The sequence below is a fragment of the Acinetobacter chengduensis genome (genome assembly GCF_003664645.1).
Classification (GTDB): domain Bacteria; phylum Pseudomonadota; class Gammaproteobacteria; order Pseudomonadales; family Moraxellaceae; genus Acinetobacter; species Acinetobacter chengduensis.
Genome location: NZ_RCHC01000020.1, coordinates 1 through 55,604, shown reverse-complemented (window position 1 = coordinate 55,604; position 55,604 = coordinate 1). Strand labels below are relative to the sequence as shown.

At 39.7% G+C, this 55,604-nt stretch carries 66 protein-coding genes, 2 tRNA genes and 1 pseudogene; 33 read left to right on the top strand and 36 right to left on the bottom strand.

The window, feature by feature from the left end; all coding sequences use genetic code 11:
• Nucleotides 1–79 precede the first annotated feature (79 nt).
• On the top strand, nt 80–208 hold the full coding sequence (locus D9K81_RS18795; protein WP_265091330.1) for a KGW motif small protein: 129 nt from the start codon (nt 80–82) through the stop codon (nt 206–208).
• Between the two features lie 140 nt (nt 209–348).
• Here the strand turns inward: D9K81_RS18795 and D9K81_RS15250 are convergent, their stop codons facing one another.
• The gene (locus D9K81_RS15250; protein WP_120374517.1) at nt 349–969 is read right to left on the bottom strand and encodes a hypothetical protein; all 621 of its coding nucleotides are present in this window, start codon (nt 967–969) and stop codon (nt 349–351) included.
• A gap of 57 nt (nt 970–1,026) precedes the next feature.
• On the opposite strand from D9K81_RS15250, the gene D9K81_RS15245 reads away from it, so the two are divergent.
• Nucleotides 1,027–1,344, top strand: a complete 318-nt coding sequence (locus D9K81_RS15245; RefSeq protein WP_120374518.1) for an NGG1p interacting factor NIF3 — start codon at nt 1,027–1,029, stop codon at nt 1,342–1,344.
• A 196-nt stretch (nt 1,345–1,540) separates the two neighbouring features.
• On the opposite strand, the gene D9K81_RS15240 is transcribed toward D9K81_RS15245, so the two are convergent.
• Together D9K81_RS15240 and D9K81_RS15235 are read right to left on the bottom strand one after the other, a co-directional pair.
• Complete coding sequence (locus tag D9K81_RS15240) at nt 1,541–2,302, bottom strand: nitroreductase family protein (protein WP_120374519.1); 762 nt, start codon at nt 2,300–2,302, stop codon at nt 1,541–1,543.
• 102 nt (nt 2,303–2,404) lie between these two features.
• Nucleotides 2,405–3,205, bottom strand: coding sequence for an enoyl-CoA hydratase-related protein (locus tag D9K81_RS15235; protein WP_120374520.1), 801 nt, complete (start codon nt 3,203–3,205; stop codon nt 2,405–2,407).
• 105 nt (nt 3,206–3,310) lie between these two features.
• Between D9K81_RS15235 and D9K81_RS15230 the strand changes: the two genes are divergently transcribed.
• Both D9K81_RS15230 and D9K81_RS15225 read left to right on the top strand, forming a co-directional pair.
• Nucleotides 3,311–3,880 carry a nicotinate-nicotinamide nucleotide adenylyltransferase gene (locus tag D9K81_RS15230; protein ID WP_120374521.1) on the top strand — a complete coding sequence of 190 codons (570 nt, stop codon included), beginning with the start codon at nt 3,311–3,313 and terminating at the stop codon, nt 3,878–3,880.
• A 119-nt stretch (nt 3,881–3,999) separates the two neighbouring features.
• Nucleotides 4,000–4,548, top strand: coding sequence for a YceI family protein (locus tag D9K81_RS15225; protein WP_120374522.1), 549 nt, complete (start codon nt 4,000–4,002; stop codon nt 4,546–4,548).
• Nucleotides 4,549–4,573: 25 nt separating this feature from the next.
• On the opposite strand, the gene D9K81_RS15220 is transcribed toward D9K81_RS15225, so the two are convergent.
• Entirely contained in the window at nt 4,574–5,485 is a 912-nt protein-coding gene (locus D9K81_RS15220) for a LysR family transcriptional regulator ArgP (protein WP_120374523.1), read from the bottom strand.
• Between the two features lie 110 nt (nt 5,486–5,595).
• On the opposite strand from D9K81_RS15220, the gene D9K81_RS15215 reads away from it, so the two are divergent.
• Nucleotides 5,596–6,192, top strand: coding sequence for a LysE/ArgO family amino acid transporter (locus D9K81_RS15215; protein WP_120374524.1), 597 nt, complete (start codon nt 5,596–5,598; stop codon nt 6,190–6,192).
• A gap of 86 nt (nt 6,193–6,278) precedes the next feature.
• Here the strand turns inward: D9K81_RS15215 and D9K81_RS15210 are convergent, their stop codons facing one another.
• The 5 genes from D9K81_RS15210 to dapD form a co-directional block, all read right to left on the bottom strand.
• Nucleotides 6,279–6,737 carry a peroxiredoxin gene (locus tag D9K81_RS15210; protein ID WP_120374525.1) on the bottom strand — a complete coding sequence of 153 codons (459 nt, stop codon included), beginning with the start codon at nt 6,735–6,737 and terminating at the stop codon, nt 6,279–6,281.
• A 168-nt stretch (nt 6,738–6,905) separates the two neighbouring features.
• Complete coding sequence (locus D9K81_RS15205; protein WP_106985922.1) at nt 6,906–7,313, bottom strand: hypothetical protein; 408 nt, start codon at nt 7,311–7,313, stop codon at nt 6,906–6,908.
• A gap of 13 nt (nt 7,314–7,326) precedes the next feature.
• Complete coding sequence (queC, locus tag D9K81_RS15200) at nt 7,327–7,998, bottom strand: 7-cyano-7-deazaguanine synthase QueC (RefSeq protein ID WP_120374526.1); 672 nt, start codon at nt 7,996–7,998, stop codon at nt 7,327–7,329.
• A 30-nt stretch (nt 7,999–8,028) separates the two neighbouring features.
• Complete coding sequence (gene queE, locus D9K81_RS15195; protein WP_120374527.1) at nt 8,029–8,739, bottom strand: 7-carboxy-7-deazaguanine synthase QueE; 711 nt, start codon at nt 8,737–8,739, stop codon at nt 8,029–8,031.
• An 83-nt stretch (nt 8,740–8,822) separates the two neighbouring features.
• A complete protein-coding gene (dapD, locus tag D9K81_RS15190) occupies nt 8,823–9,644 on the bottom strand; it encodes a 2,3,4,5-tetrahydropyridine-2,6-dicarboxylate N-succinyltransferase (protein ID WP_120374528.1) in 822 nt (273 codons plus the stop codon).
• 313 nt (nt 9,645–9,957) lie between these two features.
• Between dapD and carO the strand changes: the two genes are divergently transcribed.
• Complete coding sequence (gene carO / locus D9K81_RS15185) at nt 9,958–10,704, top strand: ornithine uptake porin CarO (RefSeq protein WP_120374529.1); 747 nt, start codon at nt 9,958–9,960, stop codon at nt 10,702–10,704.
• Nucleotides 10,705–10,775: 71 nt separating this feature from the next.
• Here the strand turns inward: carO and D9K81_RS15180 are convergent, their stop codons facing one another.
• The 8 genes from D9K81_RS15180 to D9K81_RS15145 all read right to left on the bottom strand — a co-directional run bounded on the left by D9K81_RS15180 (nt 10,776) and on the right by D9K81_RS15145 (nt 18,812).
• A complete protein-coding gene (locus tag D9K81_RS15180; protein WP_120374530.1) occupies nt 10,776–12,008 on the bottom strand; it encodes an OmpP1/FadL family transporter in 1,233 nt (410 codons plus the stop codon).
• 112 nt (nt 12,009–12,120) lie between these two features.
• Nucleotides 12,121–13,044, bottom strand: a complete 924-nt coding sequence (locus D9K81_RS15175) for a CysB family HTH-type transcriptional regulator (protein WP_120374531.1) — start codon at nt 13,042–13,044, stop codon at nt 12,121–12,123.
• 52 nt (nt 13,045–13,096) lie between these two features.
• A complete protein-coding gene (locus D9K81_RS15170) occupies nt 13,097–14,158 on the bottom strand; it encodes a sulfate/molybdate ABC transporter ATP-binding protein (RefSeq protein ID WP_120374532.1) in 1,062 nt (353 codons plus the stop codon).
• Nucleotides 14,159–14,169: 11 nt separating this feature from the next.
• Entirely contained in the window at nt 14,170–15,057 is an 888-nt protein-coding gene (gene cysW / locus D9K81_RS15165) for a sulfate ABC transporter permease subunit CysW (protein ID WP_120374533.1), read from the bottom strand.
• Nucleotides 15,054–15,887, bottom strand: a complete 834-nt coding sequence (cysT, locus tag D9K81_RS15160) for a sulfate ABC transporter permease subunit CysT (protein ID WP_106985913.1) — start codon at nt 15,885–15,887, stop codon at nt 15,054–15,056. The genes cysW and cysT overlap by 4 nt, the downstream gene beginning before the upstream one ends.
• Nucleotides 15,888–15,967: 80 nt before the next feature.
• The gene (locus D9K81_RS15155) at nt 15,968–16,573 is read right to left on the bottom strand and encodes an RBBP9/YdeN family alpha/beta hydrolase (protein ID WP_120374534.1); all 606 of its coding nucleotides are present in this window, start codon (nt 16,571–16,573) and stop codon (nt 15,968–15,970) included.
• A 27-nt stretch (nt 16,574–16,600) separates the two neighbouring features.
• Entirely contained in the window at nt 16,601–17,614 is a 1,014-nt protein-coding gene (locus D9K81_RS15150) for a sulfate ABC transporter substrate-binding protein (RefSeq protein WP_120374535.1), read from the bottom strand.
• A 193-nt stretch (nt 17,615–17,807) separates the two neighbouring features.
• Nucleotides 17,808–18,812, bottom strand: a complete 1,005-nt coding sequence (locus tag D9K81_RS15145) for a sulfate ABC transporter substrate-binding protein (RefSeq protein ID WP_171406950.1) — start codon at nt 18,810–18,812, stop codon at nt 17,808–17,810.
• A gap of 205 nt (nt 18,813–19,017) precedes the next feature.
• Between D9K81_RS15145 and pabC the strand changes: the two genes are divergently transcribed.
• The 6 genes from pabC to D9K81_RS15115 all read left to right on the top strand — a co-directional run bounded on the left by pabC (nt 19,018) and on the right by D9K81_RS15115 (nt 24,088).
• Complete coding sequence (gene pabC, locus D9K81_RS15140; protein ID WP_120374537.1) at nt 19,018–19,830, top strand: aminodeoxychorismate lyase; 813 nt, start codon at nt 19,018–19,020, stop codon at nt 19,828–19,830.
• Nucleotide 19,831: 1 nt separating this feature from the next.
• On the top strand, nt 19,832–20,884 hold the full coding sequence (gene mltG / locus D9K81_RS15135) for an endolytic transglycosylase MltG (RefSeq protein WP_120374538.1): 1,053 nt from the start codon (nt 19,832–19,834) through the stop codon (nt 20,882–20,884).
• A gap of 9 nt (nt 20,885–20,893) precedes the next feature.
• Nucleotides 20,894–21,490 (top strand): dTMP kinase, encoded by a 597-nt coding sequence (gene tmk / locus D9K81_RS15130; protein ID WP_120374539.1) that lies wholly within the window; start codon nt 20,894–20,896, stop codon nt 21,488–21,490.
• A 142-nt stretch (nt 21,491–21,632) separates the two neighbouring features.
• On the top strand, nt 21,633–22,058 hold the full coding sequence (locus D9K81_RS15125) for a PaaI family thioesterase (RefSeq protein ID WP_120374540.1): 426 nt from the start codon (nt 21,633–21,635) through the stop codon (nt 22,056–22,058).
• 177 nt (nt 22,059–22,235) lie between these two features.
• Nucleotides 22,236–23,204, top strand: coding sequence for a hypothetical protein (locus tag D9K81_RS15120; RefSeq protein WP_120374541.1), 969 nt, complete (start codon nt 22,236–22,238; stop codon nt 23,202–23,204).
• A gap of 5 nt (nt 23,205–23,209) precedes the next feature.
• Entirely contained in the window at nt 23,210–24,088 is an 879-nt protein-coding gene (locus D9K81_RS15115) for an arginase family protein (RefSeq protein WP_120374542.1), read from the top strand.
• 75 nt (nt 24,089–24,163) lie between these two features.
• Here the strand turns inward: D9K81_RS15115 and nadB are convergent, their stop codons facing one another.
• Nucleotides 24,164–25,801: an L-aspartate oxidase gene (gene nadB, locus D9K81_RS15110; protein WP_120374579.1), complete on the bottom strand. Its 1,638-nt coding sequence runs from the start codon at nt 25,799–25,801 to the stop codon at nt 24,164–24,166.
• 230 nt (nt 25,802–26,031) lie between these two features.
• Between nadB and D9K81_RS15105 the strand changes: the two genes are divergently transcribed.
• The 12 genes from D9K81_RS15105 to D9K81_RS15050 all read left to right on the top strand — a co-directional run bounded on the left by D9K81_RS15105 (nt 26,032) and on the right by D9K81_RS15050 (nt 36,257).
• Entirely contained in the window at nt 26,032–27,417 is a 1,386-nt protein-coding gene (locus D9K81_RS15105) for a Do family serine endopeptidase (protein WP_120374543.1), read from the top strand.
• A gap of 133 nt (nt 27,418–27,550) precedes the next feature.
• Nucleotides 27,551–28,027, top strand: a complete 477-nt coding sequence (locus D9K81_RS15100) for an acyl-CoA thioesterase (RefSeq protein WP_120374544.1) — start codon at nt 27,551–27,553, stop codon at nt 28,025–28,027.
• 155 nt (nt 28,028–28,182) lie between these two features.
• Entirely contained in the window at nt 28,183–30,000 is a 1,818-nt protein-coding gene (gene lepA / locus D9K81_RS15095) for a translation elongation factor 4 (RefSeq protein WP_120374545.1), read from the top strand.
• Between the two features lie 23 nt (nt 30,001–30,023).
• Nucleotides 30,024–30,851 (top strand): signal peptidase I, encoded by an 828-nt coding sequence (lepB, locus tag D9K81_RS15090; protein ID WP_120374546.1) that lies wholly within the window; start codon nt 30,024–30,026, stop codon nt 30,849–30,851.
• 21 nt (nt 30,852–30,872) lie between these two features.
• A complete protein-coding gene (locus D9K81_RS15085) occupies nt 30,873–31,244 on the top strand; it encodes a DUF4845 domain-containing protein (protein ID WP_120374547.1) in 372 nt (123 codons plus the stop codon).
• Nucleotides 31,216–31,914 (top strand): ribonuclease III, encoded by a 699-nt coding sequence (gene rnc, locus D9K81_RS15080; protein WP_106985897.1) that lies wholly within the window; start codon nt 31,216–31,218, stop codon nt 31,912–31,914. Before D9K81_RS15085 ends, rnc begins: the two co-directional genes overlap by 29 nt.
• Nucleotides 31,914–32,942 carry a GTPase Era gene (gene era / locus D9K81_RS15075; protein WP_120374548.1) on the top strand — a complete coding sequence of 343 codons (1,029 nt, stop codon included), beginning with the start codon at nt 31,914–31,916 and terminating at the stop codon, nt 32,940–32,942. The genes rnc and era overlap by 1 nt, the downstream gene beginning before the upstream one ends.
• Nucleotides 32,943–32,967: 25 nt before the next feature.
• Nucleotides 32,968–33,165 (top strand): NF038104 family lipoprotein, encoded by a 198-nt coding sequence (locus D9K81_RS15070; protein WP_120374549.1) that lies wholly within the window; start codon nt 32,968–32,970, stop codon nt 33,163–33,165.
• An 8-nt stretch (nt 33,166–33,173) separates the two neighbouring features.
• Nucleotides 33,174–33,887, top strand: a complete 714-nt coding sequence (gene recO, locus D9K81_RS15065) for a DNA repair protein RecO (protein WP_228199828.1) — start codon at nt 33,174–33,176, stop codon at nt 33,885–33,887.
• 14 nt (nt 33,888–33,901) lie between these two features.
• The gene (gene pdxJ / locus D9K81_RS15060; protein ID WP_120374551.1) at nt 33,902–34,627 is read left to right on the top strand and encodes a pyridoxine 5'-phosphate synthase; all 726 of its coding nucleotides are present in this window, start codon (nt 33,902–33,904) and stop codon (nt 34,625–34,627) included.
• Nucleotides 34,628–34,643: 16 nt separating this feature from the next.
• The gene (gene miaE, locus D9K81_RS15055; RefSeq protein WP_120374552.1) at nt 34,644–35,297 is read left to right on the top strand and encodes a tRNA-(ms[2]io[6]A)-hydroxylase; all 654 of its coding nucleotides are present in this window, start codon (nt 34,644–34,646) and stop codon (nt 35,295–35,297) included.
• A gap of 126 nt (nt 35,298–35,423) precedes the next feature.
• The gene (locus D9K81_RS15050) at nt 35,424–36,257 is read left to right on the top strand and encodes a DUF4198 domain-containing protein (RefSeq protein WP_120374553.1); all 834 of its coding nucleotides are present in this window, start codon (nt 35,424–35,426) and stop codon (nt 36,255–36,257) included.
• A 198-nt stretch (nt 36,258–36,455) separates the two neighbouring features.
• On the opposite strand, the gene D9K81_RS15045 is transcribed toward D9K81_RS15050, so the two are convergent.
• Nucleotides 36,456–36,531, bottom strand: a tRNA-Asn gene (locus D9K81_RS15045).
• Between the two features lie 251 nt (nt 36,532–36,782).
• Between D9K81_RS15045 and D9K81_RS15040 the strand changes: the two genes are divergently transcribed.
• Nucleotides 36,783–37,241, top strand: coding sequence for a hypothetical protein (locus D9K81_RS15040; RefSeq protein ID WP_120374554.1), 459 nt, complete (start codon nt 36,783–36,785; stop codon nt 37,239–37,241).
• Nucleotides 37,242–37,295: 54 nt separating this feature from the next.
• Here D9K81_RS15040 and D9K81_RS15035 read toward each other — a convergent pair whose 3' ends face one another.
• Nucleotides 37,296–37,730, bottom strand: coding sequence for a PaaI family thioesterase (locus tag D9K81_RS15035; protein WP_120374555.1), 435 nt, complete (start codon nt 37,728–37,730; stop codon nt 37,296–37,298).
• A 256-nt stretch (nt 37,731–37,986) separates the two neighbouring features.
• Here D9K81_RS15035 and D9K81_RS15030 point away from each other — a divergent pair, with 256 nt between their 5' ends.
• Complete coding sequence (locus D9K81_RS15030; RefSeq protein WP_120374556.1) at nt 37,987–38,823, top strand: DMT family transporter; 837 nt, start codon at nt 37,987–37,989, stop codon at nt 38,821–38,823.
• A 246-nt stretch (nt 38,824–39,069) separates the two neighbouring features.
• Here the strand turns inward: D9K81_RS15030 and D9K81_RS15025 are convergent, their stop codons facing one another.
• Together D9K81_RS15025 and map are read right to left on the bottom strand one after the other, a co-directional pair.
• Nucleotides 39,070–40,296: a pyridoxal phosphate-dependent aminotransferase gene (locus D9K81_RS15025; protein WP_120374557.1), complete on the bottom strand. Its 1,227-nt coding sequence runs from the start codon at nt 40,294–40,296 to the stop codon at nt 39,070–39,072.
• Between the two features lie 301 nt (nt 40,297–40,597).
• Nucleotides 40,598–41,425 carry a type I methionyl aminopeptidase gene (gene map / locus D9K81_RS15020; protein WP_120374558.1) on the bottom strand — a complete coding sequence of 276 codons (828 nt, stop codon included), beginning with the start codon at nt 41,423–41,425 and terminating at the stop codon, nt 40,598–40,600.
• A 208-nt stretch (nt 41,426–41,633) separates the two neighbouring features.
• Here map and rpsB point away from each other — a divergent pair, with 208 nt between their 5' ends.
• The 6 genes from rpsB to D9K81_RS14990 all read left to right on the top strand — a co-directional run bounded on the left by rpsB (nt 41,634) and on the right by D9K81_RS14990 (nt 46,196).
• On the top strand, nt 41,634–42,380 hold the full coding sequence (gene rpsB / locus D9K81_RS15015; protein ID WP_106985888.1) for a 30S ribosomal protein S2: 747 nt from the start codon (nt 41,634–41,636) through the stop codon (nt 42,378–42,380).
• A gap of 141 nt (nt 42,381–42,521) precedes the next feature.
• A complete protein-coding gene (tsf, locus tag D9K81_RS15010; protein ID WP_106985887.1) occupies nt 42,522–43,400 on the top strand; it encodes a translation elongation factor Ts in 879 nt (292 codons plus the stop codon).
• 180 nt (nt 43,401–43,580) lie between these two features.
• A complete protein-coding gene (locus D9K81_RS15005) occupies nt 43,581–44,120 on the top strand; it encodes a DUF3465 domain-containing protein (RefSeq protein ID WP_120374559.1) in 540 nt (179 codons plus the stop codon).
• A gap of 106 nt (nt 44,121–44,226) precedes the next feature.
• The gene (locus D9K81_RS15000; RefSeq protein ID WP_227602093.1) at nt 44,227–45,045 is read left to right on the top strand and encodes an AraC family transcriptional regulator; all 819 of its coding nucleotides are present in this window, start codon (nt 44,227–44,229) and stop codon (nt 45,043–45,045) included.
• Between the two features lie 135 nt (nt 45,046–45,180).
• On the top strand, nt 45,181–45,888 hold the full coding sequence (locus D9K81_RS14995) for an AzlC family ABC transporter permease (RefSeq protein ID WP_120374561.1): 708 nt from the start codon (nt 45,181–45,183) through the stop codon (nt 45,886–45,888).
• Entirely contained in the window at nt 45,885–46,196 is a 312-nt protein-coding gene (locus D9K81_RS14990; RefSeq protein WP_120374562.1) for an AzlD domain-containing protein, read from the top strand. Before D9K81_RS14995 ends, D9K81_RS14990 begins: the two co-directional genes overlap by 4 nt.
• Nucleotides 46,197–46,295: 99 nt before the next feature.
• Here D9K81_RS14990 and D9K81_RS14985 read toward each other — a convergent pair whose 3' ends face one another.
• The 8 genes from D9K81_RS14985 to D9K81_RS14950 all read right to left on the bottom strand — a co-directional run bounded on the left by D9K81_RS14985 (nt 46,296) and on the right by D9K81_RS14950 (nt 53,341).
• Nucleotides 46,296–46,751 (bottom strand): Mpo1 family 2-hydroxy fatty acid dioxygenase, encoded by a 456-nt coding sequence (locus D9K81_RS14985; protein ID WP_120374563.1) that lies wholly within the window; start codon nt 46,749–46,751, stop codon nt 46,296–46,298.
• A 194-nt stretch (nt 46,752–46,945) separates the two neighbouring features.
• Nucleotides 46,946–47,560 (bottom strand): septal ring lytic transglycosylase RlpA family protein, encoded by a 615-nt coding sequence (locus D9K81_RS14980; RefSeq protein ID WP_120374564.1) that lies wholly within the window; start codon nt 47,558–47,560, stop codon nt 46,946–46,948.
• Nucleotides 47,561–47,846: 286 nt separating this feature from the next.
• Entirely contained in the window at nt 47,847–48,845 is a 999-nt protein-coding gene (gene mltB / locus D9K81_RS14975; RefSeq protein WP_120374565.1) for a lytic murein transglycosylase B, read from the bottom strand.
• Nucleotides 48,846–48,867: 22 nt separating this feature from the next.
• On the bottom strand, nt 48,868–50,016 hold the full coding sequence (gene rodA, locus D9K81_RS14970; RefSeq protein ID WP_121523612.1) for a rod shape-determining protein RodA: 1,149 nt from the start codon (nt 50,014–50,016) through the stop codon (nt 48,868–48,870).
• A 127-nt stretch (nt 50,017–50,143) separates the two neighbouring features.
• Nucleotides 50,144–50,797, bottom strand: a complete 654-nt coding sequence (locus D9K81_RS14965) for a hypothetical protein (protein WP_120374566.1) — start codon at nt 50,795–50,797, stop codon at nt 50,144–50,146.
• A gap of 26 nt (nt 50,798–50,823) precedes the next feature.
• On the bottom strand, nt 50,824–51,636 hold the full coding sequence (gene queF, locus D9K81_RS14960) for an NADPH-dependent 7-cyano-7-deazaguanine reductase QueF (protein WP_120374567.1): 813 nt from the start codon (nt 51,634–51,636) through the stop codon (nt 50,824–50,826).
• The gene (locus D9K81_RS14955; protein WP_117007535.1) at nt 51,636–52,409 is read right to left on the bottom strand and encodes an ABC transporter permease; all 774 of its coding nucleotides are present in this window, start codon (nt 52,407–52,409) and stop codon (nt 51,636–51,638) included. The genes queF and D9K81_RS14955 overlap by 1 nt, the downstream gene beginning before the upstream one ends.
• Nucleotides 52,406–53,341 (bottom strand): ABC transporter ATP-binding protein, encoded by a 936-nt coding sequence (locus D9K81_RS14950; protein WP_120374568.1) that lies wholly within the window; start codon nt 53,339–53,341, stop codon nt 52,406–52,408. The genes D9K81_RS14955 and D9K81_RS14950 overlap by 4 nt, the downstream gene beginning before the upstream one ends.
• Nucleotides 53,342–53,519: 178 nt before the next feature.
• Between D9K81_RS14950 and D9K81_RS14945 the strand changes: the two genes are divergently transcribed.
• A tRNA-Arg gene (locus tag D9K81_RS14945) sits at nt 53,520–53,595 on the top strand.
• Nucleotides 53,596–53,676: 81 nt separating this feature from the next.
• Here D9K81_RS14945 and D9K81_RS14940 read toward each other — a convergent pair.
• From D9K81_RS14940 to D9K81_RS18455, 6 genes and pseudogenes are all read right to left on the bottom strand, one after another.
• A complete protein-coding gene (locus D9K81_RS14940; RefSeq protein WP_120374569.1) occupies nt 53,677–53,943 on the bottom strand; it encodes a hypothetical protein in 267 nt (88 codons plus the stop codon).
• Nucleotides 53,940–54,299: a hypothetical protein gene (locus D9K81_RS14935; RefSeq protein ID WP_120374570.1), complete on the bottom strand. Its 360-nt coding sequence runs from the start codon at nt 54,297–54,299 to the stop codon at nt 53,940–53,942. Before D9K81_RS14935 ends, D9K81_RS14940 begins: the two co-directional genes overlap by 4 nt.
• On the bottom strand, nt 54,292–54,522 hold the full coding sequence (locus tag D9K81_RS14930) for a hypothetical protein (protein ID WP_120374571.1): 231 nt from the start codon (nt 54,520–54,522) through the stop codon (nt 54,292–54,294). Before D9K81_RS14930 ends, D9K81_RS14935 begins: the two co-directional genes overlap by 8 nt.
• Nucleotides 54,515–54,874: a hypothetical protein gene (locus D9K81_RS14925; protein ID WP_120374572.1), complete on the bottom strand. Its 360-nt coding sequence runs from the start codon at nt 54,872–54,874 to the stop codon at nt 54,515–54,517. Before D9K81_RS14925 ends, D9K81_RS14930 begins: the two co-directional genes overlap by 8 nt.
• Nucleotides 54,861–55,373, bottom strand: coding sequence for a hypothetical protein (locus tag D9K81_RS14920; protein ID WP_120374573.1), 513 nt, complete (start codon nt 55,371–55,373; stop codon nt 54,861–54,863). The genes D9K81_RS14925 and D9K81_RS14920 overlap by 14 nt, the downstream gene beginning before the upstream one ends.
• Nucleotides 55,373–55,604: pseudogene (locus tag D9K81_RS18455) on the bottom strand (hypothetical protein); the annotation flags it as partial. The gene D9K81_RS14920 and the pseudogene D9K81_RS18455, both read right to left, overlap by 1 nt.

Genomic DNA, 55,604 nt, shown 5'->3' with positions numbered 1-55,604 from the left:
TGCACAATAACTATGCAAGATAAAAGAAAGATGGATAACTAAACGAGTTCAGTATCAACACTCATGATGAGGTGATAACATGATTAAAATAGTAGATTATTCGGCAGTGGATAAGTCTGCACTACGTAAAAAGGGCTGGAAGCTTTTTGGTGCAGTTGTGTTTTTACAGTTAGTGTTTTTAGTTTTAGGTTATGCATTACAAATGTGATTTAGTGAACTGAGCTAATGTTTACTTTAGCCTTACTTTTGAAGCATCAAAAGTAACAAAAATGCTTTGTTGGACTGATAGGGCATCCTTGCCCTACAGTCTGACAGGCGACATCCATATCGCTAGTCATGTGATTGGATTTAGTCTTTGAAAATGTTTTCGTAAAAATAATAGAAAAATTCCGTCCTTTGATAATTAGATTGAGTAGTAAATTTACGATTGTTTTCAACTTCTACTAAAAATTCAAAACTTATTAAGTCCATATTTGGACTTGGAAAATGAAACGTAGAGTGCGTAGCATCTTTTGATGCTTGGTGTAATTCTTTAATTATTGTGATCAAATGATTATTTAGTTTAGTAATAATATATGTATATTTATCAAACTCTTGCTTTGAGATAACTAAATTTTTTAACAAGATGGTAACACGGCCTATCATTCTTGCCTGTTTTTCTAAATAAGTTTGATCAAGGATGCCTAGAATTTCCAAACCGAGTTCAGTGTTGTTTTTATCTTTAAAGAATTTATTGATAAAATCTGGTTTATTGATTTCAATTTCTTGAATAAAAGCTAAGAGTTGGCGCTTTTCTTGCGCTGTTTTGAAATTGGAATAAGCTGTAGATAGTGCTAAAGCAGAAGATGCAAATGGGATAGCTTTAGCTAATTCATCTAAAAATGAGGTAGCAGTACCCAATAGAAATTCTTTTGCTAAGTTTTCGGTAGTAGTTAATGCTATTTCATTAAACTGATCTTTATTGGACATAGTTGTAGTTGATTAATATGATTAATTAAGTCTTCCTCGAATATACATCAAATTGATATGCTCAAACTTATCTATTACGTTCCCGAATCACATCTTGAATCTACCAAACTTGCCATTTTTGAAGCTGGCGCGGGTGGCATTGGTAACTATGAGCACTGCGCTTGGCAAGTACTCGGCACAGGGCAGTTTAAACCCGTTAAAGGCGCAAATCCATTTATTGGCGAGTTGGATAGCTTGGAACAGATTCCAGAATGGCGAGTAGAAACTATTGTGCCAGAAGATCAAGCAAGTGCTGTCGCAAGGGCATTAAAAGCCAATCATCCTTATGAAGAGCCTGCTTTTGAGTTTATTCAAATAGTGGATATTCAGTTTTAATACCGCATGTCACTATCGCTATATTTGGTGGTTATATTCACTTATTAACGCGTAGATGATTTTTACTTTTCACGGCCGAAAAGTAACAAAAGCCCTTTGTTAGACTGATGGGACATCTTGTCCCACAGTCTAACGGGGCGACATCCTTGTCGCCCAACGTGTATCAAATGCTGTTGATGGGTAAATGATGTGGTCATCAAACCTTTTGAATAAATAACTCTCGATCAAAACGATACTGCGGAAAGAACACGCCATCGACCGCTCGTTCACCCGCACCAATCACCATTACAGGATATTGCTGATGGTTCAGACCCAAAATCTTCTTCACCAATGGCTCATCAAAACCTTCCATCATACAGCTGTCAAAACCGTATGCACGTAAAGCTAATACCAAGTTTTCACAAGCTAAAGCCGTGGTTTTACTTGCCCAAAGTTTAGCATCAGCTTCATTAAATGCGGTGACAGGTAGTTGCTTATCTAATGTACGTGCAACTTTGAAAGCAACTTTCTTAAAGTTACCTAGAGCGTTTAAATAACCTGTTTTGTAGTTATACGGAATGAACTTGTAATATTTCTGCACAGCAGTAGGTGCTTCTGGGAATGGAAACTCAGAAATATTACGTTTTGCCATTTCATCCACACGGTCAGTACGCGCCACACAGACAATAAGTTCCGTAGCAGTTTTTGCAGCAAGTTGCCCTAAACAGGCTTTGACCAATTGCTTTTTCTTGGTTGGATTTTGCACCACATAAAAAGTCCACGGTTGTAAATTTGAAGAATTAGGCGCTAGCAAGGCTAAGTCTAAGCAATCATCTAAAATGTCGCTTGGAATGGCTTTGTCTGTAAATTTACGTACCGAGCGACGGCTTTGCACAACTTTCTTAAAATTATCAACATCAATACCTTCTGGTGCAGGCTCGAAGTAACGTTCTTTTTGCTTATGTTGTGATTCAGACATAGGAAATCTACCGTGATTATTTTGCAATTAAGATGGGGGATATAAATAAAAAACCACCCAAAATTTTGGATGGTTTTTGTAAAAGAGATTGCAGTTCAATAATTAATTAAACTGAGAGAAGTCAGGTTTGCGTTTTTGCATAAAGGCAGCAACGGCTTCCATCATTTCAGGTGAGCCAACACGACTCATAAAGATGACAGCTTCATGGTCAATCCATGACACAATTTCGTCAACATCATGCTTCATAAGTGCTTTAGATTGAACCAATGATGCAAGTGGAAGAGCAGCAAGCTGTGTAGCTTTTTTCTGTGCAGTTGCATATACATCTTCTTCAATGCTATTGATAAGATTGGTTGCAAGTGCTTTTTCACTATTAAAGCGATCTGCTGTGAGTAGTAATTCAGCGGCTTTTACATGACCCGCTTGGCGTGCAAGTAATTTACTCGATGCACCTTCTGGTGAAAGGCCAAGGCTTACAAATGGAATTTGGAATAGTGCTGTATTATCCGCATAGACCAAATCACAATGTAAAAGAATGGTTACACCAATGCCAATGGCAACACCGCGTACTGCAGCAATCAATGGTTTAGAAAACTTAGCAGCAGATTTTAACAATACAAATGGAGGGCCATCCTCAGCACGGATTTGATCCTTCATCGCGGCAGATTTCATAAAATCTTGCATGTCATTGCCTGCACTAAAGTCTGCATCCGCACCACGTAAGATAACTGTGCGCACAGAACTATCTTGGTCTGCTTCGTCTAACGCTTTTGCGATCCAAAGGTAAAGTTCACTATATAGCGCATTTTTCGCCTGAGGACGGTTTATGGCTAAGGTCAGTACGCCATTGTCCAAATTCGCATTCAAATGTTCATGAGGTTGTTGAATACAGCTCAGTGTCATCGTACTATCCTTGCGTTAAAGTTCGTTTTGATTTTATGCCAGACATTATGTCGCATATTTCAGCCACTGGCACAACTGCTCAGTTCATAAAAAGTTTGATTTGATATGAAATATACATTCGATTATTTGGTTTTCATTGGCCGTTTTCAGCCCTTTCATTTGGCACATTTACAAACCATAAAAATCGCCTTAGAACAAAGCCAATATGTTATTTTGGCGCTAGGGTCTGCCCAAAACGAACGCAATATCAAAAATCCATTTTTAGCCACTGAGCGTGAGCAGATGATTTTGTCGAATTTTTCACAGGCAGATCAGCACAGAATTAAGTTTGTGCATGTGATTGATGTATACAATGATGAAAAATGGCAGGCCTTGGTTAAATCCTTGATTGCTGAAGTCACTCAATCAGCAGACCGTATTGGTCTAATTGGTCATTTTAAAGATGATTCTTCTTATTATTTAAAATTCTTCCCTGAATGGCCACTGGTCGAGCTAGAAAGCCTAAAAGGGGCGATGTCTGCAACACCAATCCGTGAAGCGTATTACCGTGGTGAGATTGATGAGACAGCCTTTCCAGCAGGAACGATTGCATTTTTAAAGCAATTTCAGTTTACGGATACCTATAAGCAGTTACAAAAACACTTCAAAAATCACGACAAAAGCAATTTATCCTAAAGCTTGTATTTTATATGCCTATGCTTAAAGCAAGGCATGCAGTACAGCAAATATGCAGATAAAATAAAATGCTATGTTTTAGGTAGCGTGGAGTGTTGTGAATGTGGCTGAGGGGCGTCATGCATGTTGGAGCAAGTGTCGGAATGACTGCCTTGCTTTATTCGACTGCGCATGCACAAATTTGGGGCTTAACTAAAGATAGTTTGGTGAGCTTTGATATTAAAACTGTAGGGTTGACAGTGGTACAAGGCGTTTCAGATCAAGCTCAGGCACGTTTATATTTTGATATCAATCAGCCTAAAAATGCATCAGTCACAGTGACATTGTCATCTAATAGTCTACAATTTAATCCACCTGTATTACGGCAAATGATTTTAAGCGAACAGTTTTTTGATGCTACACAATATAAAACTATGAGCTTTAAAAGCACTGAGTTTGTGCCTATTGATGCAGATTATTATAACGTCTATGGCAGTATCACCTTAAGAGGTATTACCAAGCCCACAGTATTTATGGCCTTACTTAAGCCCAATGCAACCAATCCAAAATTATTAGATGTAAATGCGGTAGGCTCAATTAACCGCAGTGATTTTGGTATGAAAAAAGCCTATGGTGGCGTAGGTGAAAAAGTCAATATTCGATTGAAAGGACACTTACAAGCAAAATAATTTGCATACCGTACTTAGGTGATGATTATTGATGTGTTAACGCTTTAGCAACACTGTTCATATTTTTAGAGGCCTGTTGTATCAGATGTTGTGTGAGCTGATCGAGCGGTAGGGCTTGTTGCTTCCAATGATGCCAATATAAGGCCACTTCAACCTTAAACTCTGGACTTAGATCAACTAATTGCCCTGTCTTTAAACGCGTCCCAATTTGATAGTCTGGTACTAAGCCAAATCCCAATCCATTAAAAATCGCTTCAGCAAATGCAGAAGATGACGGTATAAAGTGATGTGGATAGCATGCAGGTGTTAACCCAAACTGCTTTAACATCAGATTGCTATGGAGCTGGTCTTTAGGGTTATAAAGAATCGCAGGGGCATTACTCAGGGCGCCACGTGTTAAGCCTTGAGCAAACCATGTATCAATAAATTCAGCACTTGCCACTAAGCGATAGTTCATGTGACCTAAAGGCTCAGCACTACATCCCATCATGGCACGCGGTTCGGCCGAGATGCACGCATTCACTAAACCTGTTTGCATTAGAAGATGGGTCTGAGTTTGATCATCCACTTGAAAATGCGCCATGATTTTATGTTGTATTAAGCATGGTTGGATGGTAGGCAGTAGCCAAGTGGCAAGAGAGTCGGCATTCGTAGCAATATTGATCGTATAAAAATCTTCAGATTGGCCACTTAAATGTTGTAAAAAATCCTGTTCACGTAATCGGCTATGTTGCAAGTAGTTTAATAAACGACTTCCCGCATCGGTGGTGTAACAAGGTCGCTCACGTACAATCAAGATATGCCCTAAACTTTTTTCTAGTGATTGCACACGTAGTGTGACCGCAGATGCGGTGATTGATAGCCGTAAAGCTGCAGCATCAAAACTTCCTGTTTCAATAACTGCTAAAAAAGCATCACATTGTTTGTGGTTAAGCATATTGGTCTTCGACTTAAAATAACTTAGTTAAGCTTATATTTTCTTAATAATACTCAAGTTTAAACAAAACTATTGATAATAAGCCCCATCTTTTTCATGTTTTGATACTTATGTGGCATACCTATATACAAGGTCTTTTGGTTGGCCTAAGTTTAATTGTAGCGATTGGTGCGCAAAATGCGTTTGTATTAAAACAAGGTTTAAGGCAAGAGCATGTATTTTGGATTTGCTTGAGCTGCGCCATGTCCGATTCTATTTTGATTGTTTTGGGTGTTATTGGCTTTGCTACAGTACTTCATCATTATCCAGAAATTGTGCAATTGGCAAAATGGGGTGGTGCATTATTTTTGGTTTGGTACGGTTATATGCATGCCAAGCAAGCACTTCGTGGCCAGTCTGCAATTGCTTTAAATAGTGCAGGTGTGCAAGGCTTAAAACAGTTGATATTCATTAGCTTAAGCCTGACATGGTTAAATCCGCATGTGTATTTAGATACGGTAATTTTATTGGGCTCCATTTCGGCACAATTTGAGCATGTGGCTTATTTTGCAACAGGTGCAATTACAGCATCATGGCTGTTTTTCTTTGCATTAGGCTATGGTGCGCGTATGTTAACGCCCGTTTTTAAAAACCCTAAAGCATGGCAAATTTTAGATGGTCTAATTGCACTGGTGATGTGGAGCATCGCTTGGTCTTTGGTATTTTAGCGATAAAAAAGCCTATTCTAAAATAGGCTTAGTCAGGGGCTTTGCTTAAAAAGTGCGTGTGGTTTTGTCACGCGTAGCACATGTGCTTATGCAGATTGAAGCGCTTTTAGGTCTTCTAAAACGGCTTCTGTATGCCCAGCGGCTTTCACTTTGCGGTATTCTTTTACCAATTTACCTTTATGGAAAATAAAGGTAGAGCGCTCAATGCCCATCACCTTTTTGCCATACATATTTTTTTCTTTAATCACATCAAAGTGCTGACAAAGAACTTCTTCTTTATCACTGATTAAATTAATAGTGAGATTTTGCTTTTCAGTGAAGTTTTGATGTGCTTTGACTGAATCACGTGAAATACCAATAACTGTGGTATTGAGCGCATCAAATTGATCTTTTAAGCATGAAAAGCTCACTGCTTGAGTGGTACAGCCAGGTGTTGAGTCTTTTGGGTAAAAATAGACAATTAGCCATTCTGTTGGCAATTCAGCTAAATTTACTTCGCCTGTTGTCGCAGGAAAGGCGTGTTGAGGTAGGGTCAAATCAGACATGTGCTGTTCCTTCAAGAAGTATGCTGTTCAATATAGAGTAAGGATCATCAATCTATCATACAGTAGATTGTAAGAAGAGTTATAGTGAGTGCTTGAATATGCAGTAAATCACGATGCCAAAATATAAAAAAGCCTGCAAATTGCAGGCTTTTTGGCACATCAATAAACTTATTTAGATGCTTGAGCAGATTTCATTGCTTCTTCAGTTAAAGTTTTTAATTTACCTGTTAACTGAGGGCCGAAACATGCTTGTAAATCTTTATTTTGTTTTTGAACAAAAGCTAAAGATGCAGGGCTTTTCTTTTGGTTAATTGCACTTTGGATGTCCCATTTTTGTGCATTCGTCAAACGACCATCTGCTTCAACAGCACAAGTACAGTATTTGCTGACTTCAGCAGCAGATAGCTTTTTACCTTTGCCTGTTTCTTCTTTACAAACATTAATTAACGCAGATTTAACGTTAGTGCTTTTATAAGCTTGCTGTAATTTGTCATTGTCAGCATGAGCAACAGAAGCAAAAAGTGCCGTTGCAGATACTGCAATAGAAAGCATAATGTTTGATTTTAGCATATTCATAAACTCTACCTTGTTATACCGGTATATAACGTGTTGGGTCAGCAATTCCTGCATCTGCAAAGCCTTGCTTACGCAGACGGCAACTGTCGCATTTGCCACAAGCACGTCCTTGGTCATCTGCTTGATAGCAAGACACCGTTTGGCTATAGTCTACGCCATGTTCTAGCCCTAAGCGAATGATATTTGCTTTGGATAAATGTAACAGAGGTGTTTCAAATTTAAGAGGTTTTCCTTCAACGCCTACTTTTGTTGCTAAGCGTGCCATGTTGGCAAATGCTTCAATAAATTCAGGACGGCAGTCTGGATAACCCGAATAATCAACTGCATTGATACCAATCACAATCGCTTCAGCACCAAAAACCTCTGCTGCGGCCAGCGCATACGATAAGAAAATCGTGTTACGTGCTGGTACATAAGTAACAGGAATACCTTCTTGCTCATGATCTGGCACTTCAATAGTGTGATCCGTAAGTGCAGATCCACCTAAATTACCCAAGTCAATATTAATCACACGGTGTTCAACACCTGCTTGTTTGGTCAGTTGTTGTGCTGCGACTAATTCAGTCGTTGAGCGTTGACCGTACATAAAGCTGAGCGCAATACATTCATAGTTTGACTGTGCCCATGCTAAGCAAGTAGTAGAGTCTAATCCACCAGATAATAAGACAATCGCGCGAGGACGCATGTTCAAATCTCCAATCATTCTTTAATACACTTAACGACCAGTTTCGTCATTCCAAAGAAGTTTATGCAACTGGAGTTGGAAGCGGACAGGGAGATGGTCATCTAAAATCCACTGCGCAAGATCACGTGCAAGTTGAGGTAGGCGTACAGCACCTTTTTCTACAGCAAAAGCAGGAGAGAACCAAACGGTGCTGACTTTTTGATGCAATTGAAACTGTTCAACTTGTTGCTTTGACCATTCATAATCTTCACGGTTACAAATGACAAATTTAATTTGATCATGCTCAGTTAAATAATCGAGGTTACTAAGCAAATTCCGTGCAGATTCGCCGGAAGTTGGTGTTTTTAAATCTAAAACTTTAGATACACGAGGATCTACTTTGGAAACATCCAAAGCACCACTGGTTTCTAATGACACTTGGCAACCTAAATCTGCAAGTTGAGTCATTAGTGGGAGGGCATTGGGTTGAGCCAAAGGCTCACCACCCGTAACGCAAATGTACGGGGTTTTAAAATCGAGTGTGGTTTGAATAATTTCTTCTAATGATTGGCGCTGACCACCTTCAAACGAATATGTGGTATCGCAATAGGTGCAACGCAAAGGGCAACCTGTAAGACGGATAAATACAGTTGGCAAGCCTGCTGCATTGGCTTCGCCTTGCAATGAATAAAAGATCTCCGTAATACGTAAACCCGCAGAAGGATCAGAAACAGGAATGGCGGAAGAACGAAGCGTACTCATAGCAAAATTTAACCATAGTGTAGAAAACAAAAATCTCTACGATCATGACTGATCGTAGAGACACAAAAGAGATGAATAAAAAATTATTCGTCGCGTAGAAGATCGTTTAAGCTTGTTTTTGCGCGGGTTTTCGCATCAACTTTCTTCACGATAATTGCAGCATATAGGCTGTAAGTACCGCATTTAGAAGGAAGGCTACCTGCAACAACCACAGAGCCCGCTGGAACGCGACCGTAGTGAATTTCGCCAGTTGCACGGTCAAAAATCTTCGTTGATTGACCAATGAACACGCCCATAGAAATCACAGAACCTTCTTCTACGATTACGCCTTCAACGATTTCAGAACGTGCGCCGATGAAGCAGTTATCTTCAATGATTGTTGGGTTTGCTTGAAGTGGCTCAAGTACACCACCAATGCCTACACCACCTGAAAGGTGAACGTTTTTACCAATTTGCGCACATGAACCAACAGTTGCCCATGTATCTACCATTGTACCTTCGTCAACGTAAGCACCAATGTTTACATAAGAAGGCATTAATACAACGTTTTTCGCTTGGAAAGAACCTTTACGTGCTACAGCAGGCGGTACTACACGTACACCAGCAGCTTTAAATTGTTCTTCAGTCCAACCTGTAAATTTAGTATCTACTTTGTCGTAGAATTGAAGGTCACATGACTCGATTGGTTTGTTGTCATTTAATTTGAATGATAACAATACCGCTTTCTTAACCCATTGGTGTACAACCCACTCACCATTGATTTTTTCGGCTACACGTAAAGAGCCGTTGTCTAGGCCAGCAATTACTTCCTCAACTGCTGTACGTACTTCAGCAGGACAATCTGCTGCAGTAAAATTGGCACGGTTGTCAAACGCTTGTTCAATGATTGTTGAAAGCTGAGACATGATCTTCCATCCAGAAAAAAATTTTCATCGATTTTACACTAAATTGGGCTAAAAATAGATGGAAAATAACCAATAGATCGGAATTAATAATTAAAACGAGTAGAAATTACAAACAGGGCTTCCGTGTGTTTAAAAAACGACCAAAATGGATTAAAAATCAATACTCAGGCCTAACTTGTATCAAAAAATAACAAAAACTCAGCAAAATTTGAATAAAACGTGATCTGTATCTAATTTATATTGCATCACAGAATGAAAAAATCACGTTGTAAAACAATTTATTTTACTGTTGTTATTTGAGAGGAGAAACAAAATGAAAGCTCTACATACAACAATTCTAGCAGTGGCGATGTTAGCTACCGCTGGTACAGCAATGGCTGACTCTTCAGTTGTACATGATGGCTATGCATTTGATCAAAATAAACTCATTCCTACAGGCGCACGACTTGAAGTTGGTACTACAGGTTATGGTGGTGCTTTGCTTTGGACAGCCAATCCTTATGTAGGTTTAGCTTTGGGTTATAACGGTGGCGATATTTCATGGTCTGATGATGTTAAAGTGAATGGCTCTACCTATGACATGGATATGGATAACAGCCTTGCTTATTTAAATGCTGAAATCCGTCCTTGGGGTGCAAGTTCAAACCGTTGGGCTCAAGGTTTATACGTAGCGGCGGGTGTTGGTTATATTGACAATGATTACGGTTTAGAGCGTCGTGTTGATGGCGGTCGTAACTTTAGTGTAAATAATACAGACTTCCAAGCAACTGCTGACGGCGTGAATATCAAAGGTAAGCTTGATTACGATAACCAGTTTGCACCGTATTTAGGTCTTGGCTGGGCACCAAAAATCAATAAAAACTGGGGTGTATTTGGCGAAGTCGGTGCTTATTACACTGGTAACCCATCTGTGAATTTGCAACGTATTTCTGGTTCAGCAACATCGAATCTTGGTGCTAATTTAGATGATGAATTGGCAGCAGAAGCAAACAAAATTGCTAATGATGACAAATACGAATGGCTTCCAGTGGGTAAAGTGGGCGTAAGCTTCCACTGGTAAGATCTAAAGACTTTACTGATTCACAAAAAAACAGGCTACGGCCTGTTTTTTTTATTAGGTTCATTTAAAACTTAAAAGTAGTGACCTATTTTTAAACCATAAGCCCACGCAGTTCGATCATCCAGTGTTGAAATAGAACTCACAGAAATACTATTTTTGTTTTCTTGAGAGGGTTTAAATTTTAAATAATACACGCCACCAGCAATAAAACTTTTGGGTGTAAATTGATAGCGTAGTCCAGTACCTAAACCATTGTAGCCATTTGCTGGGTTAATTGTTGATGCAGGATTATCACTGCCACTGTCCCAGAGTGCTTCTAGGCTGGCGAAGGTACGATCATTGACTTGGTGTGCGACGCCAATTTTGGCTGACCATTGGTCTGATTGGTAATCAATTAAATTAAAATTAGATAGTGATTGAATAAAGTTGGAAATTTCTGGTGTAGATGGTAATGCCTTAAAATCATTAATGGTATTTTGAATGATCTGATTGAAACCATTTGGCTTCATTTTAAAACTGGACCAATTCACCCATCTTAAAGACCCATAAACCAGATTATGCGCAGAGACACCGCTCATAAAGTCAAAATTCACAGATTGAGGTGTGATAATTTCAGTACGGCTATTAACAATACCGTCATTTGGTGTGTATTCAATACTTTGATTATTATGTTTAATTTTAGAGCGATAGGTAAGGTTTGCTTTTAAAGCAATTTCAGGAATCTGATAACTAACGCCACCAAGCCATCCTAAAGCTGGATCATTTTTGAGTGAGATATTGTAGCCATTAAAAAAATAGAAGCTTTGACCAAATAAATAAAGATCACCACTAAAGGTTTGATAGGCCAGTCCGCCATAAATATTCCAGCGCGGAGTAGGTTGGTAACCGATCAGACCTGTAATATTTTGTGATTTAAGATGAATATTAATGGCTTCGAGCTGTTCATTTCCCAAAATAGATTCTGGTGAATAATCATAATCGAGCTTAATGCCAAAGGGTTGATCAAATAACAATCCTACGGATATCTGTGGATTGAGCTGTAATTTAATTGCACTTTGTATAAAGTGAAAATCCTCAAGTAAGTTGCCCGTTGAAAAGTCAGTTACATTTAAAGCCTGAGACAATTCTTGTTTATTTGAATTTTCACCGCTCAGGTTACCTGTAATCACCCCAATGTTAAATTCCGTATAATTGTTGGGTTCGAGAAATGCCAAGGTACTTTGGCCAGACCGTTCGAGGGCTGCTGCTTGCACATGGTATGCGATACATAAGGGAAGTAGCGCAAGCAGAGATACGGGTTTCATAAACTGGCCTAAATTTGGGTGATTTTTATCCATAGTGTAAAGTAAAAAAAGCAGAAAAAATCTTTTTAAGATAAAAAAGAGGCCGAAGCCTCTTTTGTACTGTTATGGATGTTTAATCTTCTGGGTAAGCGACTCGTTTCAGCGCTTTAATATCTGCATCGGGTGAGCAAAGTGAAATAAATTCATAGCCATAGCCACGTAGTAAGTGACCTTTACGCACTGCAAGCCATGTTGTGTTTATACCAAAAATATCCGTTTCAATTTGCTTGAGGCGATAGTCACGTTCATTGTCATAAGCGACATTGTTGACAATACCAACGCCCATATTGAGCTCGACATAAGTTTTAATTACATCGGCATCGAGTGCAGACATCACGATATCGACATCTAGTCCAGCATCTTCAAAGGCTTGGTCGATTTTAGAACGGCCTGTAAAGCCACCGTGATAGGTAATAATTGGATATTGGGCAAGATCTTCAATCTGAATATTGTCTTGACTGGCCAATGGGTGATTTTGTGGCGTAATAATACTGTGCTGCCAGTTATAGTAAGGCACACTTGCTAAATTATTTTCAGTAGTCAGAGATTCAGTCGCAATACCAATATCTGCTTCGCCCTGTAACAGCATTTCTGTAATTTCGACTGGGCTGGCTTGTTGTAAAATCAAATGTACTTTTGGAAATTCTTTTTTAAATTGATTCACAATGGGCGGTAACACATAACGCGCTTGTGTATGTGTGGTTGCAATGGTTAATGTACCTTCGTCTACTTTGTTGAAGTCATCGGCAAGGCGTTTAATATTGTCGGCATCTACCAGCATGCGTTCCACAATGCCAAGTAAAGCTTGGCCAGGCTCAGTTAAGCCTAAAAGACGTTTACCTTTACGAATAAAAAGCTGTACGCCTAATTCATCTTCTAAATCTTTAATATGTTTACTTACGCCAGATTGTGAAGTGTAAAGCGCAGCCGAAGCTTCGGTTAGGTTAAAGCTTTGTCGAACGGTTTCACGAATAATTCTAAGTTGTTGGAAATTCATAATTCTGACTACCTCAAAAGTGATGGGGCTTTCCTGGCCCCATCTTTAAGTCTTATGCGACTTGATTTTCAAATAAATGCAATGCTGTTGCACTTAACCAAACCGTTTGATTTGGACGGAATTGGTGCAATTTGGCATCATCTTGTGTTAGGGTAATTTCAATTAAATTACCTTGGCGGTCTTGTAGTTCGGCAAGTACTTTGCCAGCAATCCAAACTTCACGTAGGAAGGTTGCTTGAATAGCATTGTCTTGAGGCTGTGCATGAATGCGCAGTTCATCTGGACGGGCAAAGGCAATGACTGGGCCTTGTGGTGCATTTTGAGCTTGTGGCAATTGAATGCGGTCTTCGCCAATTTGAATGATGCCGTTACTGTTTTGACCTTCAAAACGATTGGCTTGACCTAAAAAGTCAAACACAAACGGAGTTGCAGGTTTTTCATAAACTTCACGTGGCGAACCAATCTGCTCAACGTTCCCTTTATTCATTACAATAATTTGGTCAGCAACTTCTAGTGCTTCTTCCTGATCATGCGTAACGAAAATAGAGGTAATATGCAATTCATCATGCAAGGTACGTAACCAACGACGGAGTTCTTTACGCACCTTGGCATCTAAGGCGCCAAAAGGCTCATCTAACAACAATACACGAGGCTCGACAGCTAAAGCGCGCGCCAAAGCGATACGCTGACGCTGACCACCAGACAACTGTGCTGGATAACGATCTGCCAAGAATCCAAGTTGAACCAAATCAAGTAAGCGCGTTACACGTTTTTTGATTTCAGCTTCAGAAGGACGTGTAGCACGTGGGCGTACACGTAAGCCAAAGGCAATATTGTCAAATACAGTCATGTGGCGAAACAGCGCATAGTGCTGGAATACAAAACCAACTTCACGTTCACGTACGTGCACATTGGTCGCATCTTCACCTTCTAAAATAACTTTACCGCCATCCGCAGATTCTAAACCCGCAATAATACGGAGCAGGGTCGTTTTACCACAACCCGATGGACCAAGTAGCGCAACCAATTGGCCATCTGGAAAATCTAGGGAAATATTTTTCAGCGCATGGAATGCACCAAAGTGTTTTTCAATATTTTTTACTTGAATACTCATGAGGTCATTCCTTAAGAAGCTGTTGAATCATCATTGCGTTTGTCTTGTTTCTCTTGGCGGATTTCAACCCATGATTTTAAAATCAGGGTCACAATCGCCAATAATGCCAAGAGAGAAGAAACCGCAAAGGCTGCACTAAAGGTATATTCGTTATAAAGGATTTCGACGTGCAGTGGCAGGGTATTGGTTTCGCCACGGATATGACCAGAGACTACAGAAACCGCACCAAACTCACCCATTGCGCGTGCATTACACAGAATCACGCCGTAAATTAAGCCCCATTTGATATTTGGAAGTGTAACTTTCCAAAAGGTTTGCCAGCCAGAAGCACCCAGTACAATTGCTGCTTCTTCTTCTTCGGTGCCTTGTGCTTCCATCAAAGGAATGAGCTCGCGGGCAACAAAGGGTACGGTAATAAACACTGTGGCTAATACAATCGCAGGAACGGCATATAAAATCTTAATGTCGTTGTCCATCAACCAGCCACCAAACCAGCCTTGTGTACCAAACATGAGTACCAACATTAAACCTGCAATCACAGGAGAAACCGAAAAAGGCATATCAATAATGGTGGTTAAAATAGATTTGCCACGGAAATGGAATTTCGCAACACACCAAGCTGCGGCTACACCAAATACCACGTTCAGCGGTACAGCAATAACTGCGGTGAGCAAAGTCAATTTCACTGCCGATAATGTATCTGGATGAACCAAGGCTTGGAAATAAACGCCGACCCCTTGCTTAAAGGCCTCAACGAAGACCAAAATCAGTGGCAACATTAAGCAGCTGACAAAGAAAATCATAGCAATGGTAATGAGCAGGCGACGAATCCAAGTCGGCTCACGTGTTGCATCACGTGATTGCAATTTTTCAGCTAAAGCATTGCTGTTTACGTTCATCGTGCTGTTCTCCCTGTACGGCGGCTCGCCCACGCTTGTACCAAGTTAATGAGGAACAAAATGGCAAAGGAAATGACCAGCATTACCACAGCAATTGTAGTTGCACCTGCATAGTCATATTCTTCTAAGCGTGAAATGATCATCAGCGGTGCAATTTCCGTTTTGAAGGGCTGGTTGCCAGCAATGAAAATCACTGAACCATATTCACCTACACCACGTGCAAATGCGAGTGCAAAGCCTGTAATAAGCGCAGGGAATAGGATTGGCAGAATGACTTTAGTCACAATTTGCAGACGGTTTGCACCCAATGCAGAAGCGGCTTCTTCTAACTCGGTTTCCAAGTCACTGAGTACAGGTTGTACGGTACGAACAACAAAAGGAATACCAATAAAAATTAATGCCAATGTAATACCAATAGGGGTATAGGCAACTTTAATACCAATTGGTTCAAGATACTGACCAATCCAGCCTGTTGGAGCATAAAGTGATGTGAGGGCAATACCTGCAACTGCGGTAGGTAATGCAAACGGTAGATCAACTAAGGCATCAACAATGCGTTTACCTGGGAAGGTATAGCGCACTAAACACCAAGCCAGCAATAAGCCAAATACGACATTGATTAAGGCTGCAATAATGGCAGCACTAAAACTTAATTGTAAAGATTTTAAAATTCGCTCAGAACTTAAAATTTCCCAAAGACCGTCCCAACCAATACCTAACGATTTGATAAATACCGCAGATAAAGGAATGAGCACAATTAAAGACAAATACGCTAGGGTAAAGCCTAGGGACAGACCAAATCCTGGCAGCACTCGGGATCGCTGCGACATGATTACTCCTCAAAGAGAGAACGTTGACTGAAGTCAGTCAACAAAATATGAAAAATTGGCTCAAGCATAAGTGGGGATGACTAAATTGCAAATTTAAAAAAGTACTTGCTTTCATCAACTTTACTTATATAAGGCATGGTTTTTTCTGAAACGAGGTAATTAAATATTTCAGGAAATGGCCCAAAACCAGATGCAACATTAATATGTCCTGCAAGTCCTGCATTCACTGGTGTTAACTGCCAAGATTTTGCAAGGCGTTGCGCATCATCAAAAGCTAACCACGGATCATTTTCACTAATGATTAAAGTCGTAGGGACATGAATGCTTAATTGATGAAAATAAGCTTCATAATCATTTTGACTATCACGTGCAAAACCAGCATCACCAAAGCGAGCAGGGTTTGCTGGCGCAACCAAAATCAATTTTTTAATTTTTTGATTGAGTTCTGGGTGTTGTGCAAGCGCCGCCACTGTGGTTAAGCATCCAAAGCTGTGTGCAACAATTTGAATCTGGTCTTGTATTGGGGCAATAGTTTGCACAAATTGCGCAATCCACTGTTTTAATACAGGCTGATTCCAATCCTGTTGTTGTACACGTGAGCATGACATGAGCTGGCGTTCAAGCCAAGACTGCCAGTGATTGTATTCACTACCGCCTACACCAGGAACAATTACAGTATGCGTCATGTCTATACTCCTTTTACGGTAATGGAATTATTTTCCGTTATTCGCTTTTACGATTTGGTCAAAGATACCGCCATTATCAAAGTGGGCTTTTTGTACTTTGTCCCAGCCCCCAAATTCTTGATCAATCGTGACCAATTTGAGTGGTTTAAATACATGACGGTATTGCGCTAAAGTTTTTTCATTACGTGGGCGGTAGAAATTTTCTGCTGCCAGTTGTTGTCCACGTGGTGAGTACAAGAAATTTAAATAACCTTGTGCTAAATATGTGTTGCCTTTTTTCTCAGCATTTTTTTCAGCAATTGCAACAGGTGGTTCAGCCAAAATAGACAAAGACGGCGTTACGATTTCAAACTTGCCAGGCTGTTCACGGATAGCTAAGTGTGCTTCGTTTTCCCAAGCCAGTAACACATCACCAATGCCACGTTCAGCAAAAGTTGTGGTTGCACCACGTGCACCTGAGTCGAGTACTTTGGTGTTTTTATAAATTTGACGCACAAATTCTTGTGCTTTTGCGTCATTACCACCCGCTTGATGTTTTGCCCATGCCCAAGCGGCTAAGTAGTTCCAGCGTGCGCCACCCGAAGTTTTCGGGTTAGGGGTAATGATCCCTACATTAGGTTTAACAAGATCGCCCCAATCTTTAATATGTTTTGGGTTGCCTTTACGGACCAAAAACACAATTGTTGAGGTATAAGGGGTCGCATTATTCGGTAATTTTTTTTGCCAGTCTTTTGGTAAAATCTTGGTTTTTTCTGCAATCACGTCAATGTCGGCAGCTAAAGCTAAGGTGACGACATCAGCATCGAGACCATCAATGACAGCACGTGCTTGTTTACCTGAGCCACCGTGTGATTGTTTAAAGTTAATTTTTTGTCCTGTACGGCTTTCCCAATATTTACCAAAGTCTTTGTTTACTGCTTCATATAATTCACGTGTAGGATCATAAGAAACATTTAAAAAGTCTTTGGCAACAGCACCTAAAGAAAATGTTGATACTGCGAGGGCGATTACCCCAAGTTTCAATTGTGCTGAAAAGCGCATACAGACCTCAAATTTTTGAATGTTTATCAATGCTTGGAAGAATAGCGCTAATCTTTATGCATAAAAAATAATAAAAAATGAATTTAATATGAAATTATGAGATAAGTAGATTGACACGATCATAAACAAAAACAGCAATCCGAAGATTGCTGATGTTTGCTCTTAAAATAAGCTTGTGAATATAGAATCAGGCTTATTTTGCACTGTTGGCTTTTACAATTTGGTCAAATATACCGCCATTATCAAAGTGCTTTTTCTGTACTTTAGACCAGCCACCAAATTCTTTATCAATGGTCACCAGTTTTAAAGGTTTAAATACAGAGGTGTATTTGGCTGCAACCGCACTATTACGTGGGCGATAATAATTATTGGCCGCAATGGTTTGACCTGCTGGAGAATATAAATAGTTCAAATAAGCTTTAGCTAGATTCAGATTGCCATCTTTTTCTGCATTTTTCTCTACAATGGCCACTGGTGGCTCAGCCAAAATAGACAATGACGGCGTTATGATTTCAAACTTGCCTGGTTGTTCACGTATTGCTAGGAAAGCTTCATTTTCCCAAGCCAGTAGCACATCACCAATGCCACGTTCAGCAAAAGTTGTGGTTGCACCACGTGCACCTGAGTCGAGTACTTTGGTGTTTTTATAAATTTGACGAACAAACTCTTGTGCTTTTGCGTCATTACCACCCGCTTGATGTTTCGCCCATGCCCAAGCGGCTAAGTAGTTCCAGCGTGCGCCACCCGAAGTTTTTGGGTTAGGGGTAATAATCGCGACGTCATTTTTAACCAAATCACCCCAGTCTTTAATGCCTTTAGGATTACCTTTGCGTACTAAAAATACAATTGTTGATGTATATGGCGTTGAGTTATTTGGGAATTTCTTTTGCCAATCTTTAGGCAGTAAATTTGAGTTTTCAGCAATGGCATCAATATCGGCAGCCAGTGCCAAAGTCACCACGTCAGCACCCAAACCGTCAATGACAGAACGAGCTTGTTTACCAGAACCACCATGTGATTGCTTATAGTTAATATCTTGGCCTGTTTTCTTTTTCCAATATTCGCCAAAGTCTTTGTTAAAGTTGTCGTAGAGTTCACGTGTCGGGTCATACGAAACGTTGAGAAAGTCTTTTGCTAAAGCGCTAAAAGATGTTGCTGAGATGAGTGCAGCTAATACCCCAATTTTAAGTGTACGCATGATTATTTATCCTTTGGATTTTGATTTATCAGATAGCTTGGGTGCAGAATATCTGCACATTGTTTTTATAAAAAATAATAAGAAATGCATTTGATATCTGTAAAAATGCAATACCAATAAATGCAATACCAATAAATGCTAGGAATTATGCCCGACTATTTTTAAACTATTCACACATTAGCTGGATGAAGCAGGGGAATACTGCATGCTGTGTTTTAAAAATGGGGCAGAACAGGCAACGATTGCTTTGTCAGATCGTGCTTTTCATTATGGCGATGGTTGCTTTAGTACCGCACGCTTACGCGATGGTCGACTTGAACTGCACGACTTACATTGGGCACGTTTGCAGCATGCCAATGAACGATTAGGCCTACATGCAGATTTATCACATATTTTAAAAACCTTGCAGTTGATTGCTCAGGCAGATGAACAAGCAACAGGCACGGTCAAAATTGTATTGAGCCGTGGAGAAGGTCAGCGCGGTTATAGCTGGCCACAACATGGTGCAGATGTATGGGTATTTTACTATCCTCAGGCACACGTCGATTTTAAGTATGATGTAATTCAAAGTGGTGTGCTGGAGCAGGCCATTGGTCTGAGTATGCCGAATTTAGTAGGTCTTAAAACTTTAAACCGCTTAGAGCAAGTCATGCTCAAACAAGAAGCTGATCAAAAAACGTGGAGTGAAGCACTCGTTTTAGACATTCAAGGTAAAATTGTTGAAGGCGTAAGCAGTAATTGTTTTATTCGCATAAACGATTCATGGATTACGCCAGAACTTCGTTATAATGGTGTACATGGTGTCATGCGGGCGACAATATTAACACGCATGCAACAGTCGGGAATTACATGTGCACAAGGCGCTATAGACATGGATGATATCCCTAACATTCAGAGCCTATTTTTTTGCAATGCTTTGCACCCGATGAAAATTGTTTCACACTTAAATGAGAAACCTTTAGATGTTCAGGCCTGTACTGAATTGTTTCATAGTCTTCAATTAAATCAGATTCATTAATATGTCCTCCGCTAAGCCAAAATCTAAAAACAAAAAGTCGCAACCTGTTTCTAAAAAGCCAAAAGCTATCTTATTTGTGCTTTTGCTCGTGGTTGTGATGCTCTGTGTTGTTCTGTGGTCGAGTTTGTTTAAGTCTTATCCGATTGAGGGTAAAAAGCAGATGCTGGCCATTGGCCAGGGCGATACTTACTCAGGTTTTATTGACCGATTGGTGAAGGAAGATAAAGCCAGTTTTCCTGTTGTGCTCAAGCTGTATCAAAAATTGATGATTCACGACAGCTTAAAAGCGGGTGTATACGAAGTGCGTGAAGGCATGAGTATTCGTGAAGTGATGCAAATGATTTCGAATGTTGATAATGCCCAAATGAATCGTATTTTAGTGATTGAAGGCACGACATTTAAACAATTGATTGAAGCACTGAAAAAAGACCCTTTGGTGCAACACGATGTTTCGCATTTATCTCAATCTGAACTTTTAAAAGCTTTAGATATCCCTTTTGAGCATCCTGAAGGATTATTTGCACCAGATACTTATTTCTTTGCAAAAGGTGAGTCGGATAAAAAGATTTTAAAAGACTTATATACACGCCAAATGAAAGCTTTGGATCAGGCTTGGGCAAACCGCGCGACGGATTTGCCATATAAAGATAAATATGAAGCGTTGGTAATGGCATCAATTATTGAAAAAGAAACCAGCCTCGACAGTGAATTAGAACAAGTTTCAGGCGTATTTGTGCGCCGTTTGAAATTAGGTATGCGCTTACAAACTGACCCAACTGTTATTTATGGTATGGGCGATAAATATACAGGAAATATTACCCGTCAGGATTTGCGTACCCCAACGCCGTATAATACCTATACCATGAGTGGTTTACCGCCAACACCTATTGCTTTGCCAAGTAAAAAAGCAATAGAGGCTGCCATGCACCCGGATGCTGCTGACAATATTTACTTTGTTGCAACAGGAAATGGCGGGCATAAATTTACTGCAAATCTGCAAGATCATAATCGTGCAGTGCAAGAATATCTTGCTGTAATACGTTCAAAGAAATAAGGAGTGAGCATGTTTATCAGTTTTGAAGGTACTGAAGGGGTTGGTAAAACCACGCTCATCCGTAAAATTTATGAGCATTTTCAAAGCAAAGCTCAAGATGTTGTACTTACCCGTGAGCCAGGGGGTACACCTATGGCCGAACAGATTCGTGGTTTATTATTGGCTGTTAATCATGAAGAGCAGATGTGTAATGATACTGAGCTGTTACTCATTTATGCGGCACGCGCACAGCATCTTGCAGAGGTGATTGTACCTGCATTAGATGCAGGGAAAATTGTACTTTGTGACCGTTTTACCGATGCCAGTTTTGCCTATCAATGTGCTGGCCGTGGTTTGAGCGAAAGAAAATTAAACATGTTAAATGAACATTTTGTTAGTCGTATGCCTGATGTGACATTTTGGTTAGATGCGCCTATTGAATTGGGTATGGATCGTGCAAGAGCACGTGGGGCACTTGATCGCTTTGAGCAAGAGAAAGTTACTTTCTTTGAGAAAGTAAGATCAGGTTATGCAAGCTTAGAGTCACGTGAACCAACGCGTGTGAAGCGTTTAGATGCAACACAAAGCCCTGAGCAGGTTTTTACACAGGCAATGAACTATTTATAAGTTTGTCTGAGATATGTGACGGCGTATGAACAATACAGGCGTGAGTGGATAAATAAATTTATTACGCTTGTCCAAATGGTCATAGTTTTCATTATCAAATTACTTTAAAAATCATCCATTACAAAATAATGGATGATTTTTTATGTCTGACAAATTACAAGATGTCGTTCAATTTTTAGCATCGGTGTATCCGCCAAGTTTGGAAAATTGTGAGATATTGGCTGTAGATGATCGTACATCAACTGTGCTCTGGAAAGTCAGCAGTATTGATATTCGTCCAGGTGGAACGATTTCTGGCCCTACCATGATGGCCTTGGCAGATCTTGCCATGTATGTGGCAATTTTGGGTGAAATTGGTTTAGTGGGCATGGCTGTGACCACCAATATGAATATCAATTTTTTACGTAAACCTTCAGGTGGTTTAAATTTACGGGCTGAATGCCGTTTAATTAAAGTAGGTAAAGTGTTGGTCGTAGGGGAAGTTTGGATTTATTCTGTAAATTCAGAAGACCCTGTGGCACACGTCACAGGTACCTATTCAATTCCGCCACAACGCTTGCCTGAGTAAATTGATATTTCAAACGAAGGATAAGTGCTACCATCTGTCGAATATAAATGCCAACTTCATGGCATTTTTTAATTTTTATGTTTGTTGATGTGCGGGAAAAAATACTTATATACAAAATACTTATATTGCTTAAGGCTTAAAAAAATATAATTAAAACAGCTAGACAGGAATCATAAAATGACAGATAAAGATCATGAAGTCCTCCAAATATTTACTTCTCGGGTACATCCTTTGTCTGTAAAACTCAGTGAAATGCTCAATGAGCATTACTTACATCAGAGTGAACGTCGTGGTTGTGGCTACACTCAGGCTACACGTGTGTTGGCAGAATATGTAAATACCATCCGAGATGCCACGGACTATCAGGATTTAAAGTTATTTGAAGCTTGGGAAGCTAAAAACTTTCGCCAGTTAAAAGATCAAAGTAGTTCTTATCAGCTAGACGTACCGGATTGGCATAATCTTGATCAAAATGTACAAGTGCAAGAGTTCTTAGCAAATGCGCCAGACTCAGATTATAAACAACAATTACAAGCAGAATACCAACGGCAATATGCATTACGTGGACTGAGTAATCACGCACAACTAGAAGAAAGTAAGCTTATTTGTGACTTAATTGAAGACGTCATTTTGCCCAAAACCCGAGATGAAACAGGCGTGGTTGAATTAAAAAATCGAATTGAAAAACCTAAAGTAGGTTCTTGCCCGATGGCAGAGAATTTCTTTCTTAAAATTGCACATCGTAGAGTATTAAGGCAGGGCGAAATTAATATTTTTATTGATGAACTGGGGGAACCCTTATTAATGGAAAAGATGAATATGGGAGATAATCACTCGTGTATTAGTCTGCGTCCTGTGATTATGAATGGTGTTCGTCTACCTGCAGGGTCTTTATTTTCTGTAGATTATGATATTGAACAGGTTGCACAAAAAATTCCCAACCAACAATATAGCGGTTACGTCATTCCACATAATGCCGTAGATGGTTTTTGGTTTTTAAGATTAACAACCTTAGCGGTCTCGCCAGCACATCGAAAACGAGCATTTAGTACGCACTTTGAACAGCAAGTGGCCAATGGACTGTTTAGCCCAGGCACCACTGAATTACAACAATTAATGGATGTTGCTTTAGCACAATTGGAATAATTTTAATGTTAGATGTCTGCTATTCATCTCAATATGTGGCACGTACACATACCAATAGTATGGAAAAGCTTAAAGCGGTTGCAGATGCCTTAAGTACATGGGGCAGTATTCGTTTCCACAAACCAGAAGTGTTGGATATCGAAATTTTAAAACAGATACATGAGCCCAGTTATGTAGATGCATTTAATACAGGTACACCAGAAAAATTAGCCACAATGTCTGGCTTTAAACCTTGGAATATACAGTTGCGCGATGCGGTGCTCAGCATTAATGCAGGACAGATTTTAGCTGCAGAACTGGCATGGAAAAATGGCATTGCAGCCAATATTGCACAAGGTTTTCATCATGCAATGCCTGAATTTGGTGGGTCATTTTGTACTTTCAATGGTCTGGCACTTATTGCACAGCAGTTCCCCAATAAAAAAATATTTGTTTTAGATTGTGATCAGCACGGAGGGGATGGTACCGCCGAATTTACGCGACGTTTCAGCAATCTATTTAATTTTAGTATTTATGGCTTAATTTTTGGTTGCCCAACCTACCCACGTTCAGTCACACGCCATGTACATAAAGATAAGGGTAATTTTGCACAATATACCATCGCAGTTCATGAAGCTTTTCAAATGGCAAAAGATTGGGGGGCAGATTTAATTGTGTATCAGGCAGGAATGGATTGCCATCAAGCAGATCCATTTGGTTCTTCATGGTTAAGTAGAGAACTGCTTCAAAAGCGTGAAGAGATGGTATTTAAACTGGCAAAGCGTAGCCAAATTGCCACGATGTTTGTGCTGGCAGGAGGCTATCAAAAATTAGAAGATTTAGTCGAATTGCACTTATTGACGTTTAAGGCGGCTCAACAAGCCTATGGAATGGGTGAAGGATAAATAGCTGAGCCTATATGTACATCAGGCTGTATTGAGCTACAGCCTGATGCATTGTTGTTGTATAAAGGGTGTTAGTTAGCCTTCATTCACCAGTGGACAATCCACTTGAAAATTAGGTGGGGCTAATACGGTTTTGCGTAATTCAGGCGCAAGTTCTGGATAGTCGAGTGTAAAGTGTAAACCACGAGATTCTTTACGTTCCATTGCACAACGTACAATCATTTCTGAAACTAAAACCAAATTACGCAATTCAATTAAATTTTTACTGACTTGATAATCTTGATAGTACTCAGTGATTTCACGGTTAAGCATTTCTATACGGTGCAAAGCACGTTGTAATCGCTTGGTGGTACGTACAATACCCACATAATTCCACATGGTTTGACGTAGTTCGTCCCAGTTTTGCAAGATCACGACATCTTCATCTGGATTGGTCACTTGTGAATCATCCCAAGCAGGAACAACAGGAGATACATAATCTGCTTGTAGGTGGGTTTCAATATGCTTAGCTGCGGCCATACCATAGACAAAACATTCTAAAAGTGAGTTACTCGCCATACGGTTAGCACCGTGTAAGCCTGTATATGAGGTCTCACCAATGGCATATAAGCCTACAATATCGGTTTCACTGTTTTCATCGACCACCACACCGCCACAGGTATAGTGTGCGGCAGGCACTACTGGAATCATATCTGTCGTAATGTCGATGCCTAATTCCAATAAACGCTCATAGAGTGTCGGGAAGTGTTCTTTTACAAAAGAAGCAGGCTTATGGCTAATGTCGAGCCATACATGACGTATGCCTAAGCGCTTAATTTCATAATCGATTGCACGTGCAACAATATCACGTGGGGCAAGCTCAGCACGTTCATCAAAACGGAGCATAAAGCGTTCGCCATCTGGAAGACGTAAATATGCACCTTCACCACGCATCGCTTCTGTAATTAAAAAAGAACGCGCTTGAGGGTGGTATAAGCAAGTCGGATGGAATTGGTTAAATTCCATATTTGCCACGCGACAACCCGCGCGATATGCCATTGCAATACCATCGCCAGTCGCAATATCGGGATTTGATGTATACAAATAAGCTTTCATGGCACCACCACATGCCAGTGCGGTAAATGGTGCAAGGAAAGTATGAACTTGATTGTTGTTTTCATCTAAAGCATATAAGCCTAAAGCGCGATGCTTACCTTCAAGACCAAGTTTTTGTGAGGTGATTAAATCAATAGCGATATAGTTTTCAAAAATTTGAATATTTTGTTTTTCTTGTGCACGTTGTACCAGCGTAGTCGAGATTGCGCGGCCCGTTGCATCTGCAGCGTGAATAATTCGACGCTGTGAGTGCCCACCTTCACGGGTTAAATGTAATTGTTCATCCTGATCTAGAGTAAATTGCACACCGTGATCGAGTAGAAAATCGACAGAGGGTTTACCGCCTTCAACCGTCTGTTTGACAGCATCCCGTTCACATAAGTACGCACCAGCAATCATGGTGTCATCAATATGTTGTTCTATTGAATCGGTTTTATCGAGTACTGCAGCAACACCACCTTGTGCGTAATAAGTACTGGCATCGGTCAGGCTAGACTTCGCTAAAACTGCAATGTTGAAGTGTGTGGGTAATGACAGAGCTAAACTCAGGCCAGCACCACCGCTACCCACAATAATCACGTCGAAATGATGAGTTGTTTCTAAATTAGGCATGTGCATTAAGCTAATTTGAAAAAAGTTTGGTAATAACAGCGCTTTTTTTAACAAAAGGCAAGCCTTTGTTGGTTGAAAAATGATGAATATTATTCATACCCCGTGCATTTTTAAGGAATAATTAAGCAGTTATTTATTAGATGTATATCTAAACATATTGTTACGAATGAAGTGTTTGCTTTGTGATAAAAACTATTGTATTTCAAAACTTCAACAAAAATGGGTGATTACTTGTTATGAAAAACCAATACCTACAAAAAGGATTATATGCTGCAGTATTCACTGTAGCTGCGACACAAGTTGAGGCGGCCGCACCTGTCGATTTTTCCAATTTGGTAGAGCAGGTCAGTCCTGCGGTGGTCAGTGTTAACGTAGTTAAAAAGCTGAGTCAAGAAGAACTACTACAACAGCAAGTCCCAGAAATTTTGAAACGTTTTTTTGGTAATCAAGTCATTATTCCTCAGCAACGTATGCCACAAGAAAAAACCGCTTATGGTAGTGCGTTTTTTATTAGTAAAGATGGTTATTTACTGACGAACCACCATGTGGTGGAAGATGCATCTAAAGTGACAATTGTGTTGAATGACCGCCGTGAAATTGATGCCAAAGTAGTTGGTAGTGATGAGCGTACAGACGTTGCATTGTTAAAAGTTACAGGCACAAACTTTCCTGAACTCCGTACAGGAAATGTTGACCAGTTAAGAGTGGGTGAGCCTGTTTTAGCAATTGGTTCACCATTTGGTTTTGACTACTCAGCATCGGCAGGTATTGTCAGTGCCAAAATGCGCAATATGATGGGTGAAACCTCAGTACCGTTTATTCAAACCGATGTCGCACTAAATCCTGGTAATTCGGGTGGACCATTGTTTAATCAGCGTGGTGAAGTGGTTGGCGTTAACTCGCGTATTTTTAGTGGTACAGGCGGTTATATGGGCTTGTCATTCTCTATCCCAATTGATGTTGCTATGGATGTGGCAGATCAATTGAAAAAGAATGGTAAGGTTACGCGAACTTATTTAGGGGTGAGTTTGCAAGACATCGACCGTAATTTGGCAGAGTCTTATAACTTGTCTAAGCCAGAAGGTTCTTTAATTACTCAAGTTACACCTAATTCGCCAGCTGCAAAAGCAGGCTTAAAAGCAGGTGATGTGATATTGAAATTAGATGGTGCACCAATTTCAAGAACCTCTGAATTATTAAATCATTTGAACCGTTCAGTGCCAAACCAAACCATTAAGTTGGAAATCTTACGCGATGATGCGCGCCGTAATATCAGTGCAACTTTGGTAGTTGCACCAGATGATACACCTGCACAAGCGCAAAATAAGGTGACTGCGAGCAAAGGCCCTGTGTTGGGTGTGAGTATTCGCAACTTAACTGAAGCCGAACTAAATCGTTTACAGATTAAAGGCGGTGTTTTAATACAAGATGTTTTACGTGATGGGGTTGCAGCACAAGCGAAAATTTTGCCAGGTGATGTGGTGACACAACTGAACAATAAAACTATTAATAATGCCAATGAGTTTGTATCGGCTGTTTCGGAGTTGAAGAAGGGCACGATTGCTCGAGTTGCGATTATTCGTGAAGGACAGCGTGCAATTGTAGGTATGCGTATTCAATAACTAGCTCGCTATGAATTGATGTGCATGAAAAAACCGTTTCGAGAGAAGCGGTTTTTTTTAACATTTGGTCATTTACCTCATGACGTTTTACCGTAGACTGTAGATCTCTTAAAAGTGAAAAATGTAGGCCAGCATGAGCACCCCATTTGATTTGAAACTTACGGTACAGCCAGAACACATCGATGTATTGGGTCACGTCAACAATGTGGTGTATGTCAGTTGGATGCAAGATGTGGCAACTGCGCATATTGAAGCATTGGGTCTGGGCTTAAATGAGTATTTGGCTCTAAAACATGCCATGGTGGCAGTAGAGCATCATGTGCAATATCGTAAAGCTGCGATGTTAGGTGATGAAATTATTTTAAGAACTTGGCTCAGCGATATTAATGCGTTGTATTCATATCGTCAGTATGCATTCTATCGACCGAAAGATCGTGCAATTTTATTTATGGGCAATACACAGTGGGCGTGTATTGAAATTGCTACAGGTCGTCCAAAACGATTATCGCCGACATTTACTCAAGCCTATCAACCTGTAGATGCCAGCCAAAATCCAATGGATTTTCAGCAATACCATGCAGATGATATAGCAGAGCAAGTGACAAGCTAGGTTTAGACTTTAGCGTCATGATGAATGCACGCAAACGAGTTCATTATTTTCGATACTTTAAAAAAACCATCTGCTATAATCCACGGCAATTTCTATTCGGCTTTTGTTATGCATGAGATTTAATGCATAGCGTTTTATTTTGTTCAAGGTAGCCCATGGCGCAAGCTAAAAAATCTGTTGATATTAAAAACATTCGTAACTTCTCGATTATTGCGCATATCGACCATGGTAAGTCGACACTTGCCGATCGGTTTATTCAAACTTGTGGCGGTTTACAAGATCGAGAAATGCAAGCGCAAGTGCTCGATTCTATGGAGCTTGAGCGTGAGCGTGGTATTACCATTAAAGCAGCCTCAGTTACCTTGTACTACACGCACCCAAATGGCGAAGAATACCAGCTGAACTTTATTGACACACCGGGGCACGTGGATTTCTCGTATGAAGTTTCACGTTCTCTTGCGGCGTGTGAAGGTGCATTGTTGGTTGTAGATGCAGCACAAGGCGTAGAAGCACAGTCAGTAGCAAACTGCTATACCGCAATTGAGCAAGGGTTGGAAGTTCTTCCAGTATTAAATAAAATTGATTTACCACAGGCAGAGCCTGAGCGCGTAATTCAAGAAATTGAAGATATTATTGGTGTAGAAGCAACAGATGCACCTACATGTTCAGCGAAAACTGGTTTAGGTATTGAAGGCGTTCTTGAACGACTGGTTGATGTCATTCCTGCGCCTCAGGGTAATCGCAATGCACCATTACAAGCATTGATCATTGACTCTTGGTTTGATAACTACTTAGGTGTGGTATCGCTGGTACGAATTAAAGAAGGTCGTGTGCGTAAAGGCGACAAAATGTTGATGAAATCAACAGGCCAAACGCACATTATTACGTCTGTAGGTGTATTTAATCCGAAGCATACAGAAACTGACATTCTAGAAGCGGGTGAAGTTGGTTTCGTCATTGCAGGTATTAAAGACATTTTTGGTGCACCAGTAGGTGATACGATCACTTTAGCAAGCACACCAGATGTTGAAATTTTGCCAGGTTTCAAAAAGGTTAAACCGCAGGTTTATGCAGGATTATTCCCAATTGATGCAAGCGAATTTGAACCGTTCCGTGAAGCTTTGCATAAGCTACAAATTAACGACTCTGCGTTGTTTTTTGAACCAGAAAGCTCAGATGCTTTAGGTTTTGGTTTCCGTTGTGGCTTCTTAGGTATGTTGCACATGGAAATCGTACAAGAGCGTTTAGAGCGTGAGTACGATTTGGATCTGATTTCTTCAGCGCCAACGGTAATTTATGAAGCGGTAATGAAAAATGGTCAAACTATTTACATTGATAGCCCATCTAAAATGCCAGATGGCTCAACTGTAGAAGACCTACGTGAACCAATTGCAGAATGTCATATTTTAGTTCCACAAGAGTACTTGGGGAATGTGATGACACTATGTGTAGAGCGCCGTGGTGTGCAAAAAGATATGAAGTTTATGGCTAACCAAGTGTCCATTACCTTTGAAATTCCGATGGCTGAAGTGGTCATGGACTTCTTTGATAAGTTGAAGTCATGCTCACGTGGTTTTGCATCACTCGATTATAACTTTGTTCGTTTCGAGTCTTCATCTTTGGTTAAGGTTGATGTGTTAATTAATGGTGACAAGGTAGATGCTTTAGCAATGATTTGCCATCGTCAAGATGCACGTCATCGTGGTATTGCATTGGTCGAGAAAATGAAAGACTTGATTCCACGTCAAATGTTTGATGTGGCAATCCAAGCTGCCATTGGTGCTCAAATCATTGCCCGCTCGACAGTGAAAGCAATGCGTAAAAACGTATTGGCGAAATGTTATGGCGGCGACGTATCACGTAAGAAAAAGCTTTTATCGAAGCAGAAAGAAGGTAAGAAACGTATGAAACAAGTGGGTAGCGTTGAAATCCCACAAGAAGCGTTCCTTGCAGTATTGAAAGTAGAAAGATAATAAAGACAGAGGTCATTTAGCTCATGGATTTTGATTTTAATTTAATCCTTGTACCAGTTACACTCATTTTCTTCTTGGTGTGGCTACTAGATAAACTGGTTTGGAAGCAAAGACAAACCAAGGGCAAGGGTAATGAAAATGTCATCATTACATGGGCTTATGATTTTTGGCCTGTATTAGCCGTTGTACTCATCTTGCGTTCATTTTTGTATGAGCCGTTTAATATCCCATCGGATTCTATGGTACCGACCTTAGAAACGGGTGATTTTATTTTGGTAAACAAGTTTGAGTATGGCGTACGTTTGCCGATCGTGAATAAGAAAATTATTAACGTGGGTGAGCCAGAGCGTGGCGATGTGGTGGTATTCCGTTATCCACCACAACCTACGATCAGCTATATTAAGCGTGTTGTAGGCTTACCAGGCGATCATATTGTATATGATCATGGTCAGCTCATTATTAATGGCCAAAAAGTTGCAAAAGTTCCGACTGAATTTAGCCGTGAAAAAGATAGTTTAGATACGCCAACAGCGATTTATCATAAAGAAACTTTGGGTAAACATACGTTTACCATGCGTGAGCTTGAAGGTGTAAATGTTGCACGTCAAGCGCCGTTTATCAACTATGTTGAAAATGGTAAGTATGCCAATGAAAATGGTTTATATTGGGAAGTGAAAGTGCCAGAAGGTCATTACTTTGCGATGGGGGATAATCGCGATCAAAGTGCTGACAGTCGTTTTTGGGGCTTTGTACCTGAAGAAAACTTAACGGGCCGTGCGTTCTATAAATGGATGCATAAAGAGCCTGGCTTTAAAATCCCATCATTTGGTCGAAATGGTGTGATCGATTAATATGTCATTAGGAAAATAAAAATGCGACATCAAAAAGGGGCGTCATATATTGCAATTCTATTTGCAGTCATAGGTATTGCATTTATCATCAAGATTGCAGTTGCTGTTTGGGGACCATATTTAGATGATCGATTGATTAATAATCAAATCGAAGAGCAGTTGTTGAATGGGCAAAAAAATATGACACCCGCAAAATTTGTTCAAGAGATGGATCGTCGATTATCAATGAACAATGTCAGTGATGTTAAGTTTGCAGATATTGCTCAAGTCACAAATGTAAGTGGTATTCAAGTAAATAAAGATTATGAGATAAGAAAGCCATTCTTATTGAATATAGATATTGTGTTAAAGTTCGAGAAACGTTTTGATCAAAGCTCAGTCCAAGCTAAATGAGGCCCGTTTAGCGAGTCGAATCGGTTATCAGTTTAAACAGCCTGAGTTGCTGAAACTGGCGTTGACCCACCGATCGGTGAGCCACAAATACAACTATGAGCGCTTAGAATATCTAGGCGATTCATTGTTGGGTATGATAATTGCCAATTATCTATACCATGCTTATCCTGATGAAAATGAAGGCCGTTTAACGCGTATGCGTGCAACGCTTGTACGTCAGGAAGCACTCGGTAAAATTGCTAATGATTTAAAACTCAGCCAAAACTTAATTTTAAGTACGGGTGAGTTGAAATCTGGCGGTCATCATCGTGAGTCTATACTGGCAGATACAGTAGAAGCGATTATTGGTGCAATCTATGTAGATTGCCAAGACCTGAAGGTTTTAGAGCCAATTGTGCTGAAATGGTATGTACCTTATTTAGACCACATTGAACCGACAGATCAATTGAAGGACCCTAAATCGCGATTGCAAGAATATTTACAAGCACGTAAAAAGCCTCTCCCGGTTTACGATGTCATTGATATTCAAGGTGATGCCCCAAATCAGCATTTCAAAGTGGAATGTATTGTTGAAGGTATTGCTGTGCAATATGGTGAAGGATCAAGTCGCCGTTTCGCTGAACAAGCAGTGGCGGCTGATATTTTAAAAATTTTGGAGCAAAAGTCTTAATGACTACTCATTCCGATCACGTTGATGCTGATCACGAGTCGCAAAGCGACAGTAACGATTTAATTAGCCAGTTTTTCAGTGCTCAAGGTACTGAAATTCCATCAGACTTCAAAAGTGGTTTTGTGGCGATTGTTGGTCGTCCAAACGTAGGTAAATCGACATTAATGAACCATATTTTGGGTCAAAAATTGTCTATTACTTCACGCAAGCCACAAACTACACGTCATAAGATCGTTGGTATTGATACGCGTGAAAAATCTCAGGCTGTATTTGTTGATACACCAGGGATGCATAAAAAAGAAGTTCGCGCCATCAATAAAATGATGAACCGTGCAGCACATTCTGCACTTCGTGACGTTAATTTGGTTTTATTTGTTATTGATGCAGATAAGTGGACTCAAAACGATGACTTAGTTTTGGAAAAGCTTAAAAATGCAGATATGCCTGTGCTTTTAGTGATCAATAAAATTGATACATTGGAAAATAAGAACCACGCGTTACCATTGATTCAAGAACGTGCAAAACTCATGAATTTTGCAGAAATCGTTCCTGTATCTGCATTACGTGGTGCAAATTTAGATCATCTTCGTGACACGATTGAAAAGTATTTGCCATTCCAACCACCATTGTATTCAATGGATCAAATTACAGATCGTTCAGAACGCTTCCTTGCATCTGAAGTGATCCGTGAAAAGATCATGCGTCAATTGGGTGAAGAGCTTCCTTATGATTTAACAGTTCAAATTGAATCATTTAAAACTGAAGAAGCAACGATTAATCCTAAGACAGGTCGTCCAAAAGCGGCATGTACTTATATTGATGCGACCATTTTTGTTGATCGTGCTGGTCAAAAAGCCATTGTAATTGGTGAAAAAGGCGCGAAATTGAAAAAAATTGGTATGGATGCACGTGTGGACATGGAAAAAATGTTCGAGCAAAAGATCATGCTTACACTTTGGGTTAAAGTGAAAGGCGGTTGGTCTGATGATGAACGCGCATTAAAAAGCTTGGGATATAGCGATATCTAAAGTTTAAACTTTAAAAGGAATGGTCATGGTAAAAGTTGTATTAATTGTAGCAAGTGTTTTTTTACTACAAGGATGTATTACTAAAATTGTGACTGTTCCTGTTAAAGTGGCATACAAAACAACCAAAGGCGTGGTGAAAGGTACTGCTGCTGTGGTTGGGGCGATCATTCCAGATGGCGAAGAAGACAGCAACGAAGAACAAGACAAAAAGACTAAGGATTAATTGCCTGAATCATGCGTAATGAAATTTTGCATGGTTATCTCATCCATCATAGAAAATACCGTGAACGTAGTCATATTGTGCATTTATTTACACAAGAGCACGGTCGTGTCGATGGTATTCTTAGGCAAACGCCACCACCTCAATATCAACCAATAGCACTACAAGCTTCTGGTAAATCTGATCTAAAAAATTTTACAAAATTAGAAATTATAAATCAGCCGATTTTCTTTTTTGGTGATGCATTTTTTGCGGGTTTCTATCTCAATGAAATTTTGCTACGGCTTTGCCCATTAGAAGTAGAAATGCCTCAAACATTTTTGCAATATGCTGAAACGCTTGGACATCTGCAAAAGATGGCTCAGCATGCAACTCCACATGAGTTTTTAAGACAAATTTTAAGAAAGTTCGAACATGAACTGATTGAAGAATTAGGCTATCCCTTAGACTTTTCTGTTGATGCATCGCAGGCCGATATTCAGCTACTACAACATTATCAATTTCAGCTAAATGCGGGCTTTATGCCTGTTGTGCAGGCTAGTCGTGCCACATTGAGTGGACAGCAGATCCTGTCTATGTGTGATTATGAAAAGGGTATGGATTTTAATCCAGAACAGTTACAATTACTCTCTAAGCTTTACCGACAAATGATTAGCTCTTTGTTGGGCGATCGACCTTTAAAAAGTCGTCAGCTTTGGATACAGAATTCTCAAACGAAAGCGTAATTTAGGAAAATATTATGGCTGCATTACTTGGTGTAAATATTGACCATGTCGCGACTTTAAGACAAGCACGTGGCACCACTTACCCAGATCCTGTAAATGCGGCGCTGATTTGCGAGCAAGCAGGTGCAGAAGGTATTACCTTGCATTTGCGTGAAGACCGTCGTCATATTCAAGATGATGATGTTCGGCGTATGCGTCCTGTATTAAAAACACACATGAATTTGGAAATGGCAGTAACCGATGAAATGGTTGCCTTTGCGAAGGAAATCAAGCCTCATCATGTTTGTTTTGTGCCTGAAAAACGCCAAGAAGTAACCACTGAAGGCGGTTTAGATGTAGTTGGGCATTTCGAAGATGTGAAAAAAGCAACTCAAGAATTAGCTGCAATCGGCTGTGAAGTGTCATTATTTATTGATGCTGATTTTGCACAAATTGATGCAGCTGTTGCATGTGGCGCGCCTACCATTGAATTGCACACGGGTGCTTATGCTGATGCGCAAACTGCAGAAGCACAGCAACATGAATTAGAGCGTATTGTGAAGGGTGCTGAATATGCAGCATCTCAGGGTTTAATTGTAAATGCTGGACATGGTTTAAACCTTGATAATGTTACGCCAATTGCGAAAATCCCACAAATTCACGAACTAAATATTGGCCACTCAATCATTGCAGATGCTGTATTTGTAGGTTTGGCACAAGCTGTACAACAAATGAAAGCTGTGATTAAAGCTGCCCGTTAATTAAATAGTAAAGATAATGTCGAATATTAATTATGAAGAACTCATGAAGCCAGTCATTGGCTTCTTGGGCTGTGAAACGCCAACTGCATGGTTGGATATGGCGGTAGATAATTTGGATATCCTGATGCAGGATCATGCAAATTGTGAGAAAAAAGCGGCAAGTACTGCAATGAATTTGATGTTCCGCTATAGTTTTTTCTCAGATTTACAGATTAAACTAGCGCAATTGGTGCGTGAAGAAATGCTCCATTATGAACAAGTGCTTGAGTTGATGGCAAAACGTGGTCAAGAGTGGACGGCGATTAGTGCAGGGCGTTATGCGGGTGGTTTGCGTAAAGAAGTACGTACTTATGAACCTGAAGCTTTAATTGATATTTTGGTGATTGGTGCTTTTGTAGAAGCACGCTCATGTGAGCGCTTCTATGCGCTTGCACCGCGTGTTGATGATGAGTTGGGTCGTTACTACCGTTATTTACTTAAGTCTGAATCACGCCATTATGAGGACTATCTGTCGCTTGCAATGGATGTGGCAACAACATCTAAGCTAAAAAATCCGAAAGAGGATATTCAGGAGCGCATTGATCATATTCGTGAAGTAGAGAAGAATTTGATTAGTTCACCTGATGAGTTATTCCGTTTCCATAGTGGTGTGCCTGTTCAGGTTGCTTAATTTGAAAAAATCCTCCATAAATGGGGGATTTTTTATACCAATACAATAAATAAAATTGATAATCATTTACAATTAGGTCAGTGGTTTTTAATATAGCACCATGATTAATTGATGATTTAAATTATTATGCATGTTTTTTTGAAACCTTGGGCACTATTGTCATTGGGCTTATTCACTACAGCGAGTTTTGCTCACTATCCTTATATCGCCCCTTTAAATTATCAGACGTTTAATAATCATAGTGCAGTAGTTTCTGGTTTTTATGATAATCCTTTCGTGTCTGAAATCGCGATTAAAAATTTTAAATTCCACTATCACACACCTGCGGGTGAAAAAATTGAAATTGCAGATGATGCTTGGGCCAAAACTCAAACGCTGAGTAGTTTTAGCTTGGAAAATAAGCAAGATGGTACTTATCGCATTCGTGGTTTAAAACAAGGTTCTGTGTCGCGCTTTGCTTTGGTTGATGGGCAGTGGAAAGCGCTCATTCATGCAAAGCGAGATGAAACTAAGCCATTGAAAGCGAACGTGGCCTATCAATCTGATTTGAAAAAAAATACCAAAGTTAAAACTGTGGAAACTCAGGAGATTATAGAAACCTTTGTTTCACGTCGTTCTGTGTCCAATGTTTCTGTGAAGCATGTGCATGAAGGTTTTGATGTGCGTTTTATCAGTCATCCGAATGCGCTTAAAGTAAATCAGCCTATTCAGTTACAAATTGTAGATGCTACTCAGGGCGCGAAAGATGTAGACGTGTCTGTGCTAGCACAAAGCTATGGCTTTGAGCGTGCGGATCGTGTTTATCAAACTTTGAAATCTGATGATAAAGGCAATTTAAATTTTGTGATTAAAGACAAAGGGCAGTATCTTTTAACTATAGATTATCAGCAACCATTTACGGCAAAAGGTGATCAGCTCAAGCGTTATAAATATACATTGGCGTTCAATGTAACCGATTAATTGATTTCTAAATGCTAAGTTTAAATAAAGCCTGACGTCAGTCAGGCTTTATTTGTTTTTATGGGGAAGGTGTGTCTTGGAAATTTTAAGCTTCTAAATGGGCTTGGAATCACTTCTAAATGATGGCGAGTAATAAAAGAATATCAATTTTTTGAGACGTAAAAAAGCCCGCTTTAATACTGCGGGCTTTCTTAAATTTGGCTCTCCCACCTGGGCTCGAACCAGGGACCTGCGGATTAACAGTCCGTCGCTCTACCGACTGAGCTATGGGAGAATCTGTGTGCGATTATAAGGACATTTACAGGAGGGTCAAGGAGAAATTCGCATCTTTTAGCGATATTTTATGTGTATGTTCTTTATTTGTGCAAAAGGATGGGATTTTATAGAAATGTTAAATGCATGCTTGCAAAATCAAGATTCACTTGATAGTCTGAATTTAACAACAGAGCGTTTGGGCGAAAGCTTAAACAGTGTGGATTTAAACCCAACTTGCCAGCACTAAAATGGCTAAATAGGAGAAAGCGAATGAATACGCTTAGCATTTCTCAAATTTTTTCAAACTTCCAATTCTATCAAGACAATTACCTGTCGATTATTGCTGATCAAACCCAATATCAAACACCTGTAGAGGGTGCGTATGTTAACGTCTGGCCATTAGGTTCTCGTGATCTGCAATTGGGTGACTTATTGCAATTGTGGTTTAGTGAAAAATGGTTGATTAATGACGCTTGTCATGTGCGCTTTGAACATAAAGATGATGGTCGTCGTCTACCGTTACAACGTCAGAATGATTTATTTTTATTTCAGTTAGCGGGTAGTGCACTTTCAGGTTCAAATCGGTCTAAAGTTTGGTCTGTGTCTGAACAAAAAGTACTGAGCGTAGAGTTGGACGGTGCGCTTAAATATTACTGTTTTCAAAAAAGTAGTAATCGTATTGATTTAACTGAAATTCAGTTACACCGTGCGCTACATTCTGTGATTTAAACTCAAAAATAAAAAGCTGTTTTTTGCTCGCATACATCATACGAGCAAAAAAAATTATCTACGAATAATCATACAAGTCGCTGTGGCGTGCGCATAAAGTTTGCCTTCGTCATCAATAATTTTTCCCTCAGAAATGCCTAAATTCTTACTGAGATTAATCACCGTGCCGATAGCAGTAAGTTCAACATCTTTAGGAATCGGGCGACACATTTTTATATTCAGATCAATGGTGCCATAACCGACACCTGCTTCTAGCAAGGAGTGGATGGCACAGCCGGTAACTGAATCAAGTACCGTTGCCGCAAAACCGCCATGCACGCCACCCAACGGATTAAGATGGCGAGCGTCAGCTTTGGCTTTAAAGCTAATCTTTCCTTTAGACACTTCAAAAGGGCGCATTGGCATGGTTTCGCTAATGCTGGCTGGTGGGATTTTACCTGCACACATTGCTTGTAACAGTTGTAGTCCGGTCATTTCTTTAGGATTCATTTTTTATACCTAGCTTTTATAAGTTTCTTTTTGGAACTTGATGTCTAATTAAACAAAAAATAAATCTTACGTCAAGAATTTATCAAATTTGTAGGTCGCAGAATATGGAATTTTTGCCAGAAATTAACTTGCATATTTTTAGCCTAATTGTGCTGAATATAGAAATAGCTGATAGATTAAATCTGTAGAACTTTATGGTATTAATCAAATAGATCGGTTATATCTCATGCATGCAGTTGAAAAAGGATGCTCAACCATGCTGTTTAAAATTTGTATTGCTATGTTGGCTTTTGCTGCGAACTCGGTGCTCTGCCGGTTGGCATTGGCAGAACATCAAATTGACCCGATGAGTTTTAGTTTAATTCGGGTTGCCAGCGGTGTGGCAGTATTGTTTTTTCTTTACTTGTTGTCTGCGCACAAAGCCAAAATTGAATGGAGCATAAAAAACGGCTTTTATTTGGGACTGTATATTGTTGCCTTCTCGGTAGCCTATTTGCATATAGATGCAGGAGTGGGTGCCTTACTGTTATTTGGTACAGTGCAGTTATGTATGGTCGGCTATGGCCTATATAATGGCGAACGGCTGAATTTGGGCCGTGGAATAGGGCTGGTGCTAGCGATTGTTGGAATTTTAATTTTGCTACTGCCCGGCGCTTCTGCACCCAATTTAGCTTATGCGACGATGATGGTCATTTCAGGAATTGGCTGGGCCATGTACAGCATTGCGGGTAAATCAATGCAAAATCCATTGGCAAGCAGTTTGGCAAATTTTGTCGTGGCTGTTCCGTTTGTATTGCTGGCTTATATGGTATTTTGGGGGCAAGGCTTTGTACAGCCGCGTGACATTTTTTTGGCGGTGCTCTCGGGTGGTTTGGCGTCTAGTGGTGCTTATGTGCTGTGGTATGCAATCGTCAAACAAATTGACCGTGTGACCGCGAGCAGTGTTCAGTTATCTGTGCCGTGTTTGGCGATTATTGGCGGTGCATTGTTTATTGATGAGCCACTCAGTCTGCGTATTATCATTTCAGCTGCGATTGTTTTAGCGGGGATTGGCTTGGTGATTTGGTGTTCGGCACAGAAAAAGAATGTTTAAAAACTAAAAGAAATACTGGAGCAGGCCATTTTTATTTAGGAAATTTTGAGAGAGTTTATATCTTGCTACATTCATTTTATAACGTTTGAATTTCAATGATTTTAATTTCTCAAATGAACCTAAAACTTTGGCTTTATCAAAGGCTATTATCGTATTTCAGGGCGTGAAATTTTAAATTATGGAATATAGAACATAAAAAACCCGCGAAATTCGCGGGTTTTTTAAATCTAGCTTTTTAAAAGCAGATTATTTTTCAGCAGCAATTGAAGCAATCGCAGCATCTACGCCTTCGATTGAATCAGCAGCTTTCTTAATACGAGCGAGCGCGTCTACAAGTACTTCGTCTGCAGTTGCATAAGAGATACGCATGTAGCCACCAAGACCGAATGCATCACCAGGAACAACGGCAACACCAGTTTCTTCTAATAACCATGCAGAGAATTCTGTGCAAGATTTCAAACCTTTTGCACGAATTAAAGGACGGATATTTGCGTATGCATAGAATGCACCGTCAGCTGGAAGACAAGTAATACCGTTGATGTCGTTCAAGCCTTTTACAACTAAGTCGTGACGACGTTTGAATGCTTCGATCATTGGCTCAAGAACGTCTTGAGGGCCATTCAATGCAGCTTCAGCGGCAACTTGCGAAATAGAAGTTGGGTTTGAAGTTGATTGAGATTGGATTTTTTTCATCGCACCGATAAGTTTAGCAGGGCCCGCTGCGTAGCCAATACGCCAGCCAGTCATTGCATACGCTTTAGATACACCATTCAATACGATTGTACGTTCGTAAAGATCAGGCGCAACAGTTGCGATATTGTAGAACTCGTCGTCCCAACGGATTGGTTCGTACATGTCATCAGAAGCGATATAAACTTCAGGATATTTACGAAGAACTTCAGCCAAAGCTTCTAATTCAGCTTTAGTGTAGATCATACCTGTAGGGTTAGACGGGCTGTTTAGTACCACTAAACGAGTTTTGTCAGTAATCGCTGCTTCTAATTGAGCAGGTGTGATTTTGAAACGTTGTTCTTCGCCACATTTTACAATTACAGGCACGCCTTCAGCGATAATCACCATGTCAGGGTAGCTTACCCAGAATGGTGCAGGGATGATGACTTCATCACCTTTGTTTAACAAAGCAAGTGCTAAGTTGAAGAATGACTGTTTACCACCACAAGAAACCAAGATTTGGTTTGCTACATAGTCAAGGTTATTATCACGTTTTAATTTCGCGATAATTGCTTTTTTAAGGCCTGGAGTACCGTCAACAGCTGTATATTTTGTAAAGCCGTTGTTAATTGCTGCAATTGCTGCATCTTTGATGTGTTGTGGTGTGTCGAAATCAGGTTCGCCAGCGCCCAAACCAATAACGTTTTTACCCGCAGCTTTCAATTCAGCTGCTTTGTTCGTTACAGCAAGAGTTGGGGACGGTTTGATGGCATTTACACGATCAGAGAGACGTACGTCCACGGCAGTATTCCTTCTTATAGGGATTAAAAATTAAAAAGCACATTATCTTAGCCTAAAATGGTGCATAAAGGGGAGTGTGAATTCGCTTAATGATAAAAAAGTCTACATAAATTTAAAAAAAGCATAAAAATGAAGTTCAGGCTTCAACTTATTTTGAATTTTCAGTCCTTAATATGAGCATGTTTATGCAGAACTACGGATTAAATCTAACTATTTTTAATCAAAAATGAATGAAGCATCATTTCAAACCTGCAATAAAAAAAGACCGCAACAAGGCGGTCTTTTTAGGGTTATCTCACACTTAATTTTGGAAGCGTGATAAGTCTTCTTCTGGGCGCGCTGTTAATACTTCAATACCAGTTTTAGTCACTAAAATTGTATGTTCGTATTGAGCAGATAAGCTATGATCTTTGGTCACTACAGTCCATTTGTCACCTAGAAGTTTAGTCTTCCAGTCACCACCATTCACCATTGGTTCGATGGTAAAAGTCATGCCTTCTTCTAAAATCATGCCAGAATTTGCTTGGCCATAATGTAAAATTTGTGGTTCATCATGGAAAACAGTACCAATACCATGACCGCAGTATTCACGTACTACACCAAAACGTTCAGATTCAACATATTTTTGAATCGCATGACCAATATCACCAATGGTAGAACCTGGTTTTACAGTTTCCATGCCACGGTACATTGCTTCTTGCGCAACTTTACATAAACGGTTGGCTAAAATAGATGTTTCACCACCTACGATGTACATCATGTTTGTGTCACCGTGGTAGCCATCTTTAATTACGGTTACATCAATATTAAGGATGTCGCCTTTCTTTAATTTTTTAGCGTCAGATGGAATACCATGACAGACCACATGGTTAACTGATGTGCAGATTACATGTTGGAATGCAGGGCGACCAGGAGCTGCTCCGTAACCTAAACATGCTGGAATCGCATCTTGTTTATTGACAATATAGTCATGACAAATCGTATCAAGTTCGAGGGTAGTCACACCGGGAACAATATGCGGTTTGATCATATCCAAAACTTCTGCAGCCAGCCGACCAGCCACACGCATTTTTTCAATTTCGTCTGGAGTTTTAATTAAACGGCGGGGAGCTTCGTAAGTACTGTTCATGATCTCTAAAAACTTTTGGAAATTTGTATGTGACTATGGTATAAATAGCCGCCCATTTTATCAAATGCTTTTTCGTGAATATCTTTCACGAGCTTTGTGCGATGGGGCATTAAAATCCGCACATATATCGACACATATCTCTGGGTGCCTTTTTAAGGTGGAGAATGCGGGTATATGGAGGCCTAACCCAAACTTTAAGGTAAAGAAAATGGCAGATTACAACGTAAGCATGCGCGACCTTCTTCAAGCTGGCGCTCACTTTGGTCACCAAACACGTTTTTGGAACCCAAAAATGCGCGAATACATCTTCGGCGCGCGTAACAAAATTCACATCATCAACCTTGAGCACACTGTTCCTGCGTTAAATGATGCTTTGAACTTTGCTAACAACTTGGCTAGCAAAAAGAACAAAGTTTTGTTCGTTGGTACAAAACGTGCAGCTTCTGCAATCATCCGTGAACAAGCTCAACGCGCAGGTCAACCATACGTTGATCACCGCTGGTTGGGTGGTATGTTGACTAACTGGAAAACTCTTCGCCAGTCAATCAACCGTCTAAAAGACCTTCAAACTCAATCTCAAGATGGCACTTTCGCTAAGCTTACTAAACGTGAAGCTTTAGAACGTACTCGTGAGATGGAAAAACTTGAACGCGGTCTTGGTGGCGTTAAAAACATGGGTGGTTTACCTGACGCATTATTCGTAATCGACGTTGATCACGAAGCTATTGCAATTAAAGAAGCTAAAAACCTTGGTATTCCTGTAATCGGTATCGTTGATACAAACTCTAACCCAGACAACGTAGACTACGTTATTCCTGGTAACGACGATGCGATCCGTGCAGTTACTCTTTATGCTTCTGCTATGGCTGACGCGATTCTTGCTGGTAAAGAATATGCTCAATCACAAGCAAATGCACAAGCGAAAGGCGAAGAAGCTCCTGCTTCTGAGGCTTAATGCGTTTGACGTGAGCTTGTCATTTTTGCGACATGTGATGGTGGCAAAGTAAGCGTTATGTATGCAGGCGGCCCATGAGATACCTCTGGGCCGTTTCTGTTCTAAAAAGAATTCATTTTCTACCGTATTTAGGAGACTAACATGACTGCAGTTACAGCAAGCATGGTTAAAGAATTGCGCGACCGTACTGGTCTTGCGATGATGGAATGTAAAAAAGCATTAACAGAAGCGGGCGGTGACATCGAATTAGCGATTGACAACCTTCGTAAATCTGGTCAAGCAAAAGCAGCTAAAAAAGCTGGTAACATTGCTGCTGATGGTGCTATCACTATCGCTCAAGAAGGTAATAAAGCGCTTCTTTTAGAAGTTAACTGCCAAACTGACTTCGTTGCTAAAGACGAAAACTTTGCAGGCTTCTCTGCTAAAGTTGCTGCTGCTGCACTTGCTGCAAACGTAACTGATGCTGCTCAAATCGCTGAATTAAAACTTGAAGATGGCGCTACAGTTGAAGAAGCTCGTATTGCTCTTGTTCAAAAAATCGGTGAAAACATCCAAGTTCGTCGCGCAACAATCGTTGAAGGCGAAAACCTTGCTGTTTACAAACACGGTTTAAAAATCGGTGTTGTTGTATCTTACACAGGTGATGAAGCTACTGGTAAAGGTTTGGCAATGCACGTTGCTGCGTTCAACCCAGTTGCTGTAACTGAAGCTGACGTTTCTGCTGATCTTATCGCTAAAGAGAAAGAAATTGCTGAAGCAAAAGCTCTTGAATCTGGTAAACCAGCAAACATCGTTGAAAAAATGGTGACTGGTTCAGTTCAAAAGTACCTTAACGAAGTTGTACTTGTGAACCAAATGTACGTAATTGACAACGACAAGAAAGTTGCTGAAATTCTTAAAGCAACTTCAACTACTGTAGCAAACTTCGTACGTTTCGAAGTTGGTGAAGGTATTGAGAAAAAAGCAGAAATGAGCTTCGCTGACGAAGTTGCTGCTGCTCAAGCTGCTGCTGCACAATAATTTTTGCGATTTCGCTAAAAATTAAGTGTTAAAAAAAGTCCCCTTTGGGGGCTTTTTTTATGTCTATACTTTTATTTGCGCATTATTTTTAGTGATGTGAATTTGCAGCAAAATTATGCGTCTAGAATGCAATGAGCGGCTTTAAAATAGGCAGTAAATTTTGAAATAAATAGATGATCTATGGCAAATAAAACACATATTGGCGTTGGTTCGGTAGTTGCCTTACTGATTGCGGCTTATTTTGGTTTAGATTTGTCTCAGCCTGAGCCTTCCGTCACATCAAAGGAAGTGTCTACATCACAGCAACGACATGATTCTGAAGTTCAGCAAACATTAGCCCCTGCGACATTAAATCATCAAAAAACGATAGATGCAGTTACGAAGGATGACCTTGAAAAAATTCAGCAGGCTTTTGCTCGGCAGCAAAGTGATGTGCAGGTTGAGTCCGTGGGCACAGTCAAAGCAGTTTTAAAAGATGACAATGAAGGATCACGCCATCAAAAGTTTATTTTGAAGTTGAATAACGGCCAGACAGTATTAGTCGCACACAACATTGATCTTTCACCACGAATTGAAAATTTACAAAAAGGCGATACTGTTGAATTTTATGGTGAATATGAGTATTCAGCACAAGGTGGAGTCATTCACTGGACACATCATGATCCAAATGGCCGTCATGTGGATGGTTGGTTGAAACATCAAGGTAAAATTTATCAATAATTTTTACTATATGGCTGTCTAAAAGAGCAATTTTGTTCTATGCATTTGATCTGAAATTGTTAAGGTGTAGGGTCAGTGTGTAGGAACAAATATGCAAGGCCATAAAATGATTGAGTTTGTAGATTATTGGCATGTCCAAGAATTAGGTGGCTTAGAGCTGCTTAAAGCATCTTATCAGCAAACTCATTTTTCAAAGCATACACATGAAGGTTACTGTATTGGTTTAATTGATGAAGGTGCGCAGTCATTTTTACGGACAGGCTGTCAACATATTGCTCCAAAAGGCGATATCATTTTAGTCAATGCAGATGAAGTGCATACAGGATCATCTGCTGTTGAGTCTGGCTGGCGCTATAGAGCAATTTATCCTACGCCAGAAATGATTGAGGAAATCAGTTGTGATTTCTTTGGGGAGCAAGGAATGGCGCCTTGGTTTTCTCAAGCTGTCATCCATGATCAGGGATTAGCAGAACAATTAAATTTACTTTTCGATGTATTGATACAACCTAAAAATGTGTTGTTTAAGCAGAGCTTGTATGTTTCAACTGTAGCCTATTTATGCAGTCGATATAGTAAACAAAAACAGCAACTTAAAGATTGTTCAGAAGTGCATGCTAAAGTCAAAATTATTCAAGAACTTTTGGCAACTGAACCAGAAAAAGAACATCAACTTGCAGATTTGGCTCAAATTGTAGGTTTAAGCCAATGGTATTTATTACGACAATTTAAAAAATATACAGGCTTGCCACCACATGCATGGCTCATACAGTGTCGTTTACGTAAATCTCTCAAATTATTAAAACAAGGGCAGGACATTGCATTAACCGCACAGCTATGTGGCTTTTCGGATCAAAGCCATTTTAATCGACATTTTAAAAAATCTTTAGGTTGCACACCTGCTCAATATACTTTGCATAAGCAATAACATGGCTTAGCGTATAAATAGAATGCATGCGTTCATACATCTATGTCCATAAAATGATGAGCAACTCTGTACAAGCATGAAACATGCAGAAGTCGCATATTTGTCAGTTCAAAATGTTGAATTGAGTGATTTGTCATGGCTAGGTTAAATTACGAGCAAAAAAATAACTTAAGCTTGGGTTTTATACAGGGTGTTAAAGATATGTTGCCACTCTCCATTGCGGTGATTCCTTGGGGAGTGTTGGCGGGTTCTATTGCAGTACATGCAGGATTGACCTATATGCAGGCTTTAGGAATGTCAGCTTTGGTATTTGCGGGCGCTGCACAATTAGTCAGTTTGAGTATGTTGACTGCAGGAGCATCTGTCTTAAGCATTATCGTCACTGTTTTTTTTCTGACCAGCCAGCATTTTATTTATGCACTTCATCTTCAAAATGACATACGCCATAGACCGCTTATTCAACGTGTAATACTTGGTTTTTTACTCACAGATGAATTATATGCAACTGCTATGTTCCAAAATCAAAGACCTTATCGATATTTGATTGGGGCAGGCTTAAGTTTTTATTTTTTTTGGGTTGTGTTTAGTATAGTTGGAATACAACTCGCTTCCCAGATTCCAAATTTAAGCATTTTTCATTTGGAATTTTCAATTGTGGCTATTTTTATTGTAATGGCGATTCTTCTAATCAAACATAAAATTGCGATTGTTGGAATGTGTGTTTCTGCCTGTATGGTTATTTTTTTCACTTGGATAAAACTAGAGATGGCCATTTTACTGGCTGGGCTAAGTGGGATGCTGGTTTCAGCATGTTTAGAAAAGGCATTGGAGGCTGAAATATGAGTTGGACTTTGTTAATTGGTCTCGCAATGGTTACTTTTTTTAATCGCTATCTATTTTTGGAGCCAAAAACACGCATTGTTGTTCCTCAGTTTGTGATGTCTATGCTGAACTATGCAGCACCCTGTTTAATGATTTCGATTGCCATACCGATTGTTTTTTTTGATCATCATGCATGGAAGGGGATTGTACAAAATAGCTATTTTTATGGGGCTGTTTTTTGTATTTTAGTGACGGCCGTTACTCGGAAATTACTGATGAGTATTGTGACAAGTTTAGTCTTTTTCTATGGTTTACTCTATCTGTTGTGATTGAACTAAATACCCTAAAATAGGATGTTGAAATTGACTAAAAAAGCTGAAAAATACATTTAGAAATGTAATTTTCAGCATAATAAAAGAATATGTATCCTAAATGCTCTTCATTTGCGTTTTATGGTGTGTTCTGTATTTTAAGCTAACTTTACCTAGGAATGTATCTAGGCACCAAATAGGGCCAATGAGAAGAAATTGAAGATCTTTGAAGAAAGAAGGCTTTTTCCCTTCGACTTTATGGCCATAAAATTGGCCAATCCATGCCAAAATAAACAATGAAATATATAAGCCAAAGCCCTTAGGTAAGATCCAAATCATCCACGCCATGACCAATGTAAGAATAGCCATCGCGATGGCCAATACGATGTCTAAGCGTGCATAAAAAATGAGGGCTAAAACGAACACCAATGCTGCTAACAAAACACTAAAATTTGCCAAGATGCCAATGATTGAAAAGTAGATGGTTGGCACACAAACCCAATGCATTAATTTATTGGTGGGATCTTGATGGCTTTCACTATATTCATCAAACCATTCCTGAATTGTTTTCATTGCGATGTCCTTCGCACAGTTTAATTGTGTATGGCTAAAAATATAATTCAGTTTGATGGATTGGTCAAAATGAAGCTGAAAGATGCTAGAGAAAAATATGTTAGGCGATAGGTATGAAGCCTATACAAAATACGAGTGCTAAAAAAACCGCCTAAGCGGTTTTTCGTTAAATGTATGCAAATTCATAGGGAGAGTTATGAAGTTGGGCCATCTACACGTTCAATATTTACTCTTGCTGTACCGCTGTTAGTAATGCCCAGTTGCTTAGCTGCACCATAAGACAAGTCTAAGATACGGTTGCCATGGAATGGACCACGATCAGTCACTTTTACAACAATACTTTTGCCATTGTTTTTATTCGTTACACGAATAAAGCAATTAAGTGGCAGGCTACGATGTGCTGCTGTTAATGCATTCATATCGAATGTATCACCACTGGCAGTTTTACGACCGTGGAATTGACGACCATACCAAGACGCTGTACCAGTTTGGCTAAAGCGACGTACAGTGTTTGATGCAACATCGTTCAGTTTTTCAATCACTGAAGGCTCATCTTCAGGAATCTCAATTTTAGCGGCGATTGTTTCGCGACGAATTTTATCGCCAGAACGCTCAGTGATTGAAAGGCTGCTGAGGTTTTTAAAATTTGAATTAAAGCTCTGTGCTTCTTTGTTGAGGGCACGAGCGGCTAGACGTGAATGATCATTATCATTATTGAATGATGATGATTGAACCATCTCAGCTTGCGATTGACTCAGGGCAACTGTAGTAGCGACCGCTAAGATATATTTAATAATCGAAGACTGCATTGTTTATCTCCCAAGGACATTTTGCATGAATCATTCAAGTGATTGAAATTCATACCAACATGTCTGATATTTCACTTTTGCAAGTACATTTAACGAAATGGATAATATTCATCCTGTGATTCCGCTGTCTAGTGTTTAATTAAAATAATTTAAAATTGTACGAAAAAATAACATTTGTTGTATAAAAAATAATCAATAATGTAACAAGTTATTTAAAAAGTGCGAAATGTGATCAAATTGGCTAAAAAAAATGTTGACATTTTTTGTCAGTTTTAAATTACAAGCCTTATTGGCTTGTAATTTCGTTACCTAAGAGCCATAAAGCAGTCGCATACATACGGCTTTTGTTATAGGTGGTAATGACTTGAAAATTCGGGTAGGTAATATAATAAATAGGCCCATAACTATCTTGCAATTGAATGACATTCACAAGATCTAGGTCATCTATTTTTACGATAGGATTCAATGGACTAATCCCTTGAGCCTTTAACACACCATAAGGTACAGGCTGTGTTAAATCCTTCGAGATTACGCTATCTGGATTATTACCAGAATAACGTGCAGCGAAGGCGATGGGTTGGTCTCGCTGCCAGCCATGTTGAGCCAGATAATTTGCAATTGATCCGATAGCATCTACAGCAGAATTTCGTAGGTCAACATGACCATTACCATCGTAGTCAACGCCGAGCTTAGCAACATTGCTTGGCATAAATTGTGGGTAACCCACTGCACCAGCGTATGAACCCACCACAGAGTTGGTCGGAATACCGTCGCGGTATGACCAAGCGATTAAGGCTGCTAATTCGTCTTGGAAATATGCAGCACGGCGTTCATAGCCAAAACCTAGTGTTGCAAGTGCGTCACGGGTTATGAAAGAGCCCTTATTTGAGCCAAAACCTGTTTCCACCCCTAAAATGCCCAAAATGACAGATTGAGGTACACCAAATTGTTGTTCGGCACGATTGAGGGTGTCAGCATATTGTTGTTTGAAGCGTACACCACGTTGAATGGTACTATTCGCTAAAAAATTGGTTTTGTATTCGTACCATGGTTTGCTTTCACCAGGGCGATTCATAATATTAATAATATTGGGTAAATTTTTAGCACCATTCATTGCCCAATCGACTTGTTCAGCAGTTAAACCATAAGTTTGCATGGTTTTTTGCTTAAAACTGAAATAAGCAGGATTGGATTGAAAATCGTTGGCTTGGCAGAAGCTGGTCAGCGATAACGCGCCAGTAATTAATAAAATGCTTTTCAGTTTGTTATAAAAGTGTGTACGCATAAAAAACTCAATTCCACGAATTTTATTTGTGGGTGTAAATTGACATGACGATGCCAAATGATGCCATCAAGGTAATGATTGCAGTTCCGCCATAACTCATAAATGGCAGAGGAATACCCGTTACAGGTAATATACCGCTAACCATTCCAGCATTTACAAAAATGTATACAAAAAAGGACAAACCTAAGCCACCTGCGAGCAATTTTCCATATTGGTGAAAGGATTGCATGCTGATTTGCAAGGTTCGTAAAATAATGGCTAAATAAAGTGAAAATAAAATCAAAATGCCAATCATTCCAAATTCTTCAGAAAAGGCAGCAATAATAAAATCTGTATGACCTTCGGGTAAAAAATGAAGGTGAGATTGTGTGCCATTTAAATAGCCTTTTCCAAAGAATCCACCTGAGCCAATTGCAATTTTAGATTGAATAATGTTCCAGCCTGCACCTAATGCATCTGCTTCTGGGTTAAATAAAGTCATGACTCGGGTTTTTTGATAATCATGCAGTAAAAATTCCCAAAGCATAGGAATAATAATGGAAATGAGCGCAGTTGCACTACCAATTAATTTCCATGATAAGCCACTTAAAAATAAGATAAAAATACCGCTAGCCAACACTAAAGCGGAGGTTCCGAGATCAGGTTGCTTGGCAATAAGTAAAAAAGGAACCAAAGTTAGTACCAATGCCTTAAAAATTCGACTAAAAGCAGGTGGGATGGATGCTCTAGATAAAATCCATGCAGCGGCCATGGGCATAGCAATTTTCATAAATTCACTGGGCTGCACACTGCCAAAACCAGGGATGCCAATCCAACGTTTGGCGCCGAGGCGGACTTCACCAAATGCAAATACCGCAAATAGGCACAGCAAACCAAAAACATAAAAAATTGGCGATAATGCTTGATAAATTTTAGGTGGGATTTGTGCCAAAAAAAACATCACGGCAAATCCAATGCCAAAGCTCATGGCTTGTTTTAACACCATAGACGTATTTTGCCCTGAGGCGCTATATAAGGTCATTAAGCCAAGAGATGCAGTAAGCAGTATATAAAGGCATAACCACGGATCAAGATGAATACGTGTGAAAAAATGATATTCATTTTTGATATTGAGCCCATCGCGTGGAGAATGGCGTAAGAATTTCAGCTGAATATCTGGTGGTAAAGGCATAATCGTCATCATCGGCCCACATGAAGTTGGCGGGATGCTAGCACGTGATGTGACTTAAGTTAGCAATTGTAGGATTATTAATACAAAAAAACCTAGCAAGGGCTAGGTTTTTTGAAGATGTTTATGTTTAATTTGGATTAAACATATCATCATGTGCTTCAGCAAGCGCCATGAGTTCATCTTTAGTCAGGTTGGGGAAGATTTTATCAATGGCGATATGGATGGCTTTAATAACAGCAGAAGAGCCGATATCCGCAGCTTTGCGTTTGATCATGCCCAAATCTAAAGTTTTATTAAAGTCATTCATAAAATGACGTACAGCTGATTCAGCAAACTGCTTATATTGTTCAGCTAAAGCAGCTTTGTTAATGTCAGCGCCATTTTTGATTTCAGCAAAGCTGTTTTTAAGATTAGTCACTAAACTTGCATCAAGGCTTAAGCCTACACGATGTGCGCCAGATGAATCTTTAAATAAACTGCTTTCAGAAAATTCAATGGATTGTTTAACTACATCATTTGAGGCTTTGCTTAACAGTTGTTTAAGCAGTACAGCCACCGTAGATTTTACGTAGCCAGCCAATTTCTCAGCAGTATCACGCTTATCACTGGCTGGAAATAAATGTACAGGGGCTAATATTGTCGCCCCAATAATTTCTTCGTTAATCAGCAGGGCAGTTTTATCACGTAGGGGATAAAGTGTTTCGCTTGAATTTTTCTTTGCATGACCTTCTTGAATACTGCTAAGAAGTTCCGCTGAAGGAATAAAACCAAAAAATGGCATCTTATTAAACCTCAATGTTCTTTATTTTATTGACGCGCCAATCGAATTGGGCGAGGCATCCATGTTGGGTCAGATACACGGCAAGGATTAATATCTAAACCACCGCGACGTGTATAAGTGGCATAAACCATCAGTTGTTCTGGTTTCAGATTTTGCCATATATCAGCATACATTTGTTCTACACATTGTTCGTGAAAACCATTGTGCTGACGGTAAGAAATAATATAAGCCAAGATACTTTTATAACAAGGCTTTTTACCCTTATAACGTATAAATACAGTGCCCCAGTCCGGTTGTCCAGTGACTGGACAGTTACTTCTTAATAAATGTGAATAAAGTTGAACTTCAACTTGCTGATTGGCTACATCGAATTGTAATAAAGAAGCATCTGGATGTTCTTCTAAACGATCTGGTTGAAGATTATCAATACAAATACCTTCAGGTTGTGCCACTGCTAAATCATCAGCTGCAAATAGATTAATCGTCACAGGTGCTTCGGCCGCATGAGATAAATCTTTTTCTACCGTTGCAATAAAGGCTTCTTTAGAGTCGAACCGAGTGAAGTTCATACTATTAAAGTAAAGCTTTAATGATTTGGATTCGATCAAGTTTGGTGATGATGCAGGTAATGTAAGACGCCCAATTGCCACTTGTGGGATTCCCATTGCATTGAGCCATGAAATTTCAAAAACATGCCACCAATCTTTACCTTGCCGAATGCCTTCAACATGTGCATAAGTCTCACGTGCAGCTGCACGGGCGATCGGGAATAGAATATCGGGTTGATATTCAGTTGGGTAATTGGTGTCTTTACCTAAAAGTGATTGTTCTACAGTCATTATTCACGCATTCCTGAACCACGGGAGAGGAGTTGATAAGCTACGGTATACAGCACAGCACAGCAGGCTGTAATAACAGTTAATGAAATTGCAACATTGACATCGCTATGGCCCAAAATACCATAACGAAAAGCGTTGACCATGTATACCACAGGGTTAATTAAAGAAAGATTTTGCCAAAAAGGGCTAAGTGCAGAAATTGCATAAAATACGCCACCTAAATAAGTCAGTGGTGTGAGTACAAAAGTCGGGATAATCGAAATATCATCAAATGATTTTGCATATACCGCATTAATAAAACCGCCTAAAGAAAATAATAAAGAGGTCACGAGCACGGTATATATAGTCACAAACCAATTGGTAATATATAAGTCAGTGAAAAAAAGACTCATTGCAGTCACAATAATACCGACTAATACACCACGACAAACACCTCCAATGACATAGCCACATAAAATCATGTGCAGAGGTACAGGACTCATAATGAGCTCTTCAATACTTTTTTGAAACTTCGCACTAAAAAAGCTAGAAGATACGTTGGCATAGCTGTTGGTAATGACTGCCATCATAATCAGGCCAGGCACAATAAACTGCATATAAGTAAAGCCACCCATAGTGCCAATACGTGATCCAACCAAATTACCAAAAATCACAAAGTAGAGACTCATGGTAATTGCGGGTGGGAGTAAGGTCTGTGGCCAAATCCGCATAAAGCGGCGGATTTCTTTATAAACTAGGGTATAAAGTGCGACTTGGAGCTGGGAAAAATTCATTGTGTGGCGCCCTCAAGGTTTTTTTCTACCATTTTTACAAAGAGCTCTTCTAAACGGTTTGATTTATTGCGCATGCTACGCACTTGAATATTTTGTGCCTGCATAAGTTGGAACAAATCATTAAGGTTATGCGATTTATCCATCGTCACTTCTAAGGTCATTGGATCGACTAAATTAAATCGGACACCAATAATATCGATTTGCAGAGGTTGAATTGGTGTAGCTAAATCGAAGATAAAGGTTTCTTCGTTTAGTTGGCTTAAGAAGCCTTTCATGCTGGTATCTTCTTTAATCACACCACGGTCAATAATGGCAATGCGTCGACATAAGACTTCAGCTTCTTCTAAATAGTGCGTGGTCAGAATGATAGATGTACCTTTATTATTCATTTCTGTTAAGAAGTCCCACATAGAGCGACGAAGTTCAATATCGACACCTGCAGTAGGTTCATCCAGAATTAATAGTTTGGGTTCATGCATCATTGCACGTGCAATCATGAGGCGACGTTTCATACCACCTGAAAGCATGCGTGCTTGAGTACCACGTTTTTCCCATAGCCCGAGCTTTTCTAAATATTCTTCTGCACGCTTTTCTGCAATTTTCTTTGGAATACCGTAGTAACCTGCTTGAGTAACTAAAATATCAAAAGTTTTTTCAAATTGTCCAAAGTTGAATTCTTGTGGAACAACGCCCAATTGCTGTTTTGCATGTGATGGATGCGTGTCCAAGTTATGACCAAAGATTTCAACTGTACCTGCAGTTTTTTTGGTCAAAGAACTGATGATGCTAATCGTGGTTGATTTTCCTGCACCGTTTGGGCCAAGTAGGGCATAAAACTCACCTTCGGGCACCGTCAAATTAATGCCTTTTAAAGCCTGAAACCCATTTTTATAAGTTTTTGACAGTTCCCTGAGTGTCAGTGCATCAGTCATGTAGTTCTCACTTGGTGAATAATGTGGTTATTGTGAGCGATCTGGCCCAATAAACCAAGTAAATGGGATGGAATTCTGAGTTGCAAATATAGAACTTTGTACAAAGCGTAGACACTAATATGCAAGACTTATATATAGTTGCTTTACCTTAGAGAATTTTTTGATATGATGTGCACGCGCGCTCATAGCTCAACTGGATAGAGTACAGGTCTCCGAAGCCTGTGGCGTGGGTTCGAGTCCCGCTGAGCGCACCATTACCACCTATAAAATCAATAATTTAATTGTACTTTGGCGTAATTATGGCGTAATCCATATTTTATTAAAGAAAAACCCCGCTATATTTTGCGGGGTCTGCCTACTGTTTTTTTTAAATCTTCAGGCCTTTCACTTAACCAATCAGACAATCTTTTTAAATTCCATCTCCTGCCTTTTACTGTTTCAGTAATGTATTTTGGTTTGGGGAATCCTTTTAAGCAGATAATAGATGCTTTGAAATATCCCTTCTCGTAACTTAAAAATTCTGCCGCTTGTTCATCAGTCAGCCAGATATCTGATGGTGGCAGTGCAACAATAAAGTTACCCATATTCGCCATTGCTGTCATGACACCTCCTTTAAACTTTGTTGCACACTTAGAGACAAACGCTCTTTGGCCCACCATAGAACCGCTTGGTCCCAATGCTCAGTATCAAAGGCAGCAATTAAAAAATGTTCTGGTGATGGTGGAGTGGGTGTGTAGCCTTTCCACTCACCATTTGCATTAGGATCTATTTCTTCAAGATCAACCGATGTATCAATCACAATATCAATATTGCCGTTTACTTGAAGCAGCTCCCATTCTTCTGTGGTGTAGCCGCGCTCTTCGTCACATGTTGTCATTGGATCAATAGAGTGAAGTTCCGGATGAAACCACCAGCAAAGGTCTTCAGGTAGATCTACACGTTTTAATTGTTTAATCATGGCCTTGCTCCTCATCCAATTCACTTAAGGCATCGTTTGGATCCGTAGCTGTTAATTCAATTTGCGCCAAACATGCCAAATGCCACATACTTTGTTCTGTTGGATGGGTTGATTCAAAAAGATTGCCGTGACACGATCTAATATGTTTATACCCAAGGTGTAGATAAAAAGCCTCAGCAAGTTTATGAGTTTGATCTACAATTTGTTTAGCAGTTCTAGTCATGGCCATACTCCTGTGCTTTACCGATCAGGGTTTTATAATCAACTACGATGCAACGTGCTTTTTGCTCAATCCATTTTTGCTTTAAGTTGTTTTTTGCATCAATGCTGTAATCACGATAAGAACTATTGAATATCGTTTCACTTTTCTTAAATTCGCTTTCAGCTAATTGAATGGCAATGTTTTCTGCTAGTTCTCTCGGCACCAAAACAAAACCTTCCAGTTGTTGCATAATCACATCAATAATTTTTTCACCATCTAGGCGGAACGGATCAGCGGTAATACCTGAAGCCTCAAGTTGATTGCAAACTGCATTTTCAATTGCCACCACGATTTTAGGATCATTTAGATTCATTACTTAGTTCCTGTACATCAACAACTGGATCACTATTTAATACAGCCCAGTGAGTAATTAATTCTTGAACGAATGCACAGCCATCAATTGGGCATGCAAAACCAAAAGGGTGTTTATAGTCTGCAGCCAACTGTTCACCTGAAATAAATATTTGATACCGCCCATCTATGCGTGGCGATTGTTTTGTGTAATCAAACCATTCAGGCACTGCTTGACTAGTTGAGTAGTTACTATGGGGCTTTAAACTTACCCCTTCACGCATCCAGTGAATATTTGGACAATTTTCTTCGAAGTCATAATCACAAGGATTCCAACATTCTTGATGTTTATTCCAAACAAGCCATTCACCATCTCGAACTTTCCTATAAAACCACTCCATAAAATAAATATCAGCAGCAGGAGGGATTTCCATGTACCCAATGCCACGCCAATCAGCTGATGATGCTTTGTGATAGCTGAAATTATTATTTAAATCTAAATATTCTTTCTGAATATCCATCACGCCACCTTCGCTAAATTGATTTGACGTTGCACTTCCACAAATTTACACATCATTGAATTATCCAGTTCTTCAACCCATGCTTTGCCATATTTCAACCACTGCAAGCTAAATAATTTAAAGCGCTCAATCAGATATGCATTCATAGCGTAATCGGGTTGGATCGAGCCACGTTTTGCAAGAATTTCACCATTCTTCGAACCTTTTTTAACAACCACACGATCCTTTTTA

Coding starts and splice junctions, on each gene's coding strand:
- D9K81_RS15100 (WP_120374544.1), top strand. CDS start 27,551: ATGAGCACCCCATTTGATTTGAAACTTACGGTACAGCCAGAACACATC.
- miaE (WP_120374552.1), top strand. CDS start 34,644: ATGTCGAATATTAATTATGAAGAACTCATGAAGCCAGTCATTGGCTTC.
- D9K81_RS14985 (WP_120374563.1), bottom strand. CDS start 46,751: ATGAAAACAATTCAGGAATGGTTTGATGAATATAGTGAAAGCCATCAA.
- D9K81_RS14935 (WP_120374570.1), bottom strand. CDS start 54,299: ATGATTAAACAATTAAAACGTGTAGATCTACCTGAAGACCTTTGCTGG.
- D9K81_RS15125 (WP_120374540.1), top strand. CDS start 21,633: ATGTCTGACAAATTACAAGATGTCGTTCAATTTTTAGCATCGGTGTAT.
- era (WP_120374548.1), top strand. CDS start 31,914: ATGACTACTCATTCCGATCACGTTGATGCTGATCACGAGTCGCAAAGC.
- D9K81_RS14980 (WP_120374564.1), bottom strand. CDS start 47,560: ATGCAGTCTTCGATTATTAAATATATCTTAGCGGTCGCTACTACAGTT.
- D9K81_RS15240 (WP_120374519.1), bottom strand. CDS start 2,302: ATGTCTGAATCACAACATAAGCAAAAAGAACGTTACTTCGAGCCTGCA.
- rpsB (WP_106985888.1), top strand. CDS start 41,634: ATGGCAGATTACAACGTAAGCATGCGCGACCTTCTTCAAGCTGGCGCT.
- D9K81_RS15040 (WP_120374554.1), top strand. CDS start 36,783: ATGAATACGCTTAGCATTTCTCAAATTTTTTCAAACTTCCAATTCTAT.
- D9K81_RS15115 (WP_120374542.1), top strand. CDS start 23,210: ATGTTAGATGTCTGCTATTCATCTCAATATGTGGCACGTACACATACC.
- cysT (WP_106985913.1), bottom strand. CDS start 15,887: ATGTCGCAGCGATCCCGAGTGCTGCCAGGATTTGGTCTGTCCCTAGGC.
- nadB (WP_120374579.1), bottom strand. CDS start 25,801: ATGCACATGCCTAATTTAGAAACAACTCATCATTTCGACGTGATTATT.
- D9K81_RS15180 (WP_120374530.1), bottom strand. CDS start 12,008: ATGAAACCCGTATCTCTGCTTGCGCTACTTCCCTTATGTATCGCATAC.
- D9K81_RS15215 (WP_120374524.1), top strand. CDS start 5,596: ATGTGGCATACCTATATACAAGGTCTTTTGGTTGGCCTAAGTTTAATT.
- map (WP_120374558.1), bottom strand. CDS start 41,425: ATGAACAGTACTTACGAAGCTCCCCGCCGTTTAATTAAAACTCCAGAC.
- D9K81_RS15120 (WP_120374541.1), top strand. CDS start 22,236: ATGACAGATAAAGATCATGAAGTCCTCCAAATATTTACTTCTCGGGTA.
- D9K81_RS14995 (WP_120374561.1), top strand. CDS start 45,181: ATGGCTAGGTTAAATTACGAGCAAAAAAATAACTTAAGCTTGGGTTTT.
- D9K81_RS15210 (WP_120374525.1), bottom strand. CDS start 6,737: ATGTCTGATTTGACCCTACCTCAACACGCCTTTCCTGCGACAACAGGC.
- D9K81_RS15245 (WP_120374518.1), top strand. CDS start 1,027: ATGCTCAAACTTATCTATTACGTTCCCGAATCACATCTTGAATCTACC.
- D9K81_RS14955 (WP_117007535.1), bottom strand. CDS start 52,409: ATGAATTTTTCCCAGCTCCAAGTCGCACTTTATACCCTAGTTTATAAA.
- D9K81_RS15070 (WP_120374549.1), top strand. CDS start 32,968: ATGGTAAAAGTTGTATTAATTGTAGCAAGTGTTTTTTTACTACAAGGA.
- D9K81_RS15030 (WP_120374556.1), top strand. CDS start 37,987: ATGCTGTTTAAAATTTGTATTGCTATGTTGGCTTTTGCTGCGAACTCG.
- pdxJ (WP_120374551.1), top strand. CDS start 33,902: ATGGCTGCATTACTTGGTGTAAATATTGACCATGTCGCGACTTTAAGA.
- D9K81_RS15150 (WP_120374535.1), bottom strand. CDS start 17,614: ATGCGCTTTTCAGCACAATTGAAACTTGGGGTAATCGCCCTCGCAGTA.
- carO (WP_120374529.1), top strand. CDS start 9,958: ATGAAAGCTCTACATACAACAATTCTAGCAGTGGCGATGTTAGCTACC.
- D9K81_RS15000 (WP_227602093.1), top strand. CDS start 44,227: ATGATTGAGTTTGTAGATTATTGGCATGTCCAAGAATTAGGTGGCTTA.
- D9K81_RS14925 (WP_120374572.1), bottom strand. CDS start 54,874: ATGAATCTAAATGATCCTAAAATCGTGGTGGCAATTGAAAATGCAGTT.
- D9K81_RS15035 (WP_120374555.1), bottom strand. CDS start 37,730: ATGAATCCTAAAGAAATGACCGGACTACAACTGTTACAAGCAATGTGT.
- tsf (WP_106985887.1), top strand. CDS start 42,522: ATGACTGCAGTTACAGCAAGCATGGTTAAAGAATTGCGCGACCGTACT.
- D9K81_RS15145 (WP_171406950.1), bottom strand. CDS start 18,812: ATGCGTACACTTAAAATTGGGGTATTAGCTGCACTCATCTCAGCAACA.
- rodA (WP_121523612.1), bottom strand. CDS start 50,016: ATGCCTTTACCACCAGATATTCAGCTGAAATTCTTACGCCATTCTCCA.
- tmk (WP_120374539.1), top strand. CDS start 20,894: ATGTTTATCAGTTTTGAAGGTACTGAAGGGGTTGGTAAAACCACGCTC.
- D9K81_RS18795 (WP_265091330.1), top strand. CDS start 80: ATGATTAAAATAGTAGATTATTCGGCAGTGGATAAGTCTGCACTACGT.
- mltG (WP_120374538.1), top strand. CDS start 19,832: ATGTCCTCCGCTAAGCCAAAATCTAAAAACAAAAAGTCGCAACCTGTT.
- D9K81_RS15220 (WP_120374523.1), bottom strand. CDS start 5,485: ATGCTTAACCACAAACAATGTGATGCTTTTTTAGCAGTTATTGAAACA.
- mltB (WP_120374565.1), bottom strand. CDS start 48,845: ATGCGTACACACTTTTATAACAAACTGAAAAGCATTTTATTAATTACT.
- cysW (WP_120374533.1), bottom strand. CDS start 15,057: ATGAACGTAAACAGCAATGCTTTAGCTGAAAAATTGCAATCACGTGAT.
- D9K81_RS15225 (WP_120374522.1), top strand. CDS start 4,000: ATGCATGTTGGAGCAAGTGTCGGAATGACTGCCTTGCTTTATTCGACT.
- D9K81_RS14940 (WP_120374569.1), bottom strand. CDS start 53,943: ATGACAGCAATGGCGAATATGGGTAACTTTATTGTTGCACTGCCACCA.
- queE (WP_120374527.1), bottom strand. CDS start 8,739: ATGAGTACGCTTCGTTCTTCCGCCATTCCTGTTTCTGATCCTTCTGCG.
- D9K81_RS15170 (WP_120374532.1), bottom strand. CDS start 14,158: ATGAGTATTCAAGTAAAAAATATTGAAAAACACTTTGGTGCATTCCAT.
- queF (WP_120374567.1), bottom strand. CDS start 51,636: ATGACTGTAGAACAATCACTTTTAGGTAAAGACACCAATTACCCAACT.
- D9K81_RS15175 (WP_120374531.1), bottom strand. CDS start 13,044: ATGAATTTCCAACAACTTAGAATTATTCGTGAAACCGTTCGACAAAGC.
- D9K81_RS14930 (WP_120374571.1), bottom strand. CDS start 54,522: ATGACTAGAACTGCTAAACAAATTGTAGATCAAACTCATAAACTTGCT.
- D9K81_RS14965 (WP_120374566.1), bottom strand. CDS start 50,797: ATGCCATTTTTTGGTTTTATTCCTTCAGCGGAACTTCTTAGCAGTATT.
- pabC (WP_120374537.1), top strand. CDS start 19,018: ATGCTGTGTTTTAAAAATGGGGCAGAACAGGCAACGATTGCTTTGTCA.
- D9K81_RS15050 (WP_120374553.1), top strand. CDS start 35,424: ATGCATGTTTTTTTGAAACCTTGGGCACTATTGTCATTGGGCTTATTC.
- lepA (WP_120374545.1), top strand. CDS start 28,183: ATGGCGCAAGCTAAAAAATCTGTTGATATTAAAAACATTCGTAACTTC.
- D9K81_RS15105 (WP_120374543.1), top strand. CDS start 26,032: ATGAAAAACCAATACCTACAAAAAGGATTATATGCTGCAGTATTCACT.
- D9K81_RS15250 (WP_120374517.1), bottom strand. CDS start 969: ATGTCCAATAAAGATCAGTTTAATGAAATAGCATTAACTACTACCGAA.
- D9K81_RS15005 (WP_120374559.1), top strand. CDS start 43,581: ATGGCAAATAAAACACATATTGGCGTTGGTTCGGTAGTTGCCTTACTG.
- queC (WP_120374526.1), bottom strand. CDS start 7,998: ATGCGTCCTCGCGCGATTGTCTTATTATCTGGTGGATTAGACTCTACT.
- D9K81_RS15205 (WP_106985922.1), bottom strand. CDS start 7,313: ATGAATATGCTAAAATCAAACATTATGCTTTCTATTGCAGTATCTGCA.
- D9K81_RS14990 (WP_120374562.1), top strand. CDS start 45,885: ATGAGTTGGACTTTGTTAATTGGTCTCGCAATGGTTACTTTTTTTAAT.
- D9K81_RS15230 (WP_120374521.1), top strand. CDS start 3,311: ATGAAATATACATTCGATTATTTGGTTTTCATTGGCCGTTTTCAGCCC.
- lepB (WP_120374546.1), top strand. CDS start 30,024: ATGGATTTTGATTTTAATTTAATCCTTGTACCAGTTACACTCATTTTC.
- D9K81_RS14920 (WP_120374573.1), bottom strand. CDS start 55,373: ATGGATATTCAGAAAGAATATTTAGATTTAAATAATAATTTCAGCTAT.
- D9K81_RS15235 (WP_120374520.1), bottom strand. CDS start 3,205: ATGACACTGAGCTGTATTCAACAACCTCATGAACATTTGAATGCGAAT.
- dapD (WP_120374528.1), bottom strand. CDS start 9,644: ATGTCTCAGCTTTCAACAATCATTGAACAAGCGTTTGACAACCGTGCC.
- D9K81_RS15155 (WP_120374534.1), bottom strand. CDS start 16,573: ATGACGCATACTGTAATTGTTCCTGGTGTAGGCGGTAGTGAATACAAT.
- D9K81_RS14950 (WP_120374568.1), bottom strand. CDS start 53,341: ATGACTGATGCACTGACACTCAGGGAACTGTCAAAAACTTATAAAAAT.
- D9K81_RS15085 (WP_120374547.1), top strand. CDS start 30,873: ATGCGACATCAAAAAGGGGCGTCATATATTGCAATTCTATTTGCAGTC.